At 43.8% G+C, this 57,671-nt stretch carries 41 protein-coding genes and 1 tRNA gene (2 of these 42 only partly in view); 27 read left to right on the forward strand and 15 right to left on the reverse strand.

Translation table 11 applies throughout. The annotated features are described in order from the left end of the window. Positions 1-218 carry the end of an amino acid ABC transporter permease gene (locus ACVA58_RS12905; RefSeq protein WP_446510842.1) on the forward strand. The gene continues 880 nt to the left of window position 1, outside the view, so 218 of the gene's 1,098 nt are visible here — the last part of the coding sequence; the start codon falls outside the window, past its left edge; its stop codon occupies positions 216-218. 19 nt (positions 219-237) lie between these two features. Continuing rightward, positions 238-1,005, forward strand: a complete 768-nt coding sequence (locus tag ACVA58_RS12910; RefSeq protein ID WP_446510843.1) for an amino acid ABC transporter ATP-binding protein — start codon at positions 238-240, stop codon at positions 1,003-1,005. 102 nt (positions 1,006-1,107) lie between these two features. Here the strand turns inward: ACVA58_RS12910 and ACVA58_RS12915 are convergent, their stop codons facing one another. Further along, positions 1,108-1,725 carry a hypothetical protein gene (locus ACVA58_RS12915; RefSeq protein WP_446510844.1) on the reverse strand — a complete coding sequence of 206 codons (618 nt, stop codon included), beginning with the start codon at positions 1,723-1,725 and terminating at the stop codon, positions 1,108-1,110. A 451-nt stretch (positions 1,726-2,176) separates the two neighbouring features. Here ACVA58_RS12915 and ACVA58_RS12920 point away from each other — a divergent pair, with 451 nt between their 5' ends. From ACVA58_RS12920 to ACVA58_RS12935, 4 genes are all read left to right on the forward strand, one after another. Beyond that, on the forward strand, positions 2,177-2,803 hold the full coding sequence (locus ACVA58_RS12920) for an NAD(P)H-dependent oxidoreductase (protein ID WP_446510845.1): 627 nt from the start codon (positions 2,177-2,179) through the stop codon (positions 2,801-2,803). Next, positions 2,800-4,734 (forward strand): monovalent cation:proton antiporter-2 (CPA2) family protein, encoded by a 1,935-nt coding sequence (locus ACVA58_RS12925; protein ID WP_446510846.1) that lies wholly within the window; start codon positions 2,800-2,802, stop codon positions 4,732-4,734. Before ACVA58_RS12920 ends, ACVA58_RS12925 begins: the two co-directional genes overlap by 4 nt. A gap of 535 nt (positions 4,735-5,269) precedes the next feature. After that, positions 5,270-6,478, forward strand: coding sequence for a NupC/NupG family nucleoside CNT transporter (locus tag ACVA58_RS12930; protein WP_446510847.1), 1,209 nt, complete (start codon positions 5,270-5,272; stop codon positions 6,476-6,478). 894 nt (positions 6,479-7,372) lie between these two features. Then, on the forward strand, positions 7,373-7,840 hold the full coding sequence (locus tag ACVA58_RS12935; protein WP_446510848.1) for a hypothetical protein: 468 nt from the start codon (positions 7,373-7,375) through the stop codon (positions 7,838-7,840). Here ACVA58_RS12935 and ACVA58_RS12940 read toward each other — a convergent pair. Then, positions 7,837-10,293 (reverse strand): beta-mannosidase, encoded by a 2,457-nt coding sequence (locus ACVA58_RS12940; RefSeq protein ID WP_446510849.1) that lies wholly within the window; start codon positions 10,291-10,293, stop codon positions 7,837-7,839. The two genes, ACVA58_RS12935 and ACVA58_RS12940, sit on opposite strands and share 4 nt — an antisense overlap. A gap of 378 nt (positions 10,294-10,671) precedes the next feature. Between ACVA58_RS12940 and ACVA58_RS12945 the strand changes: the two genes are divergently transcribed. The 3 genes from ACVA58_RS12945 (at position 10,672) to ACVA58_RS12955 (ending at position 13,907) form a co-directional block, all read left to right on the forward strand. Continuing rightward, positions 10,672-11,730, forward strand: a complete 1,059-nt coding sequence (locus ACVA58_RS12945) for a porin (RefSeq protein WP_446510850.1) — start codon at positions 10,672-10,674, stop codon at positions 11,728-11,730. 186 nt (positions 11,731-11,916) lie between these two features. Next, the gene (locus ACVA58_RS12950) at positions 11,917-12,708 is read left to right on the forward strand and encodes a MurR/RpiR family transcriptional regulator (protein ID WP_446510851.1); all 792 of its coding nucleotides are present in this window, start codon (positions 11,917-11,919) and stop codon (positions 12,706-12,708) included. A 305-nt stretch (positions 12,709-13,013) separates the two neighbouring features. After that, the gene (locus ACVA58_RS12955; protein WP_446510852.1) at positions 13,014-13,907 is read left to right on the forward strand and encodes an ROK family protein; all 894 of its coding nucleotides are present in this window, start codon (positions 13,014-13,016) and stop codon (positions 13,905-13,907) included. 93 nt (positions 13,908-14,000) lie between these two features. Here ACVA58_RS12955 and ACVA58_RS12960 read toward each other — a convergent pair whose 3' ends face one another. Next, positions 14,001-14,903, reverse strand: coding sequence for a helix-turn-helix transcriptional regulator (locus tag ACVA58_RS12960; RefSeq protein ID WP_446510853.1), 903 nt, complete (start codon positions 14,901-14,903; stop codon positions 14,001-14,003). A gap of 281 nt (positions 14,904-15,184) precedes the next feature. Between ACVA58_RS12960 and ACVA58_RS12965 the strand changes: the two genes are divergently transcribed. The 5 genes from ACVA58_RS12965 (at position 15,185) to ACVA58_RS12985 (ending at position 24,267) form a co-directional block, all read left to right on the forward strand. Then, entirely contained in the window at positions 15,185-17,140 is a 1,956-nt protein-coding gene (locus ACVA58_RS12965) for a fructose-specific PTS transporter subunit EIIC (protein ID WP_446510854.1), read from the forward strand. A 19-nt stretch (positions 17,141-17,159) separates the two neighbouring features. After that, positions 17,160-19,826, forward strand: coding sequence for a glycoside hydrolase family 38 N-terminal domain-containing protein (locus ACVA58_RS12970; protein ID WP_446510855.1), 2,667 nt, complete (start codon positions 17,160-17,162; stop codon positions 19,824-19,826). 88 nt (positions 19,827-19,914) lie between these two features. Then, the gene (locus tag ACVA58_RS12975; protein WP_446510856.1) at positions 19,915-21,867 is read left to right on the forward strand and encodes a family 20 glycosylhydrolase; all 1,953 of its coding nucleotides are present in this window, start codon (positions 19,915-19,917) and stop codon (positions 21,865-21,867) included. 350 nt (positions 21,868-22,217) lie between these two features. Then, on the forward strand, positions 22,218-22,922 hold the full coding sequence (locus ACVA58_RS12980; protein ID WP_446510857.1) for an NAD(P)H-dependent oxidoreductase: 705 nt from the start codon (positions 22,218-22,220) through the stop codon (positions 22,920-22,922). A gap of 166 nt (positions 22,923-23,088) precedes the next feature. Next, positions 23,089-24,267 (forward strand): patatin-like phospholipase family protein, encoded by a 1,179-nt coding sequence (locus ACVA58_RS12985; protein ID WP_446510858.1) that lies wholly within the window; start codon positions 23,089-23,091, stop codon positions 24,265-24,267. Here the strand turns inward: ACVA58_RS12985 and ACVA58_RS12990 are convergent. Genes ACVA58_RS12990 through ACVA58_RS13010 form a run of 5 tightly spaced genes read right to left on the reverse strand, consistent with a single transcriptional unit; the run spans position 24,264 to position 28,879 of the window. Beyond that, positions 24,264-24,587 (reverse strand): cytochrome C oxidase subunit IV family protein, encoded by a 324-nt coding sequence (locus tag ACVA58_RS12990; RefSeq protein WP_446510859.1) that lies wholly within the window; start codon positions 24,585-24,587, stop codon positions 24,264-24,266. The two genes, ACVA58_RS12985 and ACVA58_RS12990, sit on opposite strands and share 4 nt — an antisense overlap. 25 nt (positions 24,588-24,612) lie before the next feature. Then, positions 24,613-25,329 carry a heme-copper oxidase subunit III family protein gene (locus ACVA58_RS12995; protein WP_446510860.1) on the reverse strand — a complete coding sequence of 239 codons (717 nt, stop codon included), beginning with the start codon at positions 25,327-25,329 and terminating at the stop codon, positions 24,613-24,615. 15 nt (positions 25,330-25,344) lie between these two features. After that, on the reverse strand, positions 25,345-25,935 hold the full coding sequence (locus tag ACVA58_RS13000; protein ID WP_446510861.1) for a cytochrome c oxidase subunit 3: 591 nt from the start codon (positions 25,933-25,935) through the stop codon (positions 25,345-25,347). Continuing rightward, positions 25,932-27,731 (reverse strand): cytochrome c oxidase subunit I, encoded by a 1,800-nt coding sequence (gene ctaD, locus ACVA58_RS13005; protein ID WP_446510862.1) that lies wholly within the window; start codon positions 27,729-27,731, stop codon positions 25,932-25,934. Before ctaD ends, ACVA58_RS13000 begins: the two co-directional genes overlap by 4 nt. Beyond that, the gene (locus ACVA58_RS13010; RefSeq protein ID WP_446510863.1) at positions 27,731-28,879 is read right to left on the reverse strand and encodes a cytochrome c oxidase subunit II; all 1,149 of its coding nucleotides are present in this window, start codon (positions 28,877-28,879) and stop codon (positions 27,731-27,733) included. The genes ctaD and ACVA58_RS13010 overlap by 1 nt, the downstream gene beginning before the upstream one ends. A gap of 270 nt (positions 28,880-29,149) precedes the next feature. Here ACVA58_RS13010 and ACVA58_RS13015 point away from each other — a divergent pair, with 270 nt between their 5' ends. Next, a complete protein-coding gene (locus ACVA58_RS13015) occupies positions 29,150-30,064 on the forward strand; it encodes a DUF808 domain-containing protein (protein ID WP_446510864.1) in 915 nt (304 codons plus the stop codon). 52 nt (positions 30,065-30,116) lie between these two features. On the opposite strand, the gene ACVA58_RS13020 is transcribed toward ACVA58_RS13015, so the two are convergent. Further along, positions 30,117-33,728 (reverse strand): ImpA family metalloprotease, encoded by a 3,612-nt coding sequence (locus tag ACVA58_RS13020; protein ID WP_446510865.1) that lies wholly within the window; start codon positions 33,726-33,728, stop codon positions 30,117-30,119. Between the two features lie 385 nt (positions 33,729-34,113). Between ACVA58_RS13020 and ACVA58_RS13025 the strand changes: the two genes are divergently transcribed. Both ACVA58_RS13025 and ACVA58_RS13030 read left to right on the forward strand, forming a co-directional pair. Next, positions 34,114-34,204, forward strand: a tRNA-Ser gene (locus tag ACVA58_RS13025). Between the two features lie 243 nt (positions 34,205-34,447). Further along, complete coding sequence (locus ACVA58_RS13030) at positions 34,448-34,774, forward strand: hypothetical protein (protein WP_446510866.1); 327 nt, start codon at positions 34,448-34,450, stop codon at positions 34,772-34,774. A 70-nt stretch (positions 34,775-34,844) separates the two neighbouring features. Here ACVA58_RS13030 and ACVA58_RS13035 read toward each other — a convergent pair whose 3' ends face one another. The 3 genes from ACVA58_RS13035 to ACVA58_RS13045 form a co-directional block, all read right to left on the reverse strand. Then, entirely contained in the window at positions 34,845-35,867 is a 1,023-nt protein-coding gene (locus ACVA58_RS13035) for a sensor domain-containing diguanylate cyclase (RefSeq protein ID WP_446510867.1), read from the reverse strand. Between the two features lie 233 nt (positions 35,868-36,100). Continuing rightward, positions 36,101-36,949 (reverse strand): hypothetical protein, encoded by an 849-nt coding sequence (locus ACVA58_RS13040; RefSeq protein WP_446510868.1) that lies wholly within the window; start codon positions 36,947-36,949, stop codon positions 36,101-36,103. Positions 36,950-37,163: 214 nt separating this feature from the next. Further along, entirely contained in the window at positions 37,164-37,772 is a 609-nt protein-coding gene (locus tag ACVA58_RS13045; protein WP_446510869.1) for a LysE family translocator, read from the reverse strand. 180 nt (positions 37,773-37,952) lie between these two features. On the opposite strand from ACVA58_RS13045, the gene ACVA58_RS13050 reads away from it, so the two are divergent. From ACVA58_RS13050 to ACVA58_RS13060, 3 genes are all read left to right on the forward strand, one after another. Beyond that, entirely contained in the window at positions 37,953-38,933 is a 981-nt protein-coding gene (locus tag ACVA58_RS13050; RefSeq protein ID WP_446510870.1) for a GlxA family transcriptional regulator, read from the forward strand. 626 nt (positions 38,934-39,559) lie between these two features. Next, positions 39,560-40,306, forward strand: a complete 747-nt coding sequence (locus tag ACVA58_RS13055) for a glycerophosphoryl diester phosphodiesterase (RefSeq protein ID WP_446510871.1) — start codon at positions 39,560-39,562, stop codon at positions 40,304-40,306. Between the two features lie 24 nt (positions 40,307-40,330). Beyond that, positions 40,331-41,626 carry an MFS transporter gene (locus tag ACVA58_RS13060; RefSeq protein ID WP_446510872.1) on the forward strand — a complete coding sequence of 432 codons (1,296 nt, stop codon included), beginning with the start codon at positions 40,331-40,333 and terminating at the stop codon, positions 41,624-41,626. Between the two features lie 791 nt (positions 41,627-42,417). Here the strand turns inward: ACVA58_RS13060 and ACVA58_RS13065 are convergent. Together ACVA58_RS13065 and ACVA58_RS13070 are read right to left on the reverse strand one after the other, a co-directional pair. Beyond that, positions 42,418-43,983, reverse strand: coding sequence for a cryptochrome/photolyase family protein (locus ACVA58_RS13065; protein WP_446510873.1), 1,566 nt, complete (start codon positions 43,981-43,983; stop codon positions 42,418-42,420). Between the two features lie 25 nt (positions 43,984-44,008). Continuing rightward, positions 44,009-45,322, reverse strand: coding sequence for a DASH family cryptochrome (locus ACVA58_RS13070; protein WP_446510874.1), 1,314 nt, complete (start codon positions 45,320-45,322; stop codon positions 44,009-44,011). A gap of 594 nt (positions 45,323-45,916) precedes the next feature. Between ACVA58_RS13070 and ACVA58_RS13075 the strand changes: the two genes are divergently transcribed. The 5 genes from ACVA58_RS13075 (at position 45,917) to ACVA58_RS13095 (ending at position 51,946) form a co-directional block, all read left to right on the forward strand. Then, positions 45,917-46,585: a helix-turn-helix transcriptional regulator gene (locus ACVA58_RS13075; RefSeq protein ID WP_446510875.1), complete on the forward strand. Its 669-nt coding sequence runs from the start codon at positions 45,917-45,919 to the stop codon at positions 46,583-46,585. A gap of 342 nt (positions 46,586-46,927) precedes the next feature. Further along, entirely contained in the window at positions 46,928-47,476 is a 549-nt protein-coding gene (locus ACVA58_RS13080; protein ID WP_446510876.1) for a hypothetical protein, read from the forward strand. Positions 47,477-47,534: 58 nt separating this feature from the next. Next, positions 47,535-48,242 carry a hypothetical protein gene (locus ACVA58_RS13085; RefSeq protein ID WP_446510877.1) on the forward strand — a complete coding sequence of 236 codons (708 nt, stop codon included), beginning with the start codon at positions 47,535-47,537 and terminating at the stop codon, positions 48,240-48,242. A 107-nt stretch (positions 48,243-48,349) separates the two neighbouring features. Continuing rightward, positions 48,350-51,040: a hypothetical protein gene (locus ACVA58_RS13090; RefSeq protein WP_446510878.1), complete on the forward strand. Its 2,691-nt coding sequence runs from the start codon at positions 48,350-48,352 to the stop codon at positions 51,038-51,040. Between the two features lie 39 nt (positions 51,041-51,079). Then, positions 51,080-51,946 carry a hypothetical protein gene (locus ACVA58_RS13095; RefSeq protein WP_446510879.1) on the forward strand — a complete coding sequence of 289 codons (867 nt, stop codon included), beginning with the start codon at positions 51,080-51,082 and terminating at the stop codon, positions 51,944-51,946. 64 nt (positions 51,947-52,010) lie between these two features. On the opposite strand, the gene ACVA58_RS13100 is transcribed toward ACVA58_RS13095, so the two are convergent. Then, complete coding sequence (locus tag ACVA58_RS13100) at positions 52,011-52,733, reverse strand: GntR family transcriptional regulator (RefSeq protein WP_446510880.1); 723 nt, start codon at positions 52,731-52,733, stop codon at positions 52,011-52,013. Between the two features lie 338 nt (positions 52,734-53,071). On the opposite strand from ACVA58_RS13100, the gene mngA reads away from it, so the two are divergent. Together mngA and mngB are read left to right on the forward strand one after the other, a co-directional pair. Then, the gene (mngA, locus tag ACVA58_RS13105) at positions 53,072-55,012 is read left to right on the forward strand and encodes a PTS 2-O-a-mannosyl-D-glycerate transporter subunit IIABC (protein WP_446510881.1); all 1,941 of its coding nucleotides are present in this window, start codon (positions 53,072-53,074) and stop codon (positions 55,010-55,012) included. A gap of 131 nt (positions 55,013-55,143) precedes the next feature. Beyond that, positions 55,144-57,671: the 5' portion of a mannosylglycerate hydrolase gene (gene mngB, locus ACVA58_RS13110; RefSeq protein WP_446510882.1), read on the forward strand. The gene runs 115 nt beyond the window's last position; the window shows 2,528 of its 2,643 coding nt (coding positions 1-2,528); the start codon lies at positions 55,144-55,146; its stop codon lies off the right edge, out of view.

Raw genomic sequence — 57,671 nt, forward strand, 5'->3', positions numbered from 1 at the left:
CCTTCATAGCCTTGCTGAAAGATACCAGCTTGGTATTGATTATCGGTATGTTCGATGTCCTCGGTATTGCCCAGTCAGCGAATAGCGATCCTGCGTGGCTTGGTTTTTCTACCGAGAGTTTCGTTTTTGCGGCTTTGGTATTCTGGATTATGTGTTTTGGTATGTCGCGTTACAGTATTTACCTGGAAGGTAAATTGAATACGGAACACAGGCATTAATATTGACAAGGAAGTGGCTATGTATACAAAAACAGTTTATCAATCGGTGCCAGAAGACTCGGTGATCCGTCTGCAAAAAGTGAACAAGTGGTACGGTGAATTTCATGTCCTCAAAGATATTGACTTGAATGTTAAGAAGGGCGAGAAAATAGTGATTTGTGGGCCATCAGGTTCGGGTAAGTCGACCATGATCCGTTGTATCAATCATCTCGAAATCCATCAGCGTGGCCAAATTATGGTGGCGGGAACAGAGCTCACCGATGACCTCAAAAATATTGAACTGGTTCGCCGGGAAGTCGGGATGTGCTTTCAGCACTTTAATTTATTTCCGCATTTAACGGTATTGGAAAACTGCACGATGGCACCGATATGGGTGAAGAAAATGCCTCAACAAGAGGCAGAAGCCCTCGCAATGGAATACCTAAAGCGCGTCAGGATCGCAGACCAAGCCCATAAATTTCCGGGGCAGTTATCGGGTGGGCAGCAACAGCGTGTTGCGATAGCCCGCTCTCTGACTATGCAACCGCAGGTGATGTTGTTCGATGAGCCTACATCGGCGCTGGATCCCGAAATGGTTAGGGAGGTCCTCGATGTCATGGTGGAATTGGCTTCAGAGGGTATGACTATGATTTGTGTGACCCATGAGATGGGGTTTGCTCGAGAGGTGGCAGATCGGGTCATCTTTATGGATGCGGGTGAGATCATTGAGCAGAATAATCCCGAAGCATTTTTCAGCGCTCCGCAGTTTGATCGAACCCAAGCGTTCTTGCAGCAAATTATTCATTAATCAAGCTATTCGTTACATGCAATACATGTGATAAACGGTAACTTCTGTTTCAACCTCCTTTGGCGTCCGACTGGGCGCCTTTTTTTGTTTTAGTTCGGAGCGCTACTGGAATATGATCCCTTCAATTTGAGCATACTCCGGGATACGGTTAATCGTAATACCACCAAGGTAAATATTCCCTTTTACAACAAGAAACTCAGACAGTTCGGTTATGCTTGAATTGGCGAGGTAAAGATCTCCGCCAATATAAAGGTGCGCAGGGAGCTTGGTCAGTGTTGTGCCCATCAGGCTGAGATCGCCATGTACCTGTAATCCTTCATTGATCGCGGCAATATTCGAGTGGGCAAGGTTAAGATAGCCACCAATACGGACCTGGGCGGGTAAGTATTCGATGCTGCTATATGCGAGATTCAGGTTGCCTTTAACCGTTAAGGCGTTGGGGAGCCGGCGTATTTGGCTTTTTTCGAGATTTAGGTTTCCTTCAACGACTAAAGGATCGGGTAACGCGATCTCGGAGGAGTTACGCAGTGAGATATTGCCGTAAGTGTCCGTATGGTTGAGTAACTGCTGGGGGATAAGGGTTGTCTTAGCCGTACCGTGGCTAAATGGAAGTAAGGCCAATAATAGCCATATTGCGGTGTGCCGTAATATACGTGCTCTTTTGTTCGATCCTATTCGAATTTTGGCTATTATTGCAGTACCTGACGATTTCCCTTTCATAACCAATGCCGTGTGGGCTTCCTTCTGAACTATTTTGGTGCGCCTTGCACACTTTGTAGTGACAATGTACCCCAATAAAAAAGGTGATTACTAGCCCCAATCGCTGTATCTCAAGCCCAATACACAGTGATGACGTATGTTTCAGTTAATCGGTACTTAATTTAATAGTTGGCATATCCATTGCTTTATTAACTATGCGTTTCGGGCAACAAGCAAGGTATCTATACCTCCCCTAGGACATATCGTCCTTTTCTGGATACTGCGCTTGGAAACGATGTAAGCAATTAGCACACAACTTCCTTTTGGGCGCTCTTCCAGGCGCCCTTTTTTTATTTGTCAGTCTACACTTAATGCAAAACAGGTACAGCATCTAGGTTATTGTCTTAACGTCATTTTTGGGGACACGGCTATACCGTTGCTTGTCGTTTTCATTCCCAGTGTGAGGAGCTTTATGTCAGGGGTTAAGAACAAAGTACTCATTCTTTTCGCTCATCCATCATCTAATCGTTCCGAAATTAATTGGCCATTGTTCCGATCCTCCCAAGGTATAGATGGCGTGACAGCCGTTGATCTTTACCATGAGTATCCAACCTTGCGTATCAATATTGATAGGGAGCAGCAGCGACTTAGAGATCATGACATTGTGGTGTTTATGTTCCCTATGTATTGGTACTCCACCCCAGCCATCTTGAAAGAGTGGCAGGACTTAGTGCTGGAATACGGTTTTGCCTATGGCGCGGATGGGACCGCATTGCAGGGTAAGAAATTTTTGTGTGCGCTCACCGCTGGTGGGCCAGCAAATGCTTACTGCGAAGATGGTTTCAACCACTACACCCTCCGCGAGTTACTGCACCCTCTGGAACAAACCGCGGTGTTAACAGGCATGCACTATATTGCACCCTATGCTTTGTTCGGAGCTCGGACGGCAGCAGAGGAAAAGCGGGTAGGGAAGCATATTGAAGGCTGGCAGCGATTGCTGCTGGCATTGCGGGATGACCGGATTGACTTTGAGCAGGCAGGTGAGGTAGCCAAGCTCAATGACCACCTCGATGTGCTGATTAGGGAGGGACAGGCATGACGATTTATTTTATTCAGGCATTCATCTATCTGTGTGCCGCTGTGGTTGCAGTACCCATAGCAAAAAGGCTGGGCCTCGGTTCGGTATTGGGCTACTTAATTGCCGGCGTGGTTATTGGCCCGGTTGTTGGCTTGGTCGGAGAAGAAACGTTGGCCATTCAGCACTTTGCAGAGTTCGGTGTTGTGATGATGCTGTTTCTCGTTGGGTTGGAATTAGAACCCAGAATGCTGTGGGATATGCGCCATCGCCTGATTGGTTTAGGAGGGCTCCAAGTGGGGCTGACCACCGTCATTGTCATGGCGATTGCGATGATGTTTGGACTGGGCTGGACTGTAGCATTGGCGATAGGGCTTATCTTTTCATTGTCATCAACGGCGATTGTTTTGCAGACCTTCAATGAAAAAGGGCTAGCCAAAACTGAAGGGGGAAGGAATGCCTTTTCTGTCTTGTTGTTCCAAGATATTGCGGTTATTCCGATGCTGGCATTGATCCCGTTGTTGGCATTGCCTGAGTTGGTAGAAAAAGCCCAGCAGCTGGCACAGCAAGCGGCAGAACATCACGAAGAGCTGAGTCTTGTTGCGGGATTACCGGGTTGGGGCTATGCGCTGGTGGTGATTGGTGCCATTTCTGCTGTTGTAGTGGGGGGGCACTTCCTTAGTCGTCCGTTATTTCGTTTTGTTGCAAGTGCGGGGCTGAGAGAGATCTTCACCGCTTCCGCGTTGATGCTTGTTATTGGTATTGCCGCCTTAATGAGTTTGGTTGGGTTGTCTCCTGCCTTAGGAACCTTCTTGGCAGGCGTTGTATTGGCAAACAGTGAATTTCGCCATGAGCTTGAGTCGAATATTGAGCCATTCAAGGGGTTATTGCTTGGCTTGTTCTTTATTACTGTTGGTGCTGGCATAGATTTTTCTGTCTTGATCAACAACCTTGGTATGGTGCTGGGCATTACCTTCGGGGTCATGTTGATTAAAGCGGCGGTACTGTTTTCTCTGGCGCTAATTTTCAAAGTAAAAGGAAGCGATCGCTACCTGTTGACATTGAGCTTGGCTCAGGCGGGTGAGTTTGGGTTTGTATTGTTGAGCTACTCAATGCAAAACAATGTACTGCCAGCGGGCATTACACAGATACTGTCTCTGGTTGTCGCCATCTCTATGTTTTTGACTCCGGGCTTGTTCATTTTTTTTGATAAGGCCGTATTGCCGAAATTTGAAGAGAAAAGTAACGAGCGAGAAACCGATGAAATTGATGAAACAGGGACGGTGATCATAGCGGGTATTGGTCGTTTTGGACAGATTATTAACCGTTTACTGGTGGCTAATGGGGTGAAGACCGTTGTACTCGATCATGAAGCTGGTCAGATTGATAATATGCGTAAAATAAACATTAAAAGTTACTATGGAGATGCGACCCGCCCTGATTTGCTGCATACCGCAGGAATCGAAGAAGCAAAGCTGATGGTCATTGCCATTGATGATCAAGAGCGCGCGGTAGAACTGACAGAGTATGTAAAGCATAGCTATCCGCATGTCCGTATTTTGGCACGGGCATATGATCGGGGCCATCACTATGCACTCCGCTTTGCCGGTGCTGATTTTATTATCAGCGAAACCTACCACTCGGCACTGACCATGGGGACCCAAGCCCTAAAAGATTTGGGAATCCATCCATTCCGGGCAGAGCAACTACGACAAACCTTTGTTGAGACGGAAGCCAAAAGTAAGGAAGTGCTCTACCAAGCTTGGAAGGATAATACCGAGGAAAGCAAATTCAATGCAACTTATCGTGATCTGTTTATACAGCTCGAAGAAGCACTCAGCAATGAGATGAAGTCTGACAGGCATGATAAGCACGCCTCATCAGAGCGTGGATGGACACCGCCACCAAAAGGCTACATTGATGTCATCGCGAAAAAGCAAAAAGAGCAAGATTAGCTGTTAGTGATTTATCAATCGTTGAAGTAATGTGCAGCCGAGTTAACTTAATACTTGGTTGCGCTTTTGCGCGTTTAACAGAATAAAATGCAGAAAGAAAGCGGTAGAAAGTTAGTAATCGTTTGCTTTTTTATATATGAAATTGACAGTTGGAAATGTTTTATTACACTTGCTCGTTCTTTGCTCAATCAAACACAGATCACGAAAAAAACACCCATTCGGGTTTTTAATGTGATCTATATCTCTATATACTCCGCTTCCGGCCAGAACCATAGAGTTCAGCCACCTTAGTTACAAGCTGTCACCATGGACATGTGAATGACCCACGGAGTTGGACCGGCATTACTTAGCTTGTTAATTAGGTGATTTGTATGTTTTACAAATGGACGGACAATTCCACATTTTCTGAGCAGTCTTGCTCAGGACCTTCCTGTTTAGCTTTCTCCCCGAAGGCGATGTCCCCATTGGTATTGCAGGCAGTAACACCTTCATTTTTCGACTTCCCAACACATAGTCAAAGCAACAGGACGAAATAATGCAGTTGTTAATTAGTTTAGCCGGTATTTTAGTACTGGTATTGTGCGCGTACGCGCTATCTGAAAACCGTAAAGCAATCAATTGGCGAACGGTTGGTGGGGCGTTGTTGTTACAGGCCTGCTTTGCCGCTTTGGTCTTGTATATTCCCGTTGGGCAAAAGATGCTGGGGGCAATGAGTGGTGGTGTTGCTAGCGTATTGGGTTTTGCCGATGAAGGGATAAAGTTCCTGTTTGGTGATCTAGCGACGACCGGTTTTATCTTTGCTGTTCGCGTCCTTCCTCTTGTTATCTTCATTAGTGCTCTTATCTCCCTTCTTTATTACCTTGGCGTGATGCAATGGATCATCAAAGTGATCGGTGGTGGTATTCAACGTGCGTTGGGTACAAGCCGTGCTGAATCTTTGGTTGCTACAGGTAATATCTTCCTATCACAAGGTGAATCTCCACTGTTGGTGAAACCATTCCTACCACAAATGACTCGTTCAGAGCTGTTCGCAGTAATGACAGGTGGTATGGCATCGGTTGCCGGTAGTGTGCTCGGCGGTTACGCTGGCTTGGGTGTGGATCTGAAATACCTAATTGCAGCAAGTTTTATGGCTGCGCCAGGTAGTTTGATGATGGCGAAACTACTGGTCCCAGAGCAGAGTGTTGCGGTTGAGCAAACCGATATTGAGATGGCGAAAAGCGATCACAGCAATGCGATTGATGCCCTAGCTGCAGGCGCGATGAACGGTATGAAAGTGGCTGTAGCTATCGGTACTATGCTGATTGCTTTTGTTAGTGTGATTGCGATGGCTAACGCGGGTCTAGAAACTGTGGGCTCTTGGGTAGGTTTCGAGAACCTGACCCTGCAAGGTATGCTGGGTTACCTATTCGCACCGCTAGCGTTCGTTATTGGTGTGCCTGCCTCTGAAATGCTTCAGGCTGGTGCGTTCATTGGTCAGAAAATGATCCTGAATGAGTTTGTTGCCTTCCTTGATTTCGTAAGCATCAAAGAGACATTGTCACAGAGCAGCCAAGTGATCATTACTTTTGCTCTGTGTGGTTTTGCCAACATAGGTTCAATCGCAATCCAAATAGGTTCTATCGGTGTGATGGCGCCAGAAAGGCGAGGCGATGTTGCTAACCTGGGTATTAAAGCAGTATTAGCTGCAACACTAGCCAACTTGATGAGTGCTGCTTTGGCAGGTATTTTCATCAGTCTTTAATGGCTAAATGACGACTTATCTCTATAAAAACCTCTTTCATTGAAAGAGGTTTTTTTTGGATAGAACTTAATCGTTACTCAAGTACTTCTGACGATAAGAGGCAGCCAGGCCGAACAGAGTGACCATCACACCAACAAAGATAAAGCCTAAGCCAAAAATAAATTTCTCATTAGCGAGGAGCTGGAAACAACAAAAAGCAAAGACAATATATGTCAAAGTCACATTAAATAAGTGAATAACTGGTTTTTTTTTCGACAAATGAGCATATGCCCTAATCATTTTACCCTCATTATTATGAATAATATAATCCATTCTTCAACAATGGTTATTATTGATGAACTTTATATTTCAGTGAAGTACCGTGATGCTAAACTGTGAATTAAACAACAATAATATCGTAGTCGGCATTAATACTTAAGATTGATTTTTCGTTGTTTAATTCCTGAGTTAGCATTCGTCAATCATCTGATGGGTGTGCTTTAAATTCATTTTAATCAATAGCTTATATGTGGTCTTTTGTCTTGATGTGTATCTTGGTTAAAATTTAATAAAAATTATCGTTAGCGTGGCCTTAAATATTCGGCAGTTTATTCAACTTACTGTCTTAATAAATTGGCACTAATGATAGGATTGTAACTAATTGTGGGTTTTTTAAAGTATATTTTATGAGTAATCGTTGTGAGGTATTTTTTGCTTCTGATTGGTGGCTATTTAAAGATATATTTGAATTTTAATTGTGATTGAGTGATAGTATAATTTTGCTATTTAAATTTTCGATTTTAGTGTGTCAATACACTAATTGACCAATGTCATCATACTGTTTGTTTGGGCAATCAGTTTCCCCAGTATGTCCCGAAGATTTTGCATTCATTTGAAGAAGAAAGACTGTTCACAATGGAATATTTCCCCGAGCACTTTAAAGATTGGAAAAAGAGTTTGATGCAGGGGCAGACAACAATCGCTGTCTTGCAGAGGATTGGAGAAATTTTGCGTGCTACTCATAAAGTCAGTTGCCATGAATCTATCGAGCAGGATCTGTTCAAGTCAGATAGCAACTTTCATGAATTACGGTTAGCGCCTTACTTTGAATACATGATAGCTAAATGTAGGCGGCTGTATGCATATAGCGCATCGTTGTGCAGTGATGTTGCCAGCACCAAATGCTGCCTAGTCCATGGTGATATCAGCCCCAATAATATTTTTGTATCGGGTGAGGAAGTTCAACTTGATGTAGGCTGGGATCACTTAAAGGACAAAAGCCGACGATTTCGTCGGCTTATACTCGCTTGTATTAATAGAACGGATCAAGCCAATTTATTTATGGTTCCAATTAATATCGGCTTATCGTACCAAGCGATTTAATAAGTGCTTCGGAGATCATAAATTGTAATTCCTGCCAGTAAGGAATCAGTAGATGCATCACCAAGGTATTTCACTTTGCGTTGCGACCCAGTGATTGTTGCTGGCAAGAGGGTAAAGCTTGAATCCTCAAAACGTCCTTCACCATCAAATTCAATATGGACGAAGTGGGCGGGTTGGTCGCAGTCCAGCACAATGTAGTGTTGTCCTTCTTCGTTGATGATTGTCCATTCAATGCTGCTTTTTTGAATGTCAGCATGCTTGTACAGTGAAGGGTAGAATGTGTTCTCTATTACTTGCTCTTGGTCATGGAGCTCAACATGTAGGAAGTAATCTGTTTGCGGATTACTCTTGTCGAGAGTCGTCGACCAAGGTTGAGTAACACCATCAGCGACCAAGGCAGATTCAATCGACCACGACTGGATTACCTCGCCATTCCAACCGATCTTTCTCACTGTTCCCGTTAGAGTAACAGGTCGGTGTTGGTCGTTGACTACGTGCAAGGTGATAACATCATTTTCTTCGATGAAAGTCGCTAGCTGCGGTGCAAAAAAGCGTTTTGCATGGTAATGCAGTTGTTTCCAACGACCAGTATATTCAATGCTTGACCAAGAGCTCACAGGCCAGCAATCATTTAACTGCCAGTACAGAATACCTCGACAGTGGTTTTTATATGCTCTCCAGTACTCACTGGCCGTTTTGATCGCTAATGCTTGCTGGACCTGGCTAAGGTAAAGCATATTTTTAAAGCTGTTTGGGAAGCGGAAGTAGCGAGTAAACATTTCAGTGATAATGCTGTTACCACGGCCGTTCTTCTGGTGTTGCTCAAACGTCGGCGATGTGACATTCCAGTCACTCTCTTCGGCATAGGTTTTTACGGTAGGAAGAGATGGCCAAGATTGATAGCCAAACTCAGAGCAGAATCTTGGCTTCACGCTGTAGTATGCATCAAGAGATTTGCCCGAATGCCAAACATCCCAGAAGTGCATGTCACCGCTGTCATCATCGTGCCAGGCATCGCCAAAGTCGAGTTCACCGTTACATGGTGAGCTTGCCCAAAAGCGGCGGGTTGGGTCTTCTTGTTCAACTACCTGAGCGAGCATATTGTTAAGGCGATCGTAGTTAACAACATACTTCTCGCGATTATTCTTTGACTCAGGGTACCAACCGATAGCACCAATCACTTCATTGTCGCCACACCAAAGAGCAAGTGATGGATGGTCAGATAAGCGGCGAACTTGGTCGATAACTTCTAGCTCTACATCCTTCATGAACTCTTTTGTTGAAGGGTAGAGGGCACAAGCAAACATTAGGTCTTGCCAAACCATTAGCCCTAGTTCGTCACAGAGTTCATAGAAGATGTCATGCTCATACATCCCGCCACCCCATACACGGATCATGTTCATGTTTGCAGCTTTAGCGTCTTCTAACAGGCGTCGATAGTTTTCAGGGGTATGTGATGAAGGTAGGGCGTCCAATGGGATCCAGTTGGCACCTTTAGCCATAATAGCCTGGTCGTTGACGACAAAGGTCATCGCGCTACCAATTTCATCGGCAGATGTATCTAGCTCTAGTTTACGCAAGCCAAGTTTTTTGCTGAGTTGGTGTTGATTCAGGGTAACTTTCAGTGGGTAGAGGTATGCATCGCCATAACCAGCAGGCCACCAGCGCTTAGGGCTTGAAACATTTACAGTGAAACTTGTACTTTGTGCGCCCAATTGATTCACATTAATCGAGAGATGGTGAATTTGGTCGTCAAATTCAATCTTGATAGTGCTTGGTTCATCGCTGCAAGCAGTCACGTCATAGTCAACGATGATCTCTAGCTCACAGCAGTCATCTTCTTGCCAGTGTTGTACGGTATGAACACGGTTAAGGCGGGTTTGATGAACAGGCTCAAGGATCATTGACTGATAAATACCGCTAACTAGCAGACAAATTCCCCAGTCCCATCCCGCATGGCACTGGGTTTTACGCAGGGTATTCATATGTGGAATTTGGTTGTTACCTACCGCCCATGGTACAGGGAAAGGTAGTCGTTTTGCGCGCTCGGTGGCTTCCACATCCGCACGCTTTAGCTTAATTATGATCTCGTTCTGTCCCGGTTTTAGGTAAGGCAGGACATTGACACTATAACGTCGGAACATGTTGTTGCAGCTTACAACATGGTGGCCATTGATCTCGAATTCGGCAAGGGTATCTACAAACTCTAGCTTCAAGTCAATGGAGTTAGCGTCAAACCACTTGGCATCAATCTGGAAATGCCTTTCCAAATGCCATTCACTCTCTCCAACCCATTGTACATTGCGTTCATTACAACCGTGGTAAGGATTATCAAGTAGATCGGCATTTATCAATGCTGAGTGTATGTCACCTGGTAGCGTGCAAGAGATATTGATATTCGGGTGCTGTGGTGATGTCAGCTTCCATTTACCATCAAGTAACAAAGTGGACAAAACGAACTCCTTGGTGAGTGTTTGTTTAATTGAAATTGAAAAATGATAGCCATTGTATTTATTTTTTATCGAGCTATAAAGTGGAGTAAAGTACAATATACTGGAGATTTGTATAAAGAATAATGAGATTAGACATAGCTTTGATAAAGGATTAAGTTGCTGTGTCAAAAATATTTGGAAGTATGAACGGGATCATACTTTTTGGTGTGTTAGTTCTTTGTGCTATGAAGTGGATAAATGTCCAATATTCACAAAAGGCTCTATTAGATATTATTTCAATGCCAGCTAAGTATATTTAATAACTTGATTTTTACATTTTAGGCGCTTGCCTGCCTTGCTTAGTCTGTTTCTTGTTTTATATTTCTAATAGGATAAATTATGAAAGCTAAGTATTGTGCTGCAATGTGTGCTGCAGCATTACTATCCTCTGTTGCGACCGCAAATGATGAGATTGAATTATACGGTCAAGTTGCTATTTCTATGTATAGCTATGCCGAAGATGGCAAAGATACAATAAATCGCTTGGACAATGAATCCCGAATCGGTTTTCGTGGGGCCAGAGAATTAGAGCGTGGCCCAAGGCTGATTTGGCAAATCGAGGGTAATAACGTTGGTTCTGGGGAGAATAGCGGTGATGGTCAAATAGGATTTCGAGATACCTATGGCGGTTTTGAAGATGATCGCTGGGGACGTGTGCAGTTTGGCCGTTTTCTGACGCCGGTATATGCCATTATTGATTGGCCTTATTCAAACCCAGGTCTGGGTAATGTATTTGACTGGGGGGATGATATTGCTGGTGGCGCTTATTACGATAGGCAAGCTGATCAAGTTAGCTGGAGTAGCCCTAACTGGAATGGATTTACGACGACGTTGGCAGTAGGTCGCGGTAATAACTTAGAAAATTCCAGCAGTAATTTCTACGGCGCTTCAGCTCATTATAACTACGGTCCTTTACAGCTCCATGCTGGCTATGAATACGGTACTGAGCGTTTAGTCGAACTTGAAGAGTCAGATTCGTTGATGACGGCAAACTCTGATTATCAAACTTATGTGACTGGCTTTGAATTGGCTTTCACCAATGGCATTGGACTTTTTGGTGCATACAAAGTGATGTCTGCGGACTATTCAGACTACAATAATGACGCTTCGGATGCGGGAACGATAGAAGGCATCATTGGTAGTCAACAAGATCAAACATCATACTCTGTAGGTGCCTTGTATGATATTGGTTACTGGCAATTCAAAGTAGGTTATGCAGCCAATAGCGATTTGGAAATTGATAACCGTAAGGTGAGTGGAACAGCAGATAACGTCCTTTCTGGCCAAGCAATATATTTCTTGGATGATCCAGCGTTACTGTACTTCCGTGTGAAGAAAATGGAAATCAATGAGTCAGATATTACGGAAGTGCGCCTTGGGGTCGAGTACTACTTCTAATTGGTTCGAATGAGTTGTTAGTAGTGTTAGCAAAGGGTGGGCTAAGGCTTATCCTTTGATTCATTGAGGAGAAGTAGCAAAGAAGGTGTCTGCGATACGACTAAGCCGCATTGAAATGAAATTATTTTCATTGTAGATTGTCTTTTGTTCTTAGTGATTGGTAGTGAAAGACCTAAGCGGATAGATATGATAAAAGATTTCAGGTTGTTATTTGAGTACGCTCGTCTTAAATTTACTAATACTGACCAGAAAATTGCGGACTACTTTCTTGCTCTTAACCCGATCAAGAACATTGAAGAACTCGCCTCAGAAATTGGTGTTTCAACGGCTTCTATTACTCGATTTTGTAAAAAAATCGGGCTGAATAACTTTAAAGAGTTTCTTTACTTGTATCAAAATCAGCTAGATTCTGAACACCCAGAGTTTACTGAAACACGGACATTACAAAACGAATATTTTGAAATGCTGCAGCAGTTCGATCAGCGTCTTAACCAAGAGGATGTTGACTTTTTTAGTGAAATGATAAACAAACATAGAGTCATTTATGTTTTCGGGTTAGGTTATAGTTCTTTTGCTGCTCATGATCTTAAGTTTCGATTAACGCGCTTAGGGAAGTTTGTCGAAATTGTTAACGATAATGATTCAATTGAAATGATAAGCTCTATTCTGGGTGAAGGTGAATTAGTATTACTGCTCTCTCTTAAGGGTAATAATTCTAGAATGATCCAATCAGCAGAGAAAATGAAAGCTAAAGGTGTTCAGTTATTGTGTATTACGGCAAATGAGAAATCTCGATTAATTGATTGTGCTGATAAAACATTATTGACGGTATCTCTGAAAGGGGAAGAATCGACAGGAATGATTTCTGGACAACTGCCTATGTTAATAGCCTTTGACCATATATATTTCCGATATGTTTCTTTGTTCCGGGACTCAATTCAGAAGTGGGTGAAAACAGAGCAAAGTTTTGAAGAGTGATAATTGTACCTAAAAATAACATTCCTTTGAATATTTCTATCATTTTTTCGTAGTCTCTCAATATCCAGTATGCTTGGTGAGGAGGGACTATTATATATTTTAATGTGATAGTTAATAATTTCAATGTGGATTAGTTGTAATATATAAAATGTGATTTCTGCATTTATACATTTTATATATTGTTACTTTTCCTTGGATAATAATGATCATTGCATCAAAAGATCACCTTAAGAATATTCGATGCTGGGTTGACATTCATCTCCTTTAGTAGAAGTAACTTCATATAGAATATGTGGGATTAAATTATGTTAGTGGGCTTTGATATTGGTGGAACGAAAATTGAGGTTCAGGTTTTATCTGTACAGGGTGAAGTGTTATATAAGCTACGCCATCCTACCCCTGATAACTATGACGCTTTCGTGACAAAGATCGGTGAAATGGTTGTAGACATCAACACTCAGTTGGGACACTTTAATGCGATTGGAATCGGGCTTCCGGGAGCGGTTTGCCCTACCAGTGGAAAGATGAAAAATGCAAACTGTACGTTTCTCAATGGCCGTGATGTTATTGGCGATTTGGGCCTAGCGACAGGGAAAATAGTTAAAATTGCTAATGATGCAAACTGTTTTGCGTTATCAGAAGCAGTCGATGGGGCTGGAGCTGGCGGCACTGTTGTATTTGGTGCGATCGTAGGTACTGGTTGTGGCGGTGGTATTGTTGTCAATCAAACCATAATCACTGGGGCTAATGCGATTACTGGTGAGTGGGGCCATAATCCTCTGCCAGGATATAACACTGAAAATGATGGCAATATAGGTCAGTGTTATTGTGGTAAGAAGAACTGTATTGAGCAGTATATCTCTGGTACCGGTTTTGCGGCGCAATACAATCATAAGCACCAGGCTAACCTAAATTCCCAGCAGATCATGGCACTGGTTGATGCCGGTGACAAGCAGGCGGTGGCAGCATATCAGCTGATGCTTGATCAGATGGCGAGAAGCTTTGCCTCTATTAGCAATATTCTTGATCCCGATGTCATTGTACTGGGTGGCGGTATGTCAAACGTTGAGCGACTATATCAAGACTTACCAACTGCGATGAGTAAATATATATTCTCCAATGAGCCGAAAGTGACAGTCAGAAGTGCAGTCTATGGCGATAGTAGTGGTGTACGAGGGGCTGCTTGGTTGACCAGATAGACGCCAATATTCTAGTTCCTCCCTTAGCAAAAGGAGGGAGGAACAGCTCACCATGCGACTTGAAGTTACCTTGGGGGAGTGATCTTGGTCAAGCTATGCCGCCATTCCAGCCCTGAATTGGGATGGTGTAAGCCCTGTTTTTTGTTTGAAAAGCCGGCAGAAATAGTTCGTATCGGAAAAACCACATTGCTGAGATATCTGCTTGATCCGCTGATGGTTCACCTCGAGTAAACGCTGTGCATTTTCCATTCGCTTATGGCAAAGATAATCCTTGAAGCTTGTTTTTCCCTGATGCTGGAATATATGTGATAAGTAGTTGGGCGAAATATGGAATTCTCTAGCCACCTCTTCACGGTTCAATGATTGGTTATAGTTTTCATTAATATGCTTTGTTATTTTGTGAAACAGCTCTTCCTGACGACTAGGGAGCTTCTTGGGTGCTTGTTCCATAAGCATTAAATGGCTTAGCAGCGAGCGCAGCACCAAGCTTATAGTGTCGGTATCTGATTGCGCACTTCCAAGCGCTTGTAATACCTGCACCAGTCCATTTCCAACTGCCTGATTACGATGAACTGATGTTCGTTTATATGTGTCGGTAAAGTTGTCTCCCTCTCTGCTATATAGGCTAAAGCCAACCTTATGAGGGGCTATGTTGAGGCTAAGTAAAGTCACCGCTTCTCCCCATTGAGGTTGACTCCAGCCCATACTTGGGATGTATAAGACATCACCTGCGGAAAACCGCTGTCGTTGACTGTGGTGTTCGTCAACGGAATACACAATGTCGGTGCTTCCCGTCAAAACAATATCAATACGGGGCATGTTAAGCTGCCATGCCTTTGGCGGGCGGTTGTGGCTGGGTGCTGCTAGATATATACGAGTGATAGCACTCTGTTGCTCAATAAGGTGAGACAGATGATGAGAGATCGGATCGGGCTGATCGTTCTGTTCGCTGCTCTGCTGCTTGGCGACTGTTGCTGAAAATAAATTCAAACTCATTGTTAGCATCTTCTTAATTGTGTCAAGGATTGGCGTAATTACAGCAGTTGCTTTGAAAAAATTTACACTGCGTGCGTGAAAATTTTTTCAGTAATTGGTGTTTTTACGCATTTTTAACGCTTTGATTATCGTCTTTTATGTTTTGTACGGTATTTTGCCATGCATTTAATGAAAAAATTTACAGACTGATGATAATTGTGGCCTTGATCTCAAAATATTTCTGAAAATACTTACATAATGACGGCCGAATTGACGTAATAAGGTTTATGGAGCTTCAATTAATGACAATTAATGTAGTAGCGGTAACAGGGTGTGCAGCGGGAATCGCTCACACTTACATGGCCGCACGAGCGTTGGAAGATGCTGGTAAAGAGCATGGCTTCAACATAAAAGTTGAAACCAATGGCTCTATCGGTCCAGAGAATGTTCTGACCGAAGAAGAGATCGCTAATGCCGATGTTGTGGTGCTCGCGTCTGATGTCGAGGTCGACAAAGCGCGTTTTGCAGGCAAGAAGATTTATGTCACCCGGCCAAAAGTCGCGATGAAAGATGCCAAAGCGCTGGTTGACATTGCGATGAAAGAAGGCACTGTTTTTGGTGGTAAAGGGACTGAAGTAGGTAACATCACTTTGGGTAAAACGTCTGAGAATGGTTTTATCCAGCATGTGATGAGCGGTATCTCTTACATGGTGCCAATGGTTATCTCGGCTGGTTTATTATTGGCTATTGCCAACGTGTTTGCTTTCCAGCGTGATGACTTAGGTCGCTTAGTGGCTTGGGGCTTTGATCAAAGCACGTTTATGGGCGACTTGATGTTCCACTTGTTTAAAGTGGGTCAAGTGGGCTTCCTGTTGATGATTCCACTTTTTGCGGGCTTTGTTGCTAACTCTATCGCGTCTAAACCAGCGATTGCACCGGCAATGATTGGTGCATATATTGCTAACGATGCTGGCTTCTTAGGTACTGATACCGGCGGTGGTTTTTTGTCTGCTATCCTCGTGGCCTTCTTAGTCGGCTACATGGTGAAATATCTGAAAATGGTTCCTTGGCCGAAGATTTGTAAGCCGCTGCTACCAATAATGATTATCCCTCTGATCGCCACTTTCTTTATCACTGTTATTGTTAAGTACATGATTGGTACCCCTATTGCTGCGGGTATGGGGGCGCTTTATGATTGGTTGACATGGATGACCTCGACGTATTCATCATCAACTTTCATTATCGGTGCAATCATTGGAGCAATGATCGGTTTTGACTTTGGTGGTCCCGTCAATAAAACAGCATTGATCTTTGGTACTGCAGTATGGACTGATACTGTTGCTAAATACGGTATTGAAGGCGCGAACTTTGTACCTGGTACTGCGGCACAGGCTGCGATTTCGGTTGCACCTCTTGGTATTTTCCTGGCGTCGAAACTCTTCAAGAACAAATTTACTAATACTGAGAAAATCTCTGCTGATTCCGCGTTCGGTATGGGGATTGTGGGTGTGACGGAAGGTGCAATTCCATTTGCAGCCGCACATCCAGTTCAAATGATCACCGCAAGTGTGGCGGGTTCGGCACTGGCCGGCGGCCTAGTGGGTTTCTTCGATGTTAAGTTCTACGGTGGTATCGGTTCTCCGTTAGGGACTTTCGTTGGGTATATCGAACAGCCAATTCCATTTGTTACCTGGATCCTATGTACTATGTCAGGGATTACGCTGACAGCGATAATCATTGGTCTATGGCGTAAACCCGTAACTTCCGAGAATGGCGGCAGTGCGACGGTTTCTGAGCTTGGTGAGGTTGTCTCGAAGGAAGTCTTCAAACCTGAACACGTTTTGATGGACACCACGTCTACATCAAAAGCAGAAGCGATTGCGTTTATTGCTAAGGAAGCTTACAAACTGGGCTACGTTTCTTCGGAAAAACAGTATGCAAAAGGGCTTAAAGCACGCGAAAACCAGTCAAGTACCGGATTTAAAGATGGTATGGCTATCCCGCACTGCAAAACCAAAGCGGCGAAGAATGCGGGGGTCTTTGTGGTGCGCTTTAGCAATCCTATTGAGTGGGAAACAATGGACGACCGACCGGTGAAAACGGCTGTGGCATTGAGTATTCCTGCTGAGGGTGATGAAAAGAGCGTAGAGATATTGACTAAGCTGACCCGTTGCATGATGAATGACGAATTTAGGGATACGCTGAATAAAAAAGACAGTAAAGAAGTGGATTTAACTATTTCTGCTGCTATTGCTTGAGTTAGTAGGAATTGATTGAATGATGAACAAAGTATTTCACGTTATTCCTCATACCCACTGGGACTATGAGTGGTATTTTTCAGCGCACGAATCCTTGATTCAATTGGTTTATCACATGGATGAGGTCATGTCGGCGCTTGAAAATGGCGAGAATGACACGTATTTACTGGATGGCCAACTGAGCATTATTGAGGATTACCTTCAGCAGTGCCCTGAGCAACTTGAACGCCTTCGCGCGCTGGTTCAACAAGGTAAACTGAAGATTGGACCTTGGTATACGCAAACGGATCAGCTGATTATCAGTGGTGAGTCCATTGTGCGTAACTTGCAAACAGGTATCCGCCTTGCTGAAGATTTAGGCCCTGTGATGTCTATTGGTTATGTGCCGGATGCGTTTGGTCAAAGTATCGATATGCCAAAGATTTACCAAGGTGTTGGCATTGATAAGACAGTATTCTGGCGTGGTCTTTCTACCGATGTGTGCCAAGCTCGTGAGTTTAACTGGCAGAGTGAAGACGGTAGTCAGGTGTTGGGATATAACATAAAGAACGGCTACTTTGTTGGCTCGCATGTTATGTACTCTGATGATCCAACCCCGTTGTGCCTTCAGGCTGAGGACGGTTCACTGGCTGCCAATATTGCTATTCCACTGGGTGGCGATCAGCGTTTCGTTGATAAGGAACTTAAATCACGTCTTGATATCAGCAATGCATCAAATAGTGACTATCAGCTGATTGAAAGTAGCTACGATAAACTGTTTGCGGATATTGAAGCTGAAAACCTTGATTTACCGACCATTAGTGGCGAGATGATAGATGGGCAGGTGTCGAAAATTCACCGCTCAATCTATTCTTCTCGTTATGATCATAAGTATCTTAACGATAGAGTTGAGCGGCGCCTTTCTTATCAATTGGAACCGTTGATGGTGATGGCTGCCTCACAAGGTATTGAGTCTAAACCAGCGCTGTTGAGCAATATCTGGAAAACCATTCTGCGTAATCATGCCCATGATAGTGCAGGTGGCTGTAATACAGATAAAACCAATAAGATCATTTTATCGCGTTTTGAAGAAGCGGATCAGGCGTCAGACTCTGCTGTGGATTATTTGGTCAGAAAGCTGGCAGAATCACAACCAACGGCAGAGCAAGGTGGTATTGATGGGCGTGTAACACTGTTCAATACCTTACCCTATGCTCGAAATGCATTGATCAAGACAGTTATCTCTACGTCAGCTCCAAGCTTTGTCCTGTTGGATTTAGATGGACAAGAGGTCAAGGTTGATGTGGTTTCATCACAGCGCGTTTACCGCGGAAGTATTCAGCGTGATGAGTCGACCAATGATCCTTCACTTTATTACTACCAGAGTGACGTCGAGTTCTATTATCCATTGCCCGCATCGGGCCATACCAGCGTAAAGCTAGTCGAGCGCGATGTTGAGGGTGGTTTAGAAACGACGGTTGAGACATCAGATCATATAGAGATTGAAAATGCCCGTTATCGCTTGAACTTTGAACAGGGGCAGTTTGTGCTTTTGGACAAAACTCAAAATCGAGTATGGGATAACTGTATTAATCTGGTTGATATGGGCGATGACGGTGATACCTATGATTATTCGCCGCCAAAGAATGACTGGCTGATCCAACTTGATTGGAGCCAGGCGACCATGAGGGTGGTGAAGCAAGGCTTTTCTGAGTCAATCCTGATCGACGGCGTTTGGTCATTGCCTGAAGATCTCGCTGAACGTGCTAAGCAGAATTGCTCTGCATCGATGGGATACTCCATCACCCTTCGTCTTGAACATGCCGTTGCTGGCGGGGAGTCAGTGTTGCCGTTGTCGATCGACGCTAATTTCGACAATCAAGTAAAAGATCACCGTGTGCAGTTGGTCGTAACAACGCCATTTGAAACCTCAACCAACTGGTCTGATACACCGTTTGGTGTTGTCGAGCGTGAAAATGTGCCTAAGCGTCTTCATGATTGGCGTGAGAAGGGTTGGAAAGAAGAACCAAGTCCGATCTACCCAATGCTGCATTTGGCTAACCTGCATGATCAGTCCTACAGCCTTAGCTTATTGACGAAAGGTATTAAGGAGTACGAAGTCAGAGCAAATAACCAAATTGCCCTGACACTATTCCGCAGCGTCGGTTGGCTAGGTAAACCGGACTTGATTCGTCGTCCCGGCATTGCTTCAGGCCAGCAATTTAAGTACATCCCGACACCGGATAGTCAGTTGCTGGGGGCATTGCATTGTGAATGTGCCTTGTTGATTGAAGATAACTTCAATCCCGCGCATGTGCAGAAGATGTGGCAAGAGTATGCGATAGAGCCATTGGTTTATCAGAATCAATCGCTTAATCAGTTTACCAATACGCTGAAGTATTTTGTTATGCATCCTCTGACCACTCAGGTTGCGGATCATCGCACAGGCATTGAGCTTGATAGCGCGGAGCTCGTTGTGAGTGCGATAAAAACAACAGAAGATGGTCACGGTATTCTTGTTCGACTATACAACCCTAGTAGCGAAACTGTTACTGAGGCCGGTCATTTAAAGGCAGCGACTGCCGAGACATCTGTCACTGAAGTAAACTTGCTAGAACAACCTATTGCCGACGCACAATCTTTCAATGGCAAATTTGGGCTTGGGCTATTTAAGCCGAAGCAAATTCGTAGCTTTATCTTTAAATAAGAGATTGAACTAACGCCACCCTCTAGAGGGGCAGGATTTTCCTGCCCCTCTGCTTGTAATTCTACTTATTTTTGAAAGAGACATTGGAATGCGTCTACGTTTAGAACAGCATTTGATTGCCAATGATGAAGCTGGCAGCCGTTTGTTGGTTACCTTTAGTCACCAAAGTGATTCCCCCCTAATTGATTGGCATCTTGAATTTAGCTGTATCCGTGGTATCACGGCTAACACCTTAACTAGTGGGAGTCTTGAACAGGTAGGCACTCTGTATCGACTTACTCCCCCTGAGTCATTCCGAGTGCTCACGGCCGGGGAACGATTTAGTGTCGAGTTTGAGGTTCCTCTTCCACATATTTCGCTGCAAGGACATGGTATTACCGAAGCGGTAGTAGTGATTCAACAAAACATGCACAGGATAGATGTAACCCCCCTGCAGTTTAGTGACTGTGCGCTGCTCCGCGACCAGAATGTAGAGGAAAATATCGGGAAAATAGCCGCGATATCTATCATTCCTCAGCCTGCTCAGTTGATGGTTCAAGCGGGTTGTTTCACACTGGATAGCCGTTGTCAGGTTCTGTGTGATGTCGAGTTTGCTCGGATGGCCTCACTATGGTTTGAAGACGAGTTAGTGCAGCGTCATCAGCTTGCATTTACTGATAGCTGTGAGCTTAGTCGTTACGGATTGATTCGCTTTGAGCTGGACAGCCAGTGCAGCGAGGGAAGTTATCTCCTCTGTGTCAACACAGATCATATTCTGATACAAGCCAGCGAAGAACGGGGTTTTCTCTCTGCTGTTGCCAGTTTGCTGCAGCTGATCCCGTTACAGCCTAACAACAACGAGACATTTGTGTTGCCTTGTATCGAGATCCAAGATAAGCCACGGCTCGGCTATCGAGGGATGATGCTTGATTGTGTCCGTCACTTCCATTCAGTTAGCAAAGTTAAGCAGATTATTAACCAGCTGGCACGACTCAAGTTTAATGTATTTCACTGGCATTTGACTGATGATGAAGGTTGGCGCATTGAAATTAATGCTTATCCGATGTTGACTGAAGTGGGCGCATGGCGTGGTCCTAATGAGGTGTTACCTGCTCAATATAGCCACCTGACTGAGAGTTATGGTGGTTTCTATTCTCAGCAAGATATTCGGGATGTGGTCGCTTATGCTTCAGCTCGTGGTATCACCATTATTCCTGAAATAGATATTCCCGGCCATTCGCGTGCGGCCATCAAAGCCTTACCGGAACTTCTGTATGACGCTCAGGATGAGTCGCAATATACCAGTGTTCAGCATTTTAACGATAATGTGTTGTCACCTGGTCTGGATGGAACTTACGCCTTCCTTTGTACTGTGTTGGATGAAGTGTGTGAACTCTTTCCTGCACTCTATGTACATATTGGGGCTGATGAAGTACCTGAGGGGGTATGGAGTCAAAGTCCAAGCTGCCAGCAGCTCATGGCTCAATTAGGATATACCGACCCGAAAGAGTTACAAGGGCATTTATTACGCTTTGCTGAGCAACACTTGGCGAAGAAAGGGCGCCGAATGCTGGGTTGGGAAGAGGTTGTTGATGGTGATAACGTCAGCAAAGAGACGGTGGTTTTTTCTTGGCAAAGTGAAAAAGCGGCACTGGAATGTATCGAAAAAGGCCACGATGTTGTGCTTCAGCCGGGGCAATTCCTATACCTTGACATGGTACAAAGCCATTGTATTGATGAACCAGGCCTTGATTGGGCAGCAATACTGCCGCTCGAAAAGGTCTATCATTACGATCCGCTTGCCAATATCCCAGCCGATAAACAGGATAAAGTCTTGGGTGTGCAGACTGCGCTGTGGTCTGAAACTGTGGTTGATGAGCATACGCTCGACTATTTACTTTATCCGCGACTGTTTGCCGTAGCAGAAGTCGCATGGTCTGAATCGCGCCAGTGGTATCATTTTTTACGTAAATTGAATAACCATTTGATTGAGCTGGAGCAGCTAGGAATATCGTATTGTCGTCATGGTATCTTTGATGAAGCTAGTCAATTAGCCAGCTAATATAAAATCACTTCCATGAGGTTGCTTAATGCTTTCATACACTTATGTGATGCGCTTTCGTTGAGCTGTTAACGTTAACAAACCAAGCCCTATTCGCTAATGGGGCTTTTTACATTTTCACTAAAACCGGGGGTTCTATGTGACTTGTCATGGTTGGCAAGGTAACGCTATACAGATACTTAATTATGGCAGTTTTAGTCCATAGTCATTGGTTTTCTCTGCTCTTTTTCTTTTTCGATAAAAGATTCAAACTGCTTTTCATCAAGACAGACGTCAAGCCACACAGTGAAAGACCGCAAAGTTTGGTGTGGGATGAATTGTCCATAACGAAGTGAAATAGGGCCAATATAGTGAAAGATATCAAACAAACCAATGATGTTCAGGTACAGATCCTAGAAGCATTCAACTCTCGTCATGCAACGAAAGTGTTTGATCCTAAGCGTAAGATCAGCGATGGCGAATTCAATACTATTTTGGAAGCGGCACGCTTATCCCCAAGTTCATTTGGTTTTGAACCTTGGCAGATCCTTGTCGTCCAGTCTCCAGAAAAACGAGAACTGTTCCGTGAATTTAGTTGGGGAGCGAATGGTGCTTTCAATGGAACTGCAGGCCAGTTGGGTACAGCGAGCCATTTTGTAATTTTTCTTGCCCATACAGATATAACCATGAAGCACAATTCTGACTATCAGCAGCAACACATGCGTGAAGTGAAGAAGCTGCCTGAAGAAGTCATTGGCTTTATTAATGGGGCTTTCCAGAAATTCCAAGAACATGACTTCAAGATTGAAGGTAAGCAGCAGATCACTGAATGGTCTGCGCGTCAGGCCTATATTGCACTAGGCAATGTGATGACGTCTGCGGCGTTGCTGGGGATAGATTCTTGTCCTATTGAAGGTTTTGAGATGGAAAAAAACGTCGAAGTATTGAAAGAGCATTTTGATATCGACCCTAATGTCTATCAACCTGCAGTAATGGTCGCACTGGGTTACCGAGAAAATGAGCCAGCGTTTGCTAAAACACGCCGCGAGATGGATCAGGTTGTTGCCTGGTTCTAAATGATGTAGACATATTCAATGCAAGCCCGACAAAATAAGAGTTTTGTCGGGCTTTTTGCCGTTGAGTATCACGAGTTTTATCAATAGTCATGTTCGAGATCTGGTTCAGCTAACCTACAGCCTCTATGAATAGAATGACGTGTATTGATATGCTAAGGAATGAATAGTGCAGCGTTGGATATTCTTGTTATTGCCTGTTTTACTCTCTGCTTGCAGTAGTTCAGATCGTAGTGCGGATCCTGCTACTTATACCATGATGCCTTCGTCGTTTGAGGAGATCAGGGTATGGGATGAATTTAACCCTGAAGGTTTAAATGCCATGATCCAAACCAACACTAGCAGTTGGATTAAGGAGCATCAGAAGAAGCAGAATTTGAATTATCTAGCGCTATCTGGAGGTGGCTTTAATGGCGCTTTCTCTGCTGGATTGTTAACAGCTTGGACGGAGCGGGGGGATCGTCCAGAGTTTGATGTGGTAACGGGAATATCAACAGGGGCCATTGTGTCGGTATTTGCCTTCCTCGGCAGTGATTACGATGATGTACTAACAGAACTTTATACCGAAACTGAGTTTAAAGATTTATTCCATTTCAGGAATATATTTGCCCTTGCTAGGCACCAGTCTCTGCTCGATATCTCTCCCTTTGAGCAGAAAGTTCGCCAAGTAGTGACCGATGAGTTGGTCGCGGAAATTGCCAAGCAGAGTATACGTGGCCGTCAGTTGATTATCGGGACGACCAATATCGATAACCAGCGTCTTGCTCTTTGGAATATCGGTCGGATAGCTGAACACAGTACCCCGCAAGCTACCACCCTGATTCAAGAGCTGATCATTGCCAGCAGCTCAGTACCTGGAGCATTTCCGGCGCGGAAAATCGAGTTTGAACAAGACGGTCAACAGTTCGATGAACTGCACGTTGATGGGGGGGTAGTACGTCAAGTTTTCTTCGCACCTTCATGGGTAGATCTGCGTGATATGGACGTTGAGCAAAACCTCTATGTGATCCGTAACAGTAGCTTGAAATCGGATTTCCAACCAGTGCCCTATAGGCTCAGTAAAATAAGCGAAAGAACCATCAATACACTTTTGCTCAATCAGGGCATCGGAGATGTCGAGCATATTTACCATAATGCCCGTCAGCAGGGAATCCATTTCAACTTAGCGTACATTGATGAGGACTTTCAGGTGTCGGAAGAGCTTTCACCCTACAGTGGTGAATTTATGACAGAGCTATTTGACTACAGTTATGAAAAAATGTGGGAGGAGCAAGCTTGGCAAACGATCCCACCATCATTACCTGAGTTTTACCGCATTGAAGCGGCTAAAACACATAAAGATGACTAACTAAAGAACCTATCTCTGAGTGCAAATATATAGTTAGCCTCGCTGACCATTAGGCCGACAAGTACCAAGAGTACCAGAGGTGGCAGAAATATAGTGCAGACCAATGCCATTCGCTCCCATAGCATATGCATGAAGACACTAGCGATAAGGCCAGCCTTAAGGGCCATAAAGAGCAAGATCAAACTCCAGCGCAATATTCCTTCCAGCTGGAAGTAATCCACCATATAAGATAAGGCACTCAATACGAACAGGAGTAGCCAAATACCTAAATAGAGACTGATCGGGTGTTGTTGCGTGTTGGTTTTCGTTGAGCTAGTCATATGCGTACCTTCCTACAGGAGATAGCTACCAGAGATAGAAAAACGCAAAAATGAAGACCCAAACAAGGTCGACGAAGTGCCAGTATAAGCCTGCGATTTCAACGATTTCATAGTTCCCACCTGAATGGTTACCATGAGGTTTATTGCTATTTGGGCGTTCATAATCTCCCCGCCAGACCTTCCACGCCACAATGAGCAGATAAACCACCCCAACAGTAACATGCAAGCCGTGGAATCCGGTGATCATGAAAAAGCAGGCGCCAAATTGAACCGCGCCAGCCTCGTTCTCCCAAGGACGGAAGCCATCTTCTATCAGCTTGGTCCACTCAAACGCTTGCATCCCAACAAAGCTCAGGCCAAATAAAGCGGTGATCAGCATGAGTAATGCGGTAGCTCCACGTCGTTGCTGGTAACCGCAGTTGACCGCCATGGCCATGGTGCCGCTACTGGTGATGAGGATAAACGTCATGATGGCAATTAGCACCAAAGGGACTGATTGCCCGGCGATAGTTAGGGCGAAAACATCACTGGGAATAGGCCAAGGCTCAGTTGTTGTCATCCTTACAGACATATAACCGACGAGGAAACAGCCGAAGACGAATATATCGCTAAGCAGGAATATCCACATCATGGTTTTGTTGGGGGAAGTGTTAAATACGGCTTTGTCGGCAGAGTAATCATTGACTATCGATGCCCACGCATGGTGAGTCGGATGGTCATCGGTATAAATGGATCGTGGCATGGGGATAACCTCCTATTACGTCAGTCGGAGTAGGCCGAGTAAAAACAGCCAGACGAATAATAAGAAATGCCAGTAGCGGGTACAAAGCCGCAGGGCGGGATAGAGCTGGTTGCGATGGCCGCTCCCAGCATGGAATACTACCCAGCTCAGGGCAATGAGCCCACCGAGAACATGCAGTCCATGCAGACCGGTTAATAAATAGAAAAAACTGGCTGCAGGGTTGCTACCTACACCTAAATTGACAGCGAGTAATGCTTGCCATGCCCACAGTTGGCTAAAAACAAAGCCAAAGGTAAAGGTAACCGTCCATACCAGCAGGGCATGATTCGCTTTTAATGAGGGTAACAGTGCGGCTTTGCGGTAGCACAGGTGCATGGTGACGCAGCTCATTACCAGCATCACCGTGCTGACAGCGAGTTGCCAAGGCTCGTTGACAGCTTGCCAGTCAGGCAGCGTCATTCTGATCCGGTAAGCAACGGCAAACAGGAAAAAGAACATAGTGATAACGGCAATTAGCAACCATACCGCTGTGGATGAAGGCGCCTGAAACTGGCTGGCATAACGAGCGTCAGGATCTTGGGTGAGCGTTTGTATGGTTTTTTTCATGAGCGCTCCTTATCGGCTTTTGCCGTTGGCTCGCTGCCACTCCCGCCGGATGAGGCAGAGGATGGCTCAGGTTCCGTCTGCGGTGTTTCCGATGGCTTCGTTTGTGGTATGTAGTCTTTGTCATGGCCGGGGACACTGAAGTCATAGGCCCAGCGATAGACCACAGGGAGTTCTTCGCCCCAGTTACCGTGTTTAGGGGGCGTATCTGGAGTGAACCACTCCAGTGATGTCGCTTTCCATGGGTTGCTGTCGGCCACTTTTCCAAACTTCCAGCTCCAGAATAGGTTGAACAGAAAGAGGATCTGGGCTGCCCCGACAACCAAGGTCGCAATGGTGATAAAGGCATTCATGGATTGAGCCGACTCGGGGATAAAGCTGTAATCATCCCAGTTGTAGTAACGTCTTGGCATGCCGAGGATCCCGAGGTAGTGCATCGGGAAGTAAATGGCGTAGGTGCCAAGGAAGGTGACCCAGAAATGGATATGCCCCATCACAGGGTTCATCATTTTGCCGGTGACTTTCGGGTACCAATGATATATCCCGCCGAAAATAACCAAAATTGGTGATACTCCCATTACCATGTGGAAGTGTGCTACTACAAAGTAGGTGTCGGAAAGAGGGATATCGACAATGACATTGCCAAGGAACAGACCGGTTAGCCCGCCTATGATAAAGCTACTCATGAAAGCGATAGCGAAAAGCATCGGTAGGTTGAGGTGAATATCACCGCGCCAGAGAGTGAACAGCCAGTTGTAGACTTTGATTGCCGTCGGTACCGCAATCACTAAGGTGGTGGTGGCAAAGAAAAAGCCAAAATAGGGGTTCATGCCACTGACATACATATGGTGAGCCCAGACAATAAAGCTTAATGCCGCGATGCCCAAAATAGCCCAGACCATCATTTTGTAACCGAAAATATTCTTACGAGCATGGATACTGATGAGATCCGAAACGATCCCAAATGCAGGTAGGGCAACGATATATACTTCGGGGTGACCGAAAAACCAGAACAAGTGTTGGAACAGAATAGGGCTACCACCGTCATAGCCTGTCTGCTGGCCCAAGGAATAAATGGCCGGCATGAAGAAACTCGAACCGAGAAGTTTATCAAAAAGCATCATTATCGCGCTGACCAATAGAGCAGGAAAGGCCAGTAAAGCCATGGCTGAGGCGGTGAAGATCCCCCATACGGTTAGGGGCATTCTAAGCAAAGTCATTCCCTCGGTACGGGCTTGTAGTACCGTGGTGACATAATTCAAACCACCCATGGTCGCGGCGACAATGAACACCGCTAATGAAATAAGCATCAGTACAATACCCCAGTCTGTCCCCGGGGTGCCGGGCATAATGGCTTGCGGCGGGTATAGAGTCCATCCGGCTCCTGTAGGGCCGCCAGTCACAAAAAAGCTAGCGATAAGGATTAATGACGCCAATAAGTAGAACCAGTAACTGAGCATATTAAGGTAGGGGAAGACCATATCCCGTGCCCCGACCATTAAAGGGATGAGGTAGTTGCCGAATCCGCCAAGGAAAAGGGCGGTTAGCAGGTATACCACCATGATCATGCCGTGCAGAGTCATTGACTGATAGTATAGGTCGACGTCGATGAAATCGAATTTTCCGGGAAAACCAAGTTGCAAGCGCATGATCCAGGAAAGCACCAGGGCTATCATCCCCATCGCAATGGCGGTTAGCGTGTATTGGACGGCAATAACCTTGTGATCTTGGCTCCAGACATACTGAGTCCAGAAGGATTGCGGGCGTTTCTTAACAGCGTAGGGGCTGGTTTCAAACATTATTCTGCTCCCTCGTTCTCGGCTCCACCTGAACCTATCAGGGGCGAAGAAACGGCCTTGATATAGGCAATAATGGCATCGACTTCCTGAGCGCTAAATTGATAAACCGGCATGATTGCCGGATAGCCTTTCACGATTTCCGCATTGGCATTGAGGATTGCGACTTTGAGGTATTTGTCGTCCACCAACACTTCCGTATCATCAGACAGGACCTCTGTTTTGCCATATAACCCTAACCAAGTAGGGCCGACACCGGGCTTACCATCGGTGCTATGACACCCAATACAGCCATTTACTTCTGACAGGGTTTTGCCATGCTGGACAGGATCGGTAATTGGTGTGTCTCTTTCTGAGGCGGGTTGTTGGGTTTGAGCAAATGTTGGTTGCTGTGCCAGCCAACGGCCAAATTGGGCATCATCTTCGACGACCACCCGGCCGCGCATATTGAAGTGCCCTACGCCACAGAGCTCAGCGCATAGGATATCGAAGGTGCCGCGTTGAGTTGGTGTGAGCCAAAAGTAGGTGATGCTACCGGGTACCATATCCATTTTGGCCCGAAATTGCGGCACGTTAAAGTCGTGCAGGACATCTTTGGATCTAAGCAAAAACTTATAGGGTGAGTAGAGCGGAAGATGCAGTTCGGGGCTCAATATGATTTTATCGTCATTAGAGGCAGGATCATCTGGATCAAGCCCTAGCGGGTTAGTCGGGCTGATAAAACGGACATCTGATTTACCGAGCTGATCATCTTCACCAGGAAAGCGAAAGCTCCATTTCCACTGTTCGCCGACCACTTCGACTTCTTTGGCATCATCGGGTACAGCAACGAACTTACCGTATACCACCAACCCCGGCGCTAACAAGCCAATAATAGCTACGGTCGTTAAGCCAATTAACCAGGCTTCAAGGCGTTTATTATCTGGCTGGTAAGTGGACTTGTGTCCTTTGCGGTGGCGGTATTTGATCACAAACCAAGCGATCATCAAATTAATGACAATGAAAAATGCACCGGTAATCACCAGAGTCAGATTGAGGGCACCGTCTATCTCTCCCCAGTTGGAGGCCGCAGGCGTCAGCCACCAGGGGCTGAGAAAATGAAAGGCAATGGATGCCACAACGATCACTATCAAGACAATGGCAATCGCCATGAGCTCGTCACCTCGCAGTAGGTACGCTAGCTTCCGTGATAATGAAATGTGACTAAAAAAGGTGTCCCAAAAGTGGTTTGGAAGTAACCACTGAATAATGTATCAGCCAAGGGGCTGATTAATGGTAATATCTTGTTACATTCTAGCGGGGGATCACCGATGCCGCGAGATCTTCAATCAAAATTATTGAAAACACGCTACTGGTCTGAAGGTAGAGTTTTCGATCATTCGCTACAGTTAAACAAAATAAAAAATGCATAGAGGTGCTTAGTGGCCGGAGCAAGCTTGTTAACTCTGTTAGATGATATAGCCACCGTGCTCGACGATGTCGCGGTAATGAGCAAAGTGGCAGCCCGCAAAACGGCAGGGGTGCTGGGGGATGACTTGGCGTTAAATGCCCAGCAGGTGTCAGGTGTTCGTGCTGAACGAGAAATTCCCGTGGTGTGGGCCGTAGCCAAGGGCTCTTTTCGCAATAAGCTGATCTTGGTGCCTGCAGCATTGTTGATCAGTGCATTTGCCCCTTGGTTAATCACCCCGATGCTGCTGATCGGCGGCTTGTTCCTTTGCTTTGAAGGGTTCGAGAAAGTCGTAGAGAAGATGTTTCATCCAGCGGGTCCAAAGGATAGTGACGAACTTGAGCTGATGGATGCTGCTGAAGATCTGGTTGAGTTCGAGAAGAAGAAAATTCAGGGGGCGATTCGAACTGACTTTATCTTGTCGGCTGAAATTATCGTGATTGCGCTAGGTACGGTGCAAGAATCCGCCATGCTGACCCAAGTGCTGGTGGTCAGTGTCATCGCATTGTTGATGACCATTGGGGTTTATGGCCTTGTGGCCGGGATCGTAAAACTGGATGACGCGGGCTTGTACCTTGCCCGAACCAGCGAGCCGGGCACTTTGAAGCGGGGATTTGGCGAAAGCTTAGTAAAAGCAGCCCCATACCTGATGAAGTTTCTAGCTATCGTCGGCACCATCGCGATGTTTTTGGTTGGTGGCGGTATCGTCGTACATAGCATGCCGCACTCCCATATATTGATTGACCACCTAGCTCAGCAAGCCTCCGTCGTTCCGGGCGGAGCCTTGATGCTTCCGGCATTTGTGAATGCCGCCATTGGTTTACTCAGTGGGGCGGCGGTATTGTTTTTGGTGACCGTATATCGAAGAGTTAGGGATGCGGTAGCTTGATGAGATAGAGATAAGTAAACCGCCGCGCTCGTTAGATTGCGGCGGTTTTAGGTTATTGTTGGCTGTAAGCCATAAGACCGCTGATATTTATATATTGGTTGTTAGACTCCAGTCGGATATAACGGACCAGTGAACCAGGCAAACCCTGTTGGGCATCAAATAACCACTCGTCTTGAATGCCTAATGGGCCTGAAGACCACAGGATATTTCTGGCGTCATCGAGCAAAGTAAGCGTTATATTTTCGGTACGAGACTGGCAACAATCACTACGATTGGTCAATATCAGCGTGTTAATTTGAAAGTCTTCTTCGAGATCAATTTCCAACCACTCTGAGCTACCACGCTGTGAATGGACGAATGTCGAAGAATTGCCATCTACGGCATAGCTTGCCGGGAAGCGACTTTCATCGTAATAACTAGAGATGGTGACTGGCTTACCAAGAGCAATATCAGTCCCTTCACCAGGATCGATACCCGACCACCGCATAGTGCCATTGATGGGTAATATGGGCTTGTCTAGGCCATAGCAGTAGTCATTACCCTCGGCTTGATAGTACTGACGGGGGACATCGGCAAAGTCGTGTCCTGCTAATTGAAGTCGAGCCTTCTCTGAGACAGATAATCCCCACATGTGTAGGTAGTCGCCATAGTCAAGGTGGGTGACATAGGAGATAGCCACGGCAAGCCAGTCGTTATTGCTGATAGACTTTATCTCGTCATAAGAGTACTGGTCAAATCCCAAGTTATTTCTATTGAGTAACCATTCGGATTCATTCTTTTTGGCCCGGTTAAATTCACGTTCCAATATGTGCAGACGTGCAAGGAGGTGCCAGCCGTCTTGAAGCATGCCTTGGGCTTGAGCTGCCATCATCATCTGAACATAAATCGCAACGCCATTATTCCATTTGGTTAAGTTGGCTTGCTGCATAAATGTAAAGGGATCTGGCTGGCTTTGCGCTGTTTGCAGTGTTTCATACATGGATTTAAACGGCAGTTTTTGACAACTTGGCGCCTGGCCTGTTTGCTTGAAAAATTGGGTTTTCGAATAATAGGAGTATGGGTTAGTACTGGCATGTCCTTCCCAGCCACTAAAACGAAAACGCCCCTTTTCTAAACCATGGCCGAGCTCATGGATGTCACCATGGCCTGTTGGGCTAAAGGCCCAGCCAGCATCATATGGATTACCTGAACAACCATAACCACAGGTGGGCTGATCAGCATTCATATGCTTGACAATAGTATGGCTGTCCATCGTCCAACCCTGCTGGGCTGCAAAATCATGAATCTCTGGAATTTCAGTAATACCATCACCTTTAAACCCAGCAAGGAGATGCGGGAAATCATGCATATAAGCATCAGTAGCGTTCGCTAAGTCCTCGGCTGTCGACCAGTTGGCATTCGATAAAGTGGAGTGCATTTTCGATAAGGTTGAATGCACCTCAAAATATGGCGTCGCCACTTCAGCCCAGTCAAAATCACCTTGCTCGATGGCCTGTGCAAAGCTGTCGTTGTCTTCGCTACTACGCCAATGAGGATGACGGCCAATTTGGTTGAAAGCGAGGGTGACGGGAAGTCCGGATTCGCCACTGAAGCCAATCTGTACCGGCCCACCATAGGGGGAAGTCATCTTGAGTGTTTCGCCCGGTTGAAGAGTAATCTTAACCGATTGCAGGTACTTCGGACGTTTGTAGCCATTTGTGGCAAATGGCTTGGAAGCCGATGAGCGTAAGGAGTTAATAAAGACGGTGGTGTTAGCCTCGGCATTGCTATCTAGCCTGGCCACTTCGAATGTTTGGCCGGGCAGAGCGTAAACCCCAGCAGATTGGAAGTGAGCCTTACTGGTGAGTGTGATTGTTCTTTCGCTTGGTGTGATGTGGCTGAAATCACCTCGGCTAAAGTTACCTAAATCAGGCTGTGCGGGGTTAATCTCACGGAAATGGTATTGTACGTGATCGGCATAATAAGACTCCATAAAGGTCGTGGTATCGGTCGATGCCATATTCATTGGAAACGAAATGGACTGGCGGAAATAGTCGGCGAGTAAAACCAGCAGTTTTTGGTACTTCAATCCCTCTTGCTTGAATACATCGACTTTGCTGCTATCGAAGTTGTTGGCCATATTTCGAATATGAGTAGCAGCCTCCTGAAATTCAACTTTGAAGCTGTCGATGTTTGAACAACTTGAATTACATTGGCTTAAGTCGGTACTAAAGCTCTGGTCTAGAAAATGCGTGACCATGGTTTTGACTTTCTCAACATCGCTTGGCAATGTACCCTGCCGAGATGTGATGTCATAGCTGTTGAGACCTAATTTTTTCCAATAGTTATCCCATTCATAGCTGACATTGAAGATCTGAAATAGTGCTTTGCCAAGAGCGGTCTGGTTTCCATCATGATGGAGATACATGACAGGGATACTTTGCTCTTGTGCCTGGCGCACTTGCTCTGCAATGGCTTCAACATCCTCTCCACTGCGCAGGTATTGGGAGATGATCAGTAAATCAGTTTGCGGGGTAATACAGCTTGTTAGTGCATCGCCGTTACAGCTTCTGGCTGGGTTGTATTTGATCTTATTGGGAAAGCGGTCATCTAGCCAGTTTCTAGTTGCACTTTCATCAGGAAAGTAATACCCATTATCCATTTGTGCAATCACGACGTTTAGGCCGTTCGTGAGTATGTCACTTTGCGTTTTTCCCGTTAACCAATGAATGCTGTTCTCAAGGAAGGTGAGTGTTTGCTCATTGGTCTCAAAGCCACGCTGCCAAGTACGCATTGGATTAGACCCCAGTACGAGGTAGCGGCTATCAGTTGTTTCACCGATCACTCCGATGGCTTTTTCATAAACCGTTTTTCCTGATACATAGACATCATTGGTGTACAGGATGGCCTCATTAACGCCATAGGTGGGGACAAACGTACTCGCATCATGGGTAGGGTCCCATGAAAGGCTAGTTAGGCTACTGCCATCCTCTTTAGCATTGCCATCATTAGTGAGATTGAAAAGAGTGTTCTTCGCACTTTGGTACTGCATGCGGTTGCTATCAATGACGTTCAGGATTGCTTGTAACACAGATTCCCTATCAGGGATCAGTAACGCGTTTCCTGATTCAACCGCAGCGTCTATAGGATCGGGGCAACCCGAGGTTTCAGCGTAGAAACTGGCTTGAGGAGCGTAACTATTAACTGCCTGGTATGCTAAGAAACAACCGCTGTGTGAATTCTGTGCTTGCTGGGTAAAGTCAGTGGGTAGGCTTTTATCTACGAAGAAATCAGGCCAATTATCCTGTTGGATAACGCCAGTATGAAAGTTATCGATATTGATGCCAGCAAGTTGGCTGAAGAAATCTGTTTGGGCACCTTCATTGCGGTAGATACTGGTAGAGAAGCGCACTGGTGCGCCATATCGTACATAGACTTTAACGTCATTCACATCGACGAAATAGTATCCTGCCGTGATATCCCAATTAGGGTGTCCACCACAGCTGTAAGAGCAGTCACCTAATTCAGTGATACCAGCACTCTCTGAAGCGGCATAGATATCGCTCAATGCTTGATTTGCCTGATTGGCAAGCCCCTCCAACTCAAGTGCGAGTGGAGCGGCAAGGGAAGGTGAACAGCTTATTGTCCATACTCCCAGGGCGAGATAACTGAGCTTTTTCTTCATGGATAATTCCTTTATCAAAGAAACATGAATGGGTTCTTTTTGGCTTTATGTTTTTGTTCATAATTTTGCGTTTCAGGTAAATGCTACATTTGCACGGGTTTTTCGGTTGCATATGAGCACTAAATTAAGGGTAATGGAATTAATCCTTTGTTCCATTAGGGTTTTGTGAGGCTGGTTCACGGAGTGATAATTTGTGTGAATGGTTTGTTTTGTTTTATTTGCGCGATTGGCTACAACTAACTACAAACAATATTGCTAGATCTCTCTACTGATAGTTTTTGGAATGAATAAACGAAATATTATAGAGACTTGTACATACTCTGAGCTGTTGAGCTAATGAGGCTTTACAATAAGAAAGTCCTACTTTATTATACGCCGCACTTACGGAGAGATGGCTGAGTGGTTGAAAGCACCGGTCTTGAAAACCGGCATACGTTTGTAGCGTATCTAGGGTTCAAATCCCTATCTCTCCGCCACATTTGAAAAAGCCGCTGAGAAATCAGCGGCTTTTTTGTATGCGCAATGTTCCGAGTAAGGAATTTGAATCACCCCCACCGTACCCAGAGCGTCTCCGCCACATTTTAAAAACTCTCCATTATTATCTCCGACTGTCGTCATATGGTAATTACTACCGTTTGGCGTTTGCTATTTTGACGTTAACTCGCTGGTTGCGAAAATGTTTTTGGCTTGGGTGCCAATGGATATTCTACGGAGATACAATGAAAAAAATGAAAGCTGTTGCTGTTGCATGTACTTTGATGCTAATAACAAGTAATGTTTACGCGGTTTCAGATGCTGCCAAAGTAGGGGCTAATGCGGGCGCAATGATTTATTGCTATGAGAATGTCGCGAAATCAAGTCAGCATTCAAAATATAAAATCCTCAAGATTCACACTTACGATGAATATAAAAAGCTGCCTGATAGTGACCGAGCAAAAGCATTGCTCATGAAAAAATCCGCTGAGGATGGTGACTATTTAGGTGATCGTTTAGATAGTCGTCGTTGCGATAGTCTGCGAAAAATGCTCTACGTAAAGTACAGCTAAAGCCTACCTAAAGAAAGGTTGGTAGATAAGTGGGTCACAGCAACTAGACAAATGTTATCCGCCTTGATATTTAGCAGCTTCTTTTACTCATTTTATTGGCATACATACGTTTATCGGTTTGTATGTACAACTCGGTAAGGTCTAAACATTCGGTTTCTTGTACGCTCATGCAGCCATAGCTGACACTGAAATCATTGGTGTAGCCTGAAAAGGCTTCGTGGTTTGCTAGGGTTGTTTGATAGTTAGCCTCAATCTGTTGGCAGCGCGCCTTAAGATCTGATTCGTTGATATTTTGGGAGAGTACGATGAACTCATCACCACCGACCCGCGCGACAATATCGCTGGCGCGGGTGAGCTTTTTAATTTCTGTTGCTAGTGTTTGGATCGCTATATCACCACAGTCATGACCGAGCTGGTTGTTTATCTGTTTTAGGTTATCCGAATCAAAATAGGCGATGGCAACGGATTCATTTTGTTCCTGTAATCCAATTTCGCTTTCATTGGTGTTGGTTGCGTGGGGTTTGCACATGATCTTATGGGCTAACACAGAGAGACCACGTCGGTTATAGAGGCCTGTTAGCTCATCGGTAATAGCAAGCTTTCTTACTTGCTCATACGCATCGATTAGTTTGAGATCTGCAGTTATGAGTTCTTTCAGTTGCTCGAGAAGTTGAAAGAGGGTGCTATTATACTCGCTTGGTTTAGTATCAATGGCACAGATAGTGCCAAATACCGTATTGTCAGGCCAGTATATTGGCATACCAAAATAGGAACGAATGGGACCTTCTTTTACAAAGGGTATTTGGCCCCATGTCGGGTGATTAGCAGGATCTGCGACATAAAGTGAGTCACCTTCTTCGATGACATGCCGACAGAAGCTGTTCATTTCACAAGGCCAGGCATCGCAGGGTTTTAGAAAATTGTCGGTGTTTTGGCTAGAGCGGACGGTAAAGAATTCTTGATCTCGTAATTGAACGATAGCTCCGCAAGTACAGTCGAAAAGTTGCGATATCAAATCGACGGTTTTCTGCCATTTCTCTAAATCCAGTTCTGGGTATTCATTTGAAGTTAGAAATTGTGCTCGTTCAAACATGTTCTGCCTCCTGCTTAGCAATAGAAGTATATACCGCAAAAGGAGGAAAAGATGGGAAAGTCAGTCAAAGACGGTATTTTTTTATGATCGTTATGGTGATATTTTGCGTTTAATCCTATTACGACTCATTTAATTAAATTTGTAGCAACACTAAATAACCTCAATTTATATGTTGTTATTTAGCTCCAAAATATACGGGAGAGTGAATACTCTCCCATAAATACGGACATTATCTAAGAGCAAACAAACCACGAGTTGGCAGGCGCCGTGATATAAGAAGAGTGGTGCCAGTTAACTCTGTCCAATGCGGGAGCGGTTCTAATATCCCCCTTGAACTTGTCTTTTACAGATACCTTTACAAGCCCATCATTGACACTAAAAACTTGTCCGCGATAGGTATGACCAAGATTGGTTTGGTGTGGGTGGTCGTATAAGCATACCGTAGCACCAACACTCGAATAGATGTAGTTGCTTTCTTCTCCCCATGGCGCAGTTGTTGGTGAAGCCGGCTGATTAATTGTGTACATGCTCGCGCTAGCGGGTGCTAATTGACGCAGCGGGGAGTAGGGCTCATAACCAAGAACCTGCGCACTTTCATACCATTGGCTTTGATTCGCTTGGGTGTTTTCGTTTAGTCGTAGAGTGACAAACGGGCCATCCAAACATAAATCGGCCCATAGGGCTGTGCTGGTAATGTTAGCGGAGAATAAGGGCATCTCGTTGGGGGTATTGGCTGCACTGACACACCATGCGCCGCTACCTTGATTGATGAGCTGACCGCCATTAGTGTCACAAACCCGCTTGGCTAATGCTTGGTACTCTACAATATCGTTAGCAGCCTGTTTAGGGCTGTCAGAACAATAGCGATAGGTAAAGGCAAACGTATTTTTGGGGTAAAACACACCTTTATCGACAACCGCTCCGTTTCGTCGGGTATCAGTTAAAGCAATGAAGCTTTGGGTTGAGTCATAGAAGCTGTATTCACCGCTTCGTCTGACAGTGTCAGGGCTGGAGCTACAGCCGCTGAGTAATAATGGAATAACTAGGAAGAATGGAAAGAGTTTTTGTACAAACGAAAACATTACGCATATACCTCCAACGCCAACAACATGACTAATGGCAGAACACTTACACGAGAAACAAAGTGTTATCCGTGTCACAAAAATAGCATGGCTATAAGTATATCGGATCTGATACGAACTGCTTGGAATGTCTGGAAGGGAGACACTTAACAGTCAAAGTTAGGTGCTCAGAGGGAAAATATCCGAGCCCCCTAAAATTAATCGGGCATAGAGTTTATTGGCTTAGTGGAAGGCTAGCACCCAATATCGCAAATAGAGTACCGCAACTTCTGTTGAAACGCTGACCGCTTCTTTGTAACCATGGCCGTAGTTGGTGTGCGATACAGGCAACAAAGAACTCAACACTAAATTCAACCACAGCGAATGTCGCCGCAAGAATTATAAACTGTGTAAGCAGCGAAGATTCTGGTGTCATAAATTGGGGCAAGAAAGCACCGAAAAATAAAATGACCTTAGGATTAGCGATAGCCGCTAAAAGCCCTTGTCTGAATCTACCTGTATTGCCAAGATCGTTAGCCGATGTTGTTTTTAAAGTGATTGTGGGGGACCGCCATAATTGAATTCCAAGGTAAACCAAGTAAGCCCCCCCGATCCACTTGAGTAGTGAGAGTATATGCGCGGATGCCATCATCAGCGAGCCAATGCCGAACATCGAGATGGCAATGATACCAATAAAACCGGTGACTCCACCCAGAATTGTCGGGAGTGTTTTCTTACGGCCGTACAGTGCCCCGTGGCTCAGTGCCAGTAATCCATTTGGACCGGGAGCAAAGGCCAGTCCAGTGACTGCCACTAAGTACAGCAGCCAAGTTTCCAACGTCATAACGTTACCTTGTTCAGATGAAGATAATGGTTGCTAGTATACGAATGAGATAAAGAATTCTTTTGGTAATATTTGGACTATGTAAGGTAATATTTAGACATTGTGATCTTCTCCTTTATTTTTATGTCTTCCTATTTATTGTCACCTCAAACGGGCAACCCCTTTACTAGCAAGGTAGATATGTCGCCAGATGTACGTTTTTTGTTGATACCATTGCCAACGTTTAACATGCTGCCTTTTGGCAGCTTTCTCGATAAGTTACGATTTTCTGCTGATGAAGAGGATTTCAGCGAGCAAAGGTATTGCTCGTGGGATATCGCTGGTTTGTCTGAGGGAGATGTGATCTCGAGTAGCGGCGCTCATCTTTCTATTAAGCTCGCTTTCGAGCACGTTAATCTAGCGCAATATGATTATGTAGTGGTATTTGGCGGGCGTAGTGCCTGTGAAATGAAAGCGATAGCACCTTTGTATAAGTTTTTCTTTAAGAAAGCGTTAGCAAAAAATATAGCCTTGGTAACGGTTGATAATGCCTGCTTTACATTGGCAAAGTTAGGTCTATTTGATGGATGTGAAGTGGCTGTACACTGGCGCCACCTGCAGGAGTTTGAGACGGACTTTCCGACATTGAAAGCAAGATCGGATCAACTATATTGTATTGACGGAAAGAGGATCAGTTGTGCGGGAGGGACTGCGGTGATTGAACTAGCGATTGAATTACTGGCTAGGCAGTGTGGCCGCGAGAGAGCGTTGAAAGGGTTGGCTGATATGTTGGTTGATGAAACCCGAAGCCGGGGCCACTATTTGAAATCATTGGGATATGATGTAAATAAAGCACACCAACATAATCGCCATGTGTCTCGTACAATTACCTTAATGCGCCAACATTTATCTACCCCAATGAGCATTGAAGAGTTAGTGACACGTTTAGGGGTGAGTCGAAGGCAGCTCGATAGGCTGTTTAAAGCGGAATTGTCGGTGAGCCCTCGCGAGTACTGGACGACCATGAGGATGACCCATGCTCATTGGCGCTTGCAAAACTCCTTCTATAGCCTTTCCGATATCGCTAATGAAGTCAGTTTCTCTGACGTGAGTTATTTTTGTAAAGTTTTCAAAAAACATTTTGGGTATAGCCCAATCCAATTGAAGAAAGTAGGAAAGTAAATTAACTACGAGGTGACTATTTTCTCTACAGCATTAAAGTGATCTAGTGAGAGCGTATTTTTATGATGCTATCGCAGCTGTTTCATTTATGCTGAGTTATAAAGCGTCTTTCTAATCGGTGCCTTTGTTTGCGTTGAGCAAAAGGAGTATCACAATACATCATAATTTGTCCTTATCGATTAAATCCTGATAATAATCATATTGATTCATAAGTGTAGTGGTGGTATCGATCCCAAATATTTACGCTTTGTTTTAATAAATAGATTCAATAAATGGCGTGTTTTTACTTTTATTGGAGATAGTTTTTAGGCCACAGAGTTAGGCTTACATTTAGTTTATGTCAGCGGCTTAGCACCGTGTCTAGAAACGGGTACGTGATTACCTATGCGCCTTTGAGAAAACACTGAAGCAATATACTGCTTCTCAGTGAGTATGGTAGATTAAGTGTCGTATTTTGAAGCTTATTCAGTGATTTATTGATGTGCTGGCTGGTTTTATTTCACTTTCTGTCTAGCGTGTCACATTATGGCTTGCTCTTATTGCATATACATCACATTTTCCATGCATAGCTTTCTGTATATTTTCGACCACGACAATGCTCGTTCGAAAATAATATAGGTAACGAAATGAAAAAAGTATTTGCTCACCGTGGAATGTCAGCACTCGCACCTGAAAATACGCTGGCGGCATTTTCCATGTGCAAGCAATATGGAATTCAATGGATTGAATGTGATGTTGATATATTGGCCGATGGAACGGTTGTTTTATCTCACGACGATACGCTGGATCGTTGTACTGATCGCTGTGGAAGCTTATATGACCTTACGGTAAGCGATTTGCCTAGCATTGATGCAGGTAGCTGGTTCCATGATGATTTTATTGGCGAAAGAATCCCCACCTTTGAACAACTCGTTACGCTTGCTAATGAACATAAACTTAACCTCAACGTTGAGATCAAGTCTTGTACTGCTGGCTGGGAGATGACAGACAAGTTACTTACGAATGTCATTCGTGATTTAGAACAGCTGAATCCTGAACGCGAGTTGATTGTTTCTAGCTTTAATCACTTAGCACTTGTTGAGTTCAAGCGTCGTCGCCCTGAAACCACAGTAGCTTGTTTATTTGAAGACGCTAACCTATGGGATGATTGGTGTTCAATCCTAGAAGCTTGTCAAGCGGAGTACATTCACCCAGAAGATGTCAACCTTACCAAAGAAAAAGTTCAAAAGTTCAAGGCGGCGGGCTACAAAATTAATGTTTATACGGTAAATGATCTTGCTCGAGCCAATCAGTTATTCAATTGGGGGGTTGATGGTGTATTCACCGATATATCACATCAATTCCCATCAAAATATAAAAATAACGATAAATAACAACTAAATAAAAGAGATTTTGATATGAAGAGAATGATTGAAAAAATAGGTTTTGACTCGAACAAGCGCTTTTATGGCTTCTTGTCAGTGGTTATGTCTGGTCAGATCATCTACTCCGCTTTTGAAGCTTTTAAAGGTACATTCTATAACTTACTATTGGATGTGCTCAATATCGATAATACCCAGATGGGTATCTTGTTTACCTTAATCGGCTCTGCAATGTTCTTCTACATTCCAGCTGGTTGGGTAAATAACCGTTTTTCTGTGCGTTCAATTTTGATGAGCAGCCTTACCGTTCGTTTAGTCAGCATGATGTTTATCATCGTGTTCCAGCCTGACTTCACCGTACTGGCCATTATTGCCGGTTTATGGGGTATTACAGATGCTATTTTCTGGCCAGCGGTAGTAAACGGCGTCAATTTGATGTCGGGAGACAACAACAAAGGGATGGCCTTTGGCCTGCTAGAATCTGTCCGCCGTGCGCTGGAAATGAGTATGAATGCTGCTATCGTCGGTATTATGGCGCTGGTTGGTGGTTCTATTCTAGTATTCAAGGGTGCCATTCTGTTCTATACCCTGCTTATCATTCCAATGATTTACCTGATCTGGAAATATGTGCCAGATAACAGACTGGAAGTAAAAGACGGTGAATCTAAAAATAAAGCTGCACTACAAGGTCTTATCCATGTACTGAAAATGCCGACAGTATGGCTAGCAGCCCTAACATCGATGACCGTTTACTGGACTTACATCACCCTCATTTATACCGTACCTTATTTACAAGCCGTATTTGGTTTAACCACCTCTCAGGCAGCAATGTTCGGTATTATCAATACTGGTGCAATGGGGGTTATCGCGGGGCTTGTTGCTGGTTCATTGTCTGATTTTCTATTCAAGTCATCGACTAAGATGATGATGTTTAGCCTTGGTTTAACAGCATTATGTCTATTAGGTACCATTTTGATGCCGAAAGGTGAAGGTATGCTAATGATGAATATTATCCTGCTGATGTGTTTCTCGTTCTCTATCTTTTTAGCAAAAGGCATTATCTTAGCCCCGGTTGCAGAAGCGGGTGTACCTGATCAATGTAGCGGTGCAGCGATGAGTGTAGGCTCGTTTGCCGCTTACGCGTCAGTGTTCTGGGCCTATGCGCTTAACGGTTGGATCATCGATACTTTCGACAAGATCGAGGCTTACCAAATGATCTTCGGTATTGGTCTAACGGTATCATCAGCAGGCATGCTATGTGCTGGTGTTTTACTGATAGTGAAGCGTCGACAAAAGAATCGACAAATGAGCTCGGAACCTGTTGCATCATAATTTATAAGGTACCTATCACTTTCGTGATTATGTGAGAAAGGATGAGCGGTGCGAACCGCTCATCCTTTCCAACGTTAAGTCTAAGTACAAATCAGAGGTAATTAAAATACAATCAATTCAATCGGTTTCTTTATCTTATACCCAAGCTACCTCAATGTGCTGACACCCTCCCGAAGGGCGAGTTTTCTAAGCTTCTATACTGCGTTATTGTTTCTTGATTTAGAGCCACTAGATCTTCAAAACAACGCCTTGTCTGTAAGCTAATAAATTCTCGCTGAACCTGCATCTTGATGTAGCTTGGGTATATTGATGTGTTATCAATGTAATAATTTGCTTTGATTTAATGTGTATCTAATAACACTGAATTATTGAAGTAGTCGTATTTGTAATTATATAAGAATGTTAAGGTTAAAGGTAAATATTTGTTACTGGTTATAGCTTGATTATGCTTCCACAGTTTCTACATTTGTAAATTGCATTGTAAAAAAACTTTTGAATAACACTTCTTTTTATTTGAATTGCGGTAGGACTTTCGCAGCACTTCATATAAATTTCCTTTTGATGAATGATTTTTCCGACATCGCGTACATGTTTCTAGATAGTTAGTGTGACATGCATCCCAAAAAAGTCGTATATTCAATGGTGTTTTATTTAAGAAATTGGAAAGATTAATTTCTGGCATAGCTGGTAAGAAAATATTTCCATATGAAATTTATTGTGAATGCTAATTGCATTAAAGTGCTCATGAAAGTATGGGAATATATTTATAAGCACAGGAAGCTAATTTTAACTTATAAATCTTCTAAATTTATCAATAGACTATTGGCTTTATTTATTACTAACTTTCTGTCGTCTTCAGTCATGTTATCCCAGCTTCTATAAATCATTCTTGTTCTATGGTTCTTAGCTAGCCATGATTCGTGCTGATGCAAAAAATTCCAGTATAAACTATTGAGAGGGCATGAATTTGCTTCTGTTTTTGTTTTTACATCATAATAGCAATGCTTACAGTGGTCGCTCATCTTGTTGATATAATTACCGCTGGCAGCATAGGGTTTTGTTGCGATAATGCCGTTATCGGCGAAGAGTGCCATGCCGCGGGTATTTGGCATTTCCACCCATTCAATAGCATCAATATATATACCAAGGTACCACTGTTCGACCTCGTCGGGAGCGATACTTGTCAGTAAGCAGAAGTTACCCGTTACCATTAGGCGTTGAATATGGTGGGCATAGGCATAATCCAAAGATTGTGATATCGCGGCTTTCATGCAAGCCATCTTGGTATTCCCTGTCCAAAAAAAATCAGGCAAGCAGCGCTTGGCATCTAATGCATTGGTTTCTTTGTAGTTGGGCATGTTGGCCCAATAAATTCCTCGGATATACTCACGCCATCCCAGAATTTGTCTAACGAAACCTTCTATTTGGGCTATATCAATAACGCTATCTTGTTCATAGGCAAAGATAGCTTGATCAATAACGTCTTTCGGTGAGATAAGTTTTGAGTTCAAGGCAAAAGAGAGTCGAGAGTGATATAAGCTCCAACTGTGCGGTGAGTTTTCTGTCATGGCATCTTGAAAACAACCAAATTGCGGTAGGCATTGTTGACAAAAGTAATGTAACAACTCTTTGGCTTGAGTCGCAGTGACTGGCCATAATAATTGCTGTTGCGCCTTTCCAATGGTTCGAACTTGGTGAGCCTCAATCCTATTCAAGATTTCAGTGACATTATTAGCAAAGCAGAGTGGATTCGGTATGTGTTTAAGTTCATTATTTTTAAGCTTGTTACGGTTGATCTTATCAAAATTCCATTTCCCACCAAGTGGTTTGCCATCATCCATCAGCAGGTTAAACCGTTTTCTCATGCGGCGATAAAAGTGCTCCATCAAAACATGCTTTCCTTGTGGAAAGTCCATCTGGATCTCATTGAACGGTAGTAGGAAGTGCTCCGTGTCATATTCTTTGCATCGGATATTTGCTTGGCTTAGAGAGCCAGCTAGTGTATGCAGTTGTTCATATAGCCTGTATTCATCAGGGCGTTGGAATTCGAAACATTCGCAATTGTGTTGCTGTAATAGGCTGTCGATGAGAGAGGGTAAATCTTCAAACTGCGCTGATTGGTCTAAACTCAGATGGATGACTTCATGACCTGACAGCTTTAGCTGCTTGGCAAAGTGCTCCATTGCAGCGAAAAAAGCCGAGATTTTTTGTATATGGTGGGCGACATATCCTGCTTCTTGATGAAGTTCCGAAATCAGGTATAGGGTTGAATCATCAACATTGTGATACCAAGAATGCCTTGCATTTAGCTGATCACCTAGGATCAATCTCAGTGTTTTATATTGCTTGACTACCATTTTGGTACCCATCCTTTACCTATTTTCAACGTATAGGCCAATCAGCGGCATCGACAGAGTCGATACGGCCGTCATGGTTGTTTCCATCCCATCTACGTATAAATTCTTCATTAGGATCATAGAGCTCGGTTTGTTTTAATAAATTGAAGTGGCGTCCTTGCTGTGGATCGGCACCAACACCAGCAATGTACTGCCAATTACCCCAGTTTGAAGCGGTGTCATAATCGATGAGGTGCTCTTCGAAATATGCAGCACCATAGCGCCAATCCACACTGAGCTCATTGACCAGGCAACTCGCTGCTATTTGTCTTCCACGGTTAGATATATAACCGGCTCTCCGTAGCTGGTTCATTAAGGCATTAACAATAGGATAGGGGGTATTTCCCTCACACCAACGGCGGAAGCGCTCAGGGTAGAATGCGGTATGTAGTTGTGTCGATGTGATACCTGAATAAGTATAAAGTTTTGAACCGTAGCTGTGGGCATACCATTGAAAGTATTCGCGCCAAAGCAGTTCGAACTTTATCCATTGAGTGGATTCGTTGCATTCGATATCCTTTTCATATTGGCTTAGGTGTTTAAGAATTCTGTTCGCAGATAAGCATCCTAGTGCCAACCAAGGTGAAAACTTGGTCGAATTCTCCCAGCCATCAAGTTCATTTCGGGTTAATTTGTAACGACTGGGCGCATTAGAAGTAAAGTAGCGCTCAAGATGCTTTAAAGCTGCCGTTTCACCGCCATCAAAGTCAGCTAACAGTTTTGGGTTAATCATTGGACTTACCACATCAAAAGCTTTGAGTCTGCCAGGAGATGATGGCAGCTTAGCAATGGTTGTTAGCGGTGAACGAACCTCTAACTCTTCGACTTGCTTCCGGAATTGGGTAAAGGTAGGTGGAAGTGATGCTTTGACATCAAAAGGCAATTCGACTTTATCAAACAGGGTGTGTGTCGCAACTTTTCGGAATGTAATATATGGGTATCTACCCTTGAGCGTGTGCCAGTTGCGTTGTTCATACACACCAGCATTTTCGCTGGTGTAAATCATGGAGACGTTATACTGGCTGATTAACTCAGGAATGACATTCAGCGGATGGTCCAGCATGACATGCAAGCTCTGCCCTCGTTGACTAAGTTGCCCTGCAAGATTATGGAGTGACTGTAAGAGAAATTGTTTCCTGTAAGTACCGTGCTTACTGATGTGGTATGGGTAGCGATTGGTCGTATCAACCGGTAAACAATACACGCAGATAAGGTGATCGACCTCCTGAGTTGCTAAGGCAAGTGCTGAGTTGTCATGCAGTCGTAAATCGTTTTGAAAAAGAAATAAACCTGTCGCCATTAAAGATCCCTCTAAACCCAAGTGTTAGCTTAACTATAGGCGGATAATCGCAATCATTTATGATTTGCATAAAAATAATTACTAATTGGATGCGGTGGAAATTTATAATGTTATTATTAATCTAATGATGATTATAAGAAGCACCATTAATCTCACTTTTCTGTGAGATGACCAATCAATAGATTTTTCTGAGGCAACCGTGTATTTATTAATGTAATGGTTATTAATTGACTGTTTTGTCATTATCGACTGTATATTTATTACCCTTCAATGTCTTATAAAGTAGGCAGCTGCTAATTGATTTATTAGCCTCAACTGTGAAAATATGATTATTTTGAATAATCCCATATAACATTTTACCTTATCAAATAGATTCAATATGCTTTTATTTTCATCATCATGCCCAATTGGCTGTGCATTATTGATATTTTTAATGATTCGCTGACTAATAATTTAGTCATTAAAGTAATTAGTCCGCTTTGTAATGTTTTGTTACAAAGTGAAATGTTTTTTGTTGGGACCAATATCACGAAATATGTTGTTTCAGCATGCATAATTTAATAATGGCATGACTGGAACGAAAGGGACATCATTATGATACCAGCAATAAAACTCTATACTAAAAATAAAGAATTAAGAGAGGCTGTCAATCAGCTAATATATTATCTTCCCCAAGATTATAATGGGCAAGTATATGACTCTCTATATGAAATGCATCATTCAGAGGTGGGAGAAGCGAGTGATAATATCTATATCATTGACTATAAAAGTTTAAGTGAAGTGGAGAAGTATGTTTTCCATGTTCAAGGTGATAAAAGAGCATGGATCTTAGTTAATATCGATGACGCTACGACATCTGATACTATTTCATGGATTGATAAAGGCTTTGTTGGTGTGCTTTCCATTTTGGAATTAATTAATAATTTCTCTGTTATTATCAGAGCGATAGAGCAAGGCCAGATGTGCTTTCCAAAGCATCATATGCGTTTTGTTATTCAGTTCTATCAAGAGAAATATGTACATAAAAATAGTAAAATGAATGACTTGTTTAATGCTTCTCAACTCACATCTAAAGAGCAGGATATATGTAAGCTTGTATTGAATGGCCTAAACAATAAGCAAATTGCATTAGAAAAAAACATTAGTATTCATACTGTTAAAAGTCATGTACATAACATTCTGTCAAAGCTATCGGTTAGCTCACGTTCTGAGTTGCTGGGCTTGATTATTAATGATTATAAAGAAAATGAATATGCAAACTAGTCATCTTTAGCAGCCTATAGCAATTAGGCTGCTACCATCCCTTTTCTGCATAAAAACCTTTTTGTATTATCTCTATCTCTATCTCTATCTCTATCTCTATCTCTATCTCTATCTCTATAGTATTTCTCATTAGTTAACCTTATTATTTTCCAGTGCCACATTGGGGGCTAAATTTAGCTCTCAATCTGTTATCAATCTTAAAAAATAAAATTAATTAAAACTTTCAACCTTATTGACGATGTTTTAGTTGACTCAGTGTCATATTCTAACAATGAACAAGGCAGTAAGAACTACAAACACAAATAACGCAGTACTAATGATAAACGCACAGGGAGCTTGATTATGAAAAAGTCAATAATTGCATTATCTGTAATAGCATTAACATGTAGCATGGGCACATTAGCAAAAGGTCATGGTGGTGGTGGCCAAGGTGGTGGTGGGGATAAATGGAATGAGCATTACGAAGTGGATAAACGCTTTGACGACAAATTCGAAGTGGAACTTCTAGGTTTTATCCCACAAAGATGTAGTGCAAGTTTTGATGCTGAGAAAGAGTTAACACATCATAACGATGCAACTTATGTTGATTTGAAAAACCTCAATGCACAAAAAGTAGGTAAACTAAATGTTTATTGTAACTTACCTAAAACTACCGTCAGTGTAAAACCGAAGTACCATATTGGTAAGTTCGTGAACCCAACCTCTTGGGACACTACGGGGTATGAATTGAGTTTTGATCAGAATGAGGGCTTTGGAAGAACTGCAACTGAAAAAGAGTGGAGGAATTGGGATATTAACAAAGATGTATGGATTAAAGTAGAAAGTACTCCAAAAGTTCATGGAGTTTATAAAACTGCGCTGGTTATAGATGTTGAATCTAAATTCTATTAATTAATATCTATTGAGGTAGGGGAGGATACCCTACCTCAATAATTTTGGAGTGCATGTGATGCGATTATTCCAATGTCTTATATTATTACTTTGTTTCTCATCAGCTGATGCTTATCAAGTGCAACCTATGTTACAGGAAGTTGATATAACAGGGAGAGGAAGTTATGGGGATTATTTAGTCACAAATGATAGCAACAATGAGGTAACACTTGAAATTTCTATCTTTAAAATAGCATTTAATGATAAGAATGAGGAGATTTTAATACCTGCAGATGATGAATTTCTGATTTTACCCCCACAGACTGTGATTCAGTCAAAAGCAAATCAAACATTCAGATTGCGATATTTACCAAACAAAAATATAACAGAAAGTACAGCGTATAGGGTGGTTTTTGAACAGCTTCCTGTTGATATTGATGAAAATGAGCAAAGTCTCGTTGAGTTTACTATGCGATTCTCGACAATAGTGATTGTTAATGTACCAGAAACCAGTGCTCTTGCAGTAATATCTAATCTTGATATTGATGGTAAGCCTGAGGTAACAATAAAAAATACAGGTAATGGTGTGTTAGACTTAACTGATTGGAAATTTGACTTTACAATTAATGGTCAAAATAAATTATATAGTTGGCTTGATATGGAGGAAACGCTTAATCAACGTTATCTGATGCCAAACTCTTATTTAATTATTAATGAATTTAAAATGACAGGTTTAGATAATGAATTGAGTAATAGGGTGCATTTAAACTCATTATTAACGAAATAGGTGTTGTGATGGGACGAACAGGGAGGTACTTATTAGTTTTTTTATTACTGCTATTTTTGGCTTCTTATAGCAGTTTCATAAGAGCTTCATTATCCAATTGCGAAGACATGGCATTTGAAATGCCATTGCCACTATTATATTTTCAACGCGAACTTGGTAACGTTTTAGCGAAAACGGATGGTCACCAAGTCTGTTCAATTAACAAAAATAACTTATTATATTTCATATCCCCGCTTCTTAATGACGATGCGCTTAAATGGACGAACTCATATGAACAACAATACATATCATTGGATGAGCTTAAACAGCAAGGTATAGCTGTTGAATTTATGTCATCGGCATTTTCATTATCCGTTCATATTGACGATGGTAAGGATCGTGTACACTATTTAAATAGTGATGTTGGTTTTGTCGGGCTTCCACCAACACCCAGTGAATCGTTTTCTGCTATTTCAAGTTTCAGCGTCGAGTATGATTACAGTGATGCATCCGACTCATCAGATAGTGCTGTATTACAGTGGCTAGGTGGCTTTAACTGGGGGGGACATCAGGGTGTGAATTTGATGACAAATGCATCTTTTGGCTATTTAAACGATGATAACAGTGAGGGCAATGAATGGCAGAGCCTAAGAGGCCCAGTGGTTCTGTATCATGATCGCTATCAGCAACCTGCCAGATACTCGCTCGGTGACGTATCAAGCCCATCTGCTGGTCATCTGCCTAATTATGAATTAGGTGGTTTTTCTATTTATCGGAGTTTCTATGATCTTCAGCCTGATCGAAATATTCAAAACACTGGAAATCAGTTTTTCCAGCTTAGTGAAAGCGCTGAAGTAGAGTTTTACGTTAATGGGATATATGTAACTCGCTATAGGCTTGAACCAGGTAGATATAATGTTGATAACTTGCCATTATCGTCAGGAAATAATGATGTTAGGCTAGAAATAAATTACTTATCAGGTCGGACTGAAACACTTTACTTTTCCCGTTATTACAATGCAACCTTGCTCAAGGCTGGTTTAAGTGATTTTGGATTTTCTGTCGGTTCCATATCTGACTATGATGATCGGGATATTACCTATTCCGATGATTATGTGATATCTGGCTATTATGATTATGGACTATCAGACGAGCTTACCGCTGGATTCAATGGTCTACTCTCAGATGATGGTGGCATTTTAGGTGTGTCTGCTGTTACTGGCAACTTCTTGGGTAACCTATCTCTTAGGTTAACCTATGGCCACTATCGCGAGAATGAGTATCGTAACGGTTATATTGGTTCAATTGACTATGAACAATCTATATTTGGGAGTGGAATTAGCAGCGCGGGAAATTTACGAATAGGTTATGAATATCAAAATAATTTTTCATCAACACCTTGGCTAAGTGATGGCCAACGAGATGGTTATACTACCTATATTGATTATACCGCTTACCCTCTCGATGTTGTTGATTTTTCAATTGGTGCTCGTGTAAGTAACTATGAAGATTCAGAACTAAATGAAACTTATTATGCTTTGGCTAATTACTTTTTTGGTGCTAACCAAAATACATTTAGGGTTGGGCTACGTGGTGAATATAATTCTGAATCACTCTCTGGTCGCGATGAATATACTGTGAACCTAAGTCTGAGTTGGGACTGGTCTTCAGATAACCAGCGTTATTATTCATCATTAAACTATGACACGGATGATAACAGAGTTTCAGCTGATTTCTCCCGAGCCAGTGATTATGGCATCGATGGGCTGGGTTACCGCCTCTCTGCGGAGCGCCATGATGATTATGATCGCCAAAGTGGTAACATTAATTATGTGGCGAATCGGTGGCGTGGTAATGCAAATGTATCAAGATATGGCGCTAAGTCTTCTGATGATGAATTAGCAGCGTCAATTTATTTGTCGACAACTGTTGGTTATGCCGGTGGGCGGTTTGGTGTGGGTAGTGGACCAGTAGGCCCATTCTCTATTGTATCGACACATCAATCTTTGGATGGGTTGGATGTAGAGGTCAATGGATTTGAAGGTTATAGCCCTAATGCGATTGCTACCCATCAGTTACCTGCTGTTGTTGGGCTTAATCGTGCCTTTACCAATAATCAAGTTAATGTCGATATTCCAGGTGCTCCCCCTGGGTTAGATTATGGTAATCCTTGGTATTCTATTGTGCCAGGTAGCTTGACGGGGCATGCGATCCATATTGGTTCCGATGCGGTTTACACCGTTATTGGTCGTTTGCAGGATTCGTCATCCGCTGCTGTTGCATTGAAAAGTTTTAATATTGTCGGTGAAAATGGCCGGTATTCGACATTTACTAATCGCAATGGCCGCTTTGTGGTGGAAGGTATGCAGCCTGGTAATTACATTATCCATCAAAATACCGATCCTTCAATCCGTGCTTCTTTTATTCTTGAGGAAGCAGATGATCCACTTGTTTACTTAGACCCAATCACTTTATCTGCTCCTGGAGTGAAGCAATTTGAAGTGGTTGAAGAGAGCTCTGATGAGAAGGACGATAAAACGAATGAAGAAACGTCATCCGTAGGAAGAATTATACTTGTTCGCCCTGGTGATTCTATTTGGCGATACACCTACGCTGAAGTAAGGCGGGCTAAGCAGAATAATGGGTTTGATTTTTCAACTGTTGAAAAGCACCGTTTAACACTCTCTTTGAGCGACTATGTTGTGAGCGTAAATGAGCTAACTGACGGTAATATTATCCATCCAGGCCAAGAGATTTTTGTACCGAATATGGACAGTTTTATCATTGATTATGATAAGGCTATGAGCATGTCATTATAACAATGGGTTTTCAATATAAAGACAATATGAGGAAAGGATATGAAGAAATGGTATTGGTTAATATTTATATGTCTGCCGTTGTTTTCACATGCTAATGACGATTGTACAGGGAGTTGGATGGTTAGATTTATTGATGAAGAATCATCCATTAGACCAAACTTCGGTGAGTCAACATGGATAAAAGCGTATATTGAGCTAGGGTCGTCACTTCGCCAGTGTGCTAACGGTGTTGTCATTTCAACAAAATCTGAACCTCAGTTTTGGCTTAAAGGGCCTCAGGGACGAGTTGCCCTTCAATTTTTTGATAAGCATATTACACCATTAGCATTAGTTGATAGCCAAAGCGTTAGACTTAATTTAGAACAAGCGAAGTTAACTTATTTTTGGTTGAAAATTCCGCAGGGTTCATTTCTTTCGGCTGGGCACTATCATACGAGTGTTGATGTTAGCCTTATTTCTAATACGCAACATAGACCAGTATCAACTCAAACTAAAAATATCAATTACTATGTTAAGCCGTTTGCCAGCCTTAAGATCGACAGTTCTCGTTATTCATGGATGAAGAGTATGGGCTCTTATCATCAAGTTATGCTAGGGCGATTAAAGTCTGGATTAACAAGACAATTTGATTTTCAAGTGCAGAGTAATGCGAATGTGGTGATGAAAGTTGAACCCGAAAATGGTGTATTGAAGCATGTTGATTCCCAAGGAACGATTCCATATTACTTATTAGTTAACCGTCAAAAGGTTAAGGCCTCTAAACATCCTGTCAGCTTTGAGTTAGGGCGAATGTCTGCTCGTACACCCAGTGTGATTCCGTTTGGTATAGAGGTTGGAAGTACCCGAAATGCCATAGCTGGTAAGTATAGAGAGGTTTTGAAAGTCTCAGTAATTGCTAGGCCTTGATTCACAAATCCGGAAGTAGCACTTATGAAGTGGGCATATTTGCCCACTTTGTTGATTAGTATGTTCAATAATGATGATTACGTTTAGCCACTAGAGTGAACTTGTAGTCTGACGACTTGAAGTAGTTACGGCTATATTCGAATACCGTACCATCAACCAAATATCCTTTGGTGATCTTTTCGATAATTGGTTGCTCGGCCGGGATGCTCAGCTGGTTCACTACCTCTTGTGGCGGCAGAACCGGAATGATTTCCTGCTCACTGCGGTCAATTACCATCTTTTTGGTGCCTTCGATAAACTCATACTTTGAGCCCTGCATCACTTCATACGTGAGGTCGGGGAATAGCGAAAGCGGCATCCAGGTTTCTTCAAGGGTTACAGGGCTATCGTCAATAAACCGGACTCGTTTGACGTAAAAGATCCTATCTTCTTCACTGATCTCCAGCGCTTCGGCGATAGCCGGAGCTGGCGTTGTAATTTCGAATGCGAGAATTTCACTGTGAGTTTTGACATCCAAGTGGCTCAGCTTTTCATAAAAGCTCGAGTACTCATACATGTCATAGTTGACCTTGTTCTCTTTCACATAGGTCCCACTTCCTTGAATGCTTTCCAACACATTTTGCTCTACGAGTAGTTTTAAGGCTTGGCGAACCGTTACTCGGCTCACTGAGAAGGCTTCTCGTAGTCGTGCTTCAGTCGGCAAGGCCTCACCCGGCTGGTATTCACCGGATTGGATCTTCTCCTTGATTGCGTCAGCTATCTGACGATACATAGGAAGGCGTGCCACATCATTCTCCTCTGGAAGGCAAGTTGCTTATCTATCAAGCTCTGAAACCAGTAACTTGAAGTCACTTAGGTGAATTACTTCTATAGTTGCTTCTATGGTTGCTTCTATGGTTGCTTCTATAGTGCTCTAGCGAGCTATGCCGGTATTTTACCTGTATTTACGGTTTCATTCAAAGTTGTCATATACAAGCTGAACTTAAAGTTAATACAACTTTAATACCTATTTGTAAGGTTGTGTGAATGCGATCACAGAACACATTGTCAGAATACGTATTATATTTGTATTAATACAACTAAGGGCGATACACGCCTACCTGGATGACGGTACAGAGGACGACGATGAAACTGACTACCCTTACCCATAAGTCGCTGATTTCAATCCAAACGACATTTGATAGTCGTGAAGCAGCGATTCATGCTCTGGCAGACAAACTGGAGCAGCAAGGCAAATTGCATGACAAGCAAGCTTACCTTGATGCGGTTTTTGCCCGTGAAGAGCAAGGCCCTACAGCGCTAGGCGAAGGCTTAGCAGTCCCACATGGCAAGACTGACGCGGTTAAAGAAGCTGGTTTTGCTGTTGCCACGCTAAAACAAGATCTTAAATGGAAAGGTATAGATGAAGACGAAGATGAAGATGTAAATCTTGTCTTTCTGATTGCCATTCCAAATGCAGAAGCCGGTTCAACCCACATGCACCTGTTGACTGAGTTAACCACAACGCTGGTTGATGATGACGTTCGTGAAGCGGTGCTTAATGCACAGACCCCTGAAGAGTTGATGATTCTACTCGACAGTAAAAATGATGCAGAAGAAGAACAAGACAACCTTAATACAAATGAACAGCGTCCAACTATCGTTTGTGTTACAGCTTGCCCTGCTGGTATCGCCCACACATACATGGCGGCGGAATACCTTGAGAAGGCCGGTAAGAAAATGGGCATCAATGTCCATGTTGAAAAGCAAGGTGCTAACGGTATTGAAGGCCGCTTGACGGCTGAGCAACTTAACAAAGCCGATGCCGTGGTATTTGCCGCTGAAGTGGCGATTAAAGAAATCGAGCGCTTCAACGGTATCCCACGTGTTGAAACTCCAGTAGCTGAGCCTATTCGCCATGCTGAGCGTATCTTGAATGATGCGATGGAAGAAGCAAAGAATGGCACAACCGAAGAGCGTGTGGCAGCAACGAGCGATAAACCGAAGAAACTTCCATTCAAGACCGAGCTTAAGCAAGCATTGCTAAGCGGTATTTCATTTGCAGTTCCTCTTATTGTTGCGGGTGGTACGGTTCTCGCGGTTGCGGTGTTGATTGCACAGATTTTTGATCTGCAAGAATTGTATGCGACCGAAAACTCATGGCTATACATGTACCGTAAACTGGGTGGTGGTCTACTTGGCACCTTGATGGTACCGGTACTGGCTGCATATACTGCCTACTCCCTTGCAGATAAACCCGCATTGGGCCCAGGTTTTGCAGCCGGTTTAGCCGCAAACATGATTGGCTCTGGTTTCCTTGGTGGTGTAGTCGGTGGCTTGATTGCCGGTTACTTCATGCGCTGGGTAAAAGAGAACATTCGTCTTAGCCCAGCCTTCAACGGCTTCCTTACCTTCTACCTTTACCCTGTGATAGGTACCTTAGTTGTCGGTAGTCTGATGTTGTTTGTTATCGGTAAGCCGGTAGCAATGCTGAACCAAGGTTTGACCGACTGGTTAAACGGCCTATCTGGCTCTAATGCGTTATTACTTGGTGCAATCATTGGTGTCTTCGTATCGTTCGACCTTGGTGGTCCAGTGAACAAAGCGGCTTATGCATTCTGCTTGGGTGCAATGGCTAACGGTGTCTACGGCCCATATGCCATTTTTGGCTCGGTGAAAATGGTATCAGCCTTCACGGTTACTGCTTCAACCATGATCGCCCCACGCCTGTTTAAAGACTTTGAAATTGAAACCGGTAAATCAACGTGGTTACTCGGCCTAGCGGGTATCACCGAAGGTGCCATTCCTATGGCGATTGAAGACCCAATCCGTGTTATTGGCTCCTTCCTTGCGGGCTCAATGGTAACAGGTGCCATCGTCGGTGCGGCAGGTATCGGTCTTTCGACTCCGGGTGCAGGTATTTTCTCAATGTTCTTACTTCACGACGCAGGTATCGGTAGCTTCATGGCTGCAGGTATCTGGTTGGGTGCAGCCTTGATTGGTGCCGCCATCTCAACAGCGATGCTAGTGAGCTGGAGGGCACATGCGACAAAAAAGGGCACATTCAAAGTGACCGCTGACGCTTAATTCTACTTGTTATAGCAAGAGCTAAGCACTACACGTCACAGCATTTTACGTCGGAATACGACGACACTCTAAATCATCGGGTGCAGGCTTTCTGCGCCCGACATTAAAGAAAAATTATCAGGTACATTATTATGGCTACTTCTCGCGTTCATATTACTCCTCACATGCACTGGGATCGTGAATGGTATTTCACTACAGAAGAGTCGCGGATTCTGTTAGTAAACAACATGGAAGAAATCCTGACTCGTCTTGAGTCAGATCCTGAATACACATTCTATGTACTTGATGGCCAAACAGCCGTTCTGGAAGACTACTTCGCTATCATGCCTGAAAACGAAGAGCGAGTACGCAAACAAGTACAAGCGGGCAAATTGATTATTGGTCCATGGTATTCACAGACCGATACCATGCAGGTTGCGGGTGAATCCATCGTTCGTAACATGATGTACGGCATACGTGATTGCATGAACTTCGGCGAAGCAATGAAAATTGGTTACCTGCCAGACTCCTTTTCAATGAGCTCTCAGCTGCCGATGATTTACAATGGCTTTGGCATTGATCGTGCGATGTTCTGGCGTGGTTGTTCTGAGCGTCACGGCACCAACAAAACTGAATTCGTCTGGCAAAGTAACGATGGCAGCGAAGTGACTGCGCAAGTACTGCCTTTGGGCTACGCCATCGGTAAATATCTGCCACAAGATGAGGAAGGGCTGCGCGCTCGCCTAGACAAATACTTCCCGGTGTTGGAAAAGCCATCTGTTACTAAAGATATCCTGCTGCCTAACGGTCATGACCAGATGCCGATTCAGGAAGATATTTTTGAAGTAATGGATAAGTTGCGCGAGATCTATCCTGAGCGCGAATTCAAGATGAGCCGATTTGAAGAAGTATTCGAGCGCATCGAAGAAGTTCGTGACCAACTCGATACCATCAAGGGCGAGTTCAATGACGGTAAATACATGCGTGTTCACCGTACGATTTCGTCTACCCGTATGGACATCAAGCTGATCCACGCGGAAGTAGAAAACAAGATTGTAAATATTCTAGAGCCATTGGCATCGATTGCGTGGACTCTGGGCTTTGATTACCACCATGGCCTGATTGAAAAAATGTGGAAAGAGAGCATGAAGAACCATGCCCACGACTCAATTGGCTGTTGTTGTTCCGATAAAGTACATGCCGAGATTTTGAACCGTTACATCCTTGCAGATGATATGGCGACGAATCTGATTAACTTCTACAAGCGTAAGATTGTTGACCACATGCCAACCCGTGAAGGCTGTGACAAGCTAGCGATGTTCAACCTGTCACCTTATGACCGTGAAGAAGTGATCAACACGACAATCACTATCCGTGCGAAAGAGTTCAAGATCTTTGACGAGCATGGCCATGAGATAGAGTACTTCATTCAAGAACAACGCGTGATTGACCCAGGTAAAATTGACCGCCAGATCGTTCACTACGGAAACTACGACCCGTTCGTAGAGTACGATATTCAAATTAAGTACATCGTACCGGCAATGGGCTTCACGACGCTGCATATTGAAGGTAATACCAAAGGCAAAGTGAAAGTTGCCGAGCAGAAAGATTACCTGATGGAAAATGAGTTCTACCGTATCAATGTAAATGATAACGGTACCTTGACTATCTTTGATAAAGAAACCGAGCAGACCTATGATCAAGTTCTTCGTCTAGAAGATGGCTCGGATGACGGCGACGAGTATGACTACTCACCATCACGTAAAGAATGGTTACTTTACTCTGATGAATTCAAAGTTGAAACAAACATCAAGCATGAAGGTTTCCAGTCGGTGGCTAGCATTAAACTGCGTATGGACGTGCCAGATAATCTTCAGTCGCGTGAAGATCGCACCAACCAAGATGGTTTTGTCGATGTCGATTGCCAAGTCGTGCTTAAAGCGGGTTCTCGTCGTATTGAAGTTCGCATGGAGTTGGATAACCAGGCAGATGATCACCGTGTACGTGTGTTGGTTCCGACGCCATTTGTGTCTGAAACTGTGGTTGCCGATAACCAATTTGGTTTGATTACCCGTCCGGTGAACGATCCAGAAATGGAAAACTGGGAAAAAGACGGTTGGAAAGAAGCGCCCGTACCTGTTTACCAGATGATGAACTTTGCAGCGCTAGAGAGCGGCAAAGCAGGTATGGCTATTATGAGTAACGGCCTACGTGAATTCGAAGTGATTTCTGCAAAAGGCAACGAAGAGAAAGATACATTTGCACTAACGTTACTTCGTGGTGTTGGCGTGCTGGGTAAAGAAGAGCTTCTACTTCGTCCGGGTCGTCCATCAGGCATTAAGATCCCAACCCCTGACTCGCAGGTTCGGGGCAAAATCGTCTGTAACTTTACCTTGAGTGGCTTTGCTGGAAATCATATTGAAGCCAATGTTATGGCAATGGCGCGTGACAATGTGACGCCAATCCAGTGCTACAACAAGATCCCATACAACGCGATGAAGTTAAATGTGGGCGAGCAAAACAAACCTTTGACTTTCTCTTTGCTTGAGAAAGGGATGAAAGGGGCAGTGCTTAGCGTATTGAAGAAAGCCGAAGATGAGAATGCACTCATTCTGCGTGTCTACAACCCGTCAGAAACAGACACTATTACCGATGGTATTCGTTTCAGCCGCCCTATTAC

This window comes from Photobacterium sp. DNB22_13_2 (assembly GCF_052873915.1).

Coding starts and splice junctions, on each gene's coding strand:
- ACVA58_RS13010 (WP_446510863.1), bottom strand. CDS start 28,879: ATGGCGATTGCCATTGTCTTGATAGTGATCGTTGTGGCATCCATTGCC.
- ACVA58_RS13060 (WP_446510872.1), top strand. CDS start 40,331: ATGAAGAGAATGATTGAAAAAATAGGTTTTGACTCGAACAAGCGCTTT.
- ACVA58_RS12935 (WP_446510848.1), top strand. CDS start 7,373: ATGGAATATTTCCCCGAGCACTTTAAAGATTGGAAAAAGAGTTTGATG.
- ACVA58_RS12925 (WP_446510846.1), top strand. CDS start 2,800: ATGACGATTTATTTTATTCAGGCATTCATCTATCTGTGTGCCGCTGTG.
- ACVA58_RS13020 (WP_446510865.1), bottom strand. CDS start 33,728: ATGAAGAAAAAGCTCAGTTATCTCGCCCTGGGAGTATGGACAATAAGC.
- ACVA58_RS12995 (WP_446510860.1), bottom strand. CDS start 25,329: ATGCCACGATCCATTTATACCGATGACCATCCGACTCACCATGCGTGG.
- ACVA58_RS12915 (WP_446510844.1), bottom strand. CDS start 1,725: ATGAAAGGGAAATCGTCAGGTACTGCAATAATAGCCAAAATTCGAATA.
- ACVA58_RS13035 (WP_446510867.1), bottom strand. CDS start 35,867: ATGTTTGAACGAGCACAATTTCTAACTTCAAATGAATACCCAGAACTG.
- ACVA58_RS12910 (WP_446510843.1), top strand. CDS start 238: ATGTATACAAAAACAGTTTATCAATCGGTGCCAGAAGACTCGGTGATC.
- mngA (WP_446510881.1), top strand. CDS start 53,072: ATGAAACTGACTACCCTTACCCATAAGTCGCTGATTTCAATCCAAACG.
- ACVA58_RS12990 (WP_446510859.1), bottom strand. CDS start 24,587: ATGACTAGCTCAACGAAAACCAACACGCAACAACACCCGATCAGTCTC.
- ACVA58_RS13040 (WP_446510868.1), bottom strand. CDS start 36,949: ATGTTTTCGTTTGTACAAAAACTCTTTCCATTCTTCCTAGTTATTCCA.
- ACVA58_RS12945 (WP_446510850.1), top strand. CDS start 10,672: ATGAAAGCTAAGTATTGTGCTGCAATGTGTGCTGCAGCATTACTATCC.
- ACVA58_RS13030 (WP_446510866.1), top strand. CDS start 34,448: ATGAAAAAAATGAAAGCTGTTGCTGTTGCATGTACTTTGATGCTAATA.
- ACVA58_RS12960 (WP_446510853.1), bottom strand. CDS start 14,903: ATGAGTTTGAATTTATTTTCAGCAACAGTCGCCAAGCAGCAGAGCAGC.
- ACVA58_RS13000 (WP_446510861.1), bottom strand. CDS start 25,935: ATGAAAAAAACCATACAAACGCTCACCCAAGATCCTGACGCTCGTTAT.
- ACVA58_RS13055 (WP_446510871.1), top strand. CDS start 39,560: ATGAAAAAAGTATTTGCTCACCGTGGAATGTCAGCACTCGCACCTGAA.
- ctaD (WP_446510862.1), bottom strand. CDS start 27,731: ATGTTTGAAACCAGCCCCTACGCTGTTAAGAAACGCCCGCAATCCTTC.
- ACVA58_RS13085 (WP_446510877.1), top strand. CDS start 47,535: ATGCGATTATTCCAATGTCTTATATTATTACTTTGTTTCTCATCAGCT.
- ACVA58_RS12950 (WP_446510851.1), top strand. CDS start 11,917: ATGATAAAAGATTTCAGGTTGTTATTTGAGTACGCTCGTCTTAAATTT.
- ACVA58_RS12930 (WP_446510847.1), top strand. CDS start 5,270: ATGCAGTTGTTAATTAGTTTAGCCGGTATTTTAGTACTGGTATTGTGC.
- ACVA58_RS13075 (WP_446510875.1), top strand. CDS start 45,917: ATGATACCAGCAATAAAACTCTATACTAAAAATAAAGAATTAAGAGAG.
- ACVA58_RS13065 (WP_446510873.1), bottom strand. CDS start 43,983: ATGGTAGTCAAGCAATATAAAACACTGAGATTGATCCTAGGTGATCAG.
- ACVA58_RS12970 (WP_446510855.1), top strand. CDS start 17,160: ATGATGAACAAAGTATTTCACGTTATTCCTCATACCCACTGGGACTAT.
- ACVA58_RS13090 (WP_446510878.1), top strand. CDS start 48,350: ATGGCATTTGAAATGCCATTGCCACTATTATATTTTCAACGCGAACTT.
- ACVA58_RS13045 (WP_446510869.1), bottom strand. CDS start 37,772: ATGACGTTGGAAACTTGGCTGCTGTACTTAGTGGCAGTCACTGGACTG.
- ACVA58_RS13080 (WP_446510876.1), top strand. CDS start 46,928: ATGAAAAAGTCAATAATTGCATTATCTGTAATAGCATTAACATGTAGC.
- ACVA58_RS13070 (WP_446510874.1), bottom strand. CDS start 45,322: ATGGCGACAGGTTTATTTCTTTTTCAAAACGATTTACGACTGCATGAC.
- ACVA58_RS12975 (WP_446510856.1), top strand. CDS start 19,915: ATGCGTCTACGTTTAGAACAGCATTTGATTGCCAATGATGAAGCTGGC.
- ACVA58_RS13050 (WP_446510870.1), top strand. CDS start 37,953: ATGTCGCCAGATGTACGTTTTTTGTTGATACCATTGCCAACGTTTAAC.
- ACVA58_RS12920 (WP_446510845.1), top strand. CDS start 2,177: ATGTCAGGGGTTAAGAACAAAGTACTCATTCTTTTCGCTCATCCATCA.
- ACVA58_RS12965 (WP_446510854.1), top strand. CDS start 15,185: ATGACAATTAATGTAGTAGCGGTAACAGGGTGTGCAGCGGGAATCGCT.
- ACVA58_RS13095 (WP_446510879.1), top strand. CDS start 51,080: ATGAAGAAATGGTATTGGTTAATATTTATATGTCTGCCGTTGTTTTCA.
- ACVA58_RS12955 (WP_446510852.1), top strand. CDS start 13,014: ATGTTAGTGGGCTTTGATATTGGTGGAACGAAAATTGAGGTTCAGGTT.